Origin of the sequence: Streptomyces sp. NPDC002490 (assembly GCF_040296045.1) — a bacterium.
Classification (GTDB): Bacteria; Actinomycetota; Actinomycetes; order Streptomycetales; family Streptomycetaceae; genus Streptomyces.
On the sequence record NZ_JBEOWM010000029.1, the window covers coordinates 1 to 57,671 of the forward strand.

General features: G+C 72.5%; 39 protein-coding genes and 1 tRNA gene (1 of these 40 running past the window's edge). 24 read left to right on the forward strand and 16 right to left on the reverse strand.

All coding sequences use genetic code 11. The features are described 5' to 3' along the window. Positions 1–445: 445 nt before the first annotated feature. Positions 446–1,126, forward strand: a complete 681-nt coding sequence (locus ABT092_RS19470) for a hypothetical protein (RefSeq protein ID WP_351245434.1) — start codon at positions 446–448, stop codon at positions 1,124–1,126. A 114-nt stretch (positions 1,127–1,240) separates the two neighbouring features. On the opposite strand, the gene ABT092_RS19475 is transcribed toward ABT092_RS19470, so the two are convergent. From ABT092_RS19475 to ABT092_RS19485, 3 genes are all read right to left on the reverse strand, one after another. After that, a complete protein-coding gene (locus ABT092_RS19475; RefSeq protein ID WP_351245436.1) occupies positions 1,241–4,624 on the reverse strand; it encodes an AAA family ATPase in 3,384 nt (1,127 codons plus the stop codon). Positions 4,625–4,719: 95 nt separating this feature from the next. Next, positions 4,720–5,094, reverse strand: coding sequence for an alpha/beta hydrolase (locus tag ABT092_RS19480; protein WP_351245438.1), 375 nt, complete (start codon positions 5,092–5,094; stop codon positions 4,720–4,722). After that, entirely contained in the window at positions 5,091–7,550 is a 2,460-nt protein-coding gene (locus ABT092_RS19485; protein WP_351245440.1) for an AAA family ATPase, read from the reverse strand. Before ABT092_RS19485 ends, ABT092_RS19480 begins: the two co-directional genes overlap by 4 nt. 464 nt (positions 7,551–8,014) lie before the next feature. Here ABT092_RS19485 and ABT092_RS19490 point away from each other — a divergent pair, with 464 nt between their 5' ends. The 6 genes from ABT092_RS19490 (at position 8,015) to ABT092_RS19515 (ending at position 19,427) form a co-directional block, all read left to right on the forward strand. After that, positions 8,015–10,198, forward strand: coding sequence for an N-6 DNA methylase (locus ABT092_RS19490; RefSeq protein WP_351245442.1), 2,184 nt, complete (start codon positions 8,015–8,017; stop codon positions 10,196–10,198). 91 nt (positions 10,199–10,289) lie between these two features. Next, complete coding sequence (locus ABT092_RS19495) at positions 10,290–12,299, forward strand: type I restriction-modification system subunit M (RefSeq protein ID WP_351245444.1); 2,010 nt, start codon at positions 10,290–10,292, stop codon at positions 12,297–12,299. 2 nt (positions 12,300–12,301) lie between these two features. Next, positions 12,302–13,465, forward strand: coding sequence for a restriction endonuclease subunit S (locus ABT092_RS19500; protein WP_351245446.1), 1,164 nt, complete (start codon positions 12,302–12,304; stop codon positions 13,463–13,465). 2 nt (positions 13,466–13,467) lie between these two features. After that, entirely contained in the window at positions 13,468–16,668 is a 3,201-nt protein-coding gene (locus ABT092_RS19505) for a type I restriction endonuclease subunit R (RefSeq protein WP_351245448.1), read from the forward strand. Positions 16,669–16,787: 119 nt separating this feature from the next. Continuing rightward, positions 16,788–17,456: a hypothetical protein gene (locus ABT092_RS19510; RefSeq protein WP_351245450.1), complete on the forward strand. Its 669-nt coding sequence runs from the start codon at positions 16,788–16,790 to the stop codon at positions 17,454–17,456. A gap of 381 nt (positions 17,457–17,837) precedes the next feature. Then, positions 17,838–19,427, forward strand: coding sequence for a serine/threonine-protein kinase (locus ABT092_RS19515; protein WP_351245452.1), 1,590 nt, complete (start codon positions 17,838–17,840; stop codon positions 19,425–19,427). 1,396 nt (positions 19,428–20,823) lie between these two features. Here the strand turns inward: ABT092_RS19515 and ABT092_RS19520 are convergent. Then, the gene (locus tag ABT092_RS19520; RefSeq protein ID WP_351245454.1) at positions 20,824–21,600 is read right to left on the reverse strand and encodes a hypothetical protein; all 777 of its coding nucleotides are present in this window, start codon (positions 21,598–21,600) and stop codon (positions 20,824–20,826) included. A gap of 106 nt (positions 21,601–21,706) precedes the next feature. Here ABT092_RS19520 and ABT092_RS19525 point away from each other — a divergent pair, with 106 nt between their 5' ends. After that, on the forward strand, positions 21,707–22,060 hold the full coding sequence (locus ABT092_RS19525; protein ID WP_351245456.1) for a hypothetical protein: 354 nt from the start codon (positions 21,707–21,709) through the stop codon (positions 22,058–22,060). A 191-nt stretch (positions 22,061–22,251) separates the two neighbouring features. Next, a tRNA-Arg gene (locus ABT092_RS19530) sits at positions 22,252–22,327 on the forward strand. Positions 22,328–22,508: 181 nt separating this feature from the next. On the opposite strand, the gene ABT092_RS19535 is transcribed toward ABT092_RS19530, so the two are convergent. Both ABT092_RS19535 and ABT092_RS19540 read right to left on the reverse strand, forming a co-directional pair. Then, entirely contained in the window at positions 22,509–22,865 is a 357-nt protein-coding gene (locus ABT092_RS19535; protein ID WP_351245458.1) for a hypothetical protein, read from the reverse strand. A 232-nt stretch (positions 22,866–23,097) separates the two neighbouring features. Beyond that, positions 23,098–25,446: a serine hydrolase gene (locus tag ABT092_RS19540; protein WP_351245460.1), complete on the reverse strand. Its 2,349-nt coding sequence runs from the start codon at positions 25,444–25,446 to the stop codon at positions 23,098–23,100. A 344-nt stretch (positions 25,447–25,790) separates the two neighbouring features. Between ABT092_RS19540 and ABT092_RS19545 the strand changes: the two genes are divergently transcribed. The 3 genes from ABT092_RS19545 to ABT092_RS19555 all read left to right on the forward strand — a co-directional run bounded on the left by ABT092_RS19545 (position 25,791) and on the right by ABT092_RS19555 (position 28,454). Then, a complete protein-coding gene (locus ABT092_RS19545) occupies positions 25,791–26,531 on the forward strand; it encodes a GOLPH3/VPS74 family protein (protein WP_351245462.1) in 741 nt (246 codons plus the stop codon). A 382-nt stretch (positions 26,532–26,913) separates the two neighbouring features. Then, entirely contained in the window at positions 26,914–27,771 is an 858-nt protein-coding gene (locus ABT092_RS19550) for a helix-turn-helix domain-containing protein (RefSeq protein ID WP_351245464.1), read from the forward strand. 473 nt (positions 27,772–28,244) lie between these two features. Further along, positions 28,245–28,454, forward strand: a complete 210-nt coding sequence (locus tag ABT092_RS19555) for a DUF397 domain-containing protein (protein WP_351245466.1) — start codon at positions 28,245–28,247, stop codon at positions 28,452–28,454. A 166-nt stretch (positions 28,455–28,620) separates the two neighbouring features. Here the strand turns inward: ABT092_RS19555 and ABT092_RS19560 are convergent, their stop codons facing one another. The 5 genes from ABT092_RS19560 to ABT092_RS19580 all read right to left on the reverse strand — a co-directional run bounded on the left by ABT092_RS19560 (position 28,621) and on the right by ABT092_RS19580 (position 35,595). Beyond that, positions 28,621–29,736: an ADP-ribosylglycohydrolase family protein gene (locus ABT092_RS19560; protein ID WP_351245468.1), complete on the reverse strand. Its 1,116-nt coding sequence runs from the start codon at positions 29,734–29,736 to the stop codon at positions 28,621–28,623. A 163-nt stretch (positions 29,737–29,899) separates the two neighbouring features. Beyond that, positions 29,900–32,077, reverse strand: coding sequence for a bifunctional serine/threonine-protein kinase/ABC transporter substrate-binding protein (locus ABT092_RS19565; RefSeq protein WP_351245470.1), 2,178 nt, complete (start codon positions 32,075–32,077; stop codon positions 29,900–29,902). A gap of 55 nt (positions 32,078–32,132) precedes the next feature. Beyond that, positions 32,133–34,382: a bifunctional serine/threonine-protein kinase/ABC transporter substrate-binding protein gene (locus tag ABT092_RS19570; RefSeq protein WP_351245472.1), complete on the reverse strand. Its 2,250-nt coding sequence runs from the start codon at positions 34,380–34,382 to the stop codon at positions 32,133–32,135. After that, entirely contained in the window at positions 34,379–35,221 is an 843-nt protein-coding gene (locus ABT092_RS19575; protein ID WP_351245474.1) for a hypothetical protein, read from the reverse strand. The genes ABT092_RS19570 and ABT092_RS19575 overlap by 4 nt, the downstream gene beginning before the upstream one ends. 152 nt (positions 35,222–35,373) lie before the next feature. Next, positions 35,374–35,595 carry a hypothetical protein gene (locus tag ABT092_RS19580; RefSeq protein ID WP_351245476.1) on the reverse strand — a complete coding sequence of 74 codons (222 nt, stop codon included), beginning with the start codon at positions 35,593–35,595 and terminating at the stop codon, positions 35,374–35,376. A gap of 170 nt (positions 35,596–35,765) precedes the next feature. On the opposite strand from ABT092_RS19580, the gene ABT092_RS19585 reads away from it, so the two are divergent. The 10 genes from ABT092_RS19585 to ABT092_RS19630 all read left to right on the forward strand — a co-directional run bounded on the left by ABT092_RS19585 (position 35,766) and on the right by ABT092_RS19630 (position 48,438). Next, positions 35,766–38,420, forward strand: coding sequence for a bifunctional FO biosynthesis protein CofGH (locus ABT092_RS19585; RefSeq protein WP_351245478.1), 2,655 nt, complete (start codon positions 35,766–35,768; stop codon positions 38,418–38,420). Positions 38,421–38,482: 62 nt separating this feature from the next. Beyond that, entirely contained in the window at positions 38,483–39,709 is a 1,227-nt protein-coding gene (locus tag ABT092_RS19590; protein ID WP_351245480.1) for an AAA family ATPase, read from the forward strand. After that, entirely contained in the window at positions 39,706–40,386 is a 681-nt protein-coding gene (locus ABT092_RS19595) for a hypothetical protein (RefSeq protein WP_351245482.1), read from the forward strand. Before ABT092_RS19590 ends, ABT092_RS19595 begins: the two co-directional genes overlap by 4 nt. Before the next feature lie 57 nt (positions 40,387–40,443). After that, positions 40,444–40,632 carry a hypothetical protein gene (locus ABT092_RS19600; RefSeq protein ID WP_351245484.1) on the forward strand — a complete coding sequence of 63 codons (189 nt, stop codon included), beginning with the start codon at positions 40,444–40,446 and terminating at the stop codon, positions 40,630–40,632. Positions 40,633–41,541: 909 nt separating this feature from the next. Next, on the forward strand, positions 41,542–44,514 hold the full coding sequence (afsR, locus tag ABT092_RS19605) for an SARP-family global regulator AfsR (protein ID WP_502968465.1): 2,973 nt from the start codon (positions 41,542–41,544) through the stop codon (positions 44,512–44,514). 143 nt (positions 44,515–44,657) lie between these two features. After that, entirely contained in the window at positions 44,658–45,332 is a 675-nt protein-coding gene (locus tag ABT092_RS19610; RefSeq protein WP_351245488.1) for an acyl-CoA-like ligand-binding transcription factor, read from the forward strand. Continuing rightward, a complete protein-coding gene (locus ABT092_RS19615; protein ID WP_351245490.1) occupies positions 45,329–46,876 on the forward strand; it encodes an FAD-dependent monooxygenase in 1,548 nt (515 codons plus the stop codon). Before ABT092_RS19610 ends, ABT092_RS19615 begins: the two co-directional genes overlap by 4 nt. Positions 46,877–47,198: 322 nt before the next feature. Then, positions 47,199–47,378, forward strand: a complete 180-nt coding sequence (locus tag ABT092_RS19620; protein ID WP_351245492.1) for a hypothetical protein — start codon at positions 47,199–47,201, stop codon at positions 47,376–47,378. A gap of 184 nt (positions 47,379–47,562) precedes the next feature. After that, complete coding sequence (locus ABT092_RS19625) at positions 47,563–47,754, forward strand: hypothetical protein (protein WP_351245494.1); 192 nt, start codon at positions 47,563–47,565, stop codon at positions 47,752–47,754. A gap of 198 nt (positions 47,755–47,952) precedes the next feature. Next, positions 47,953–48,438 carry a hypothetical protein gene (locus tag ABT092_RS19630; protein WP_451363424.1) on the forward strand — a complete coding sequence of 162 codons (486 nt, stop codon included), beginning with the start codon at positions 47,953–47,955 and terminating at the stop codon, positions 48,436–48,438. 3 nt (positions 48,439–48,441) lie between these two features. Here the strand turns inward: ABT092_RS19630 and ABT092_RS19635 are convergent, their stop codons facing one another. The 3 genes from ABT092_RS19635 to kbpA all read right to left on the reverse strand — a co-directional run bounded on the left by ABT092_RS19635 (position 48,442) and on the right by kbpA (position 52,946). Continuing rightward, positions 48,442–49,182, reverse strand: a complete 741-nt coding sequence (locus tag ABT092_RS19635; RefSeq protein WP_351245496.1) for a nucleotidyl transferase AbiEii/AbiGii toxin family protein — start codon at positions 49,180–49,182, stop codon at positions 48,442–48,444. Positions 49,183–49,275: 93 nt separating this feature from the next. Continuing rightward, positions 49,276–51,723 (reverse strand): protein serine/threonine kinase AfsK, encoded by a 2,448-nt coding sequence (afsK, locus tag ABT092_RS19640; protein WP_351245498.1) that lies wholly within the window; start codon positions 51,721–51,723, stop codon positions 49,276–49,278. 341 nt (positions 51,724–52,064) lie between these two features. Then, the gene (kbpA, locus tag ABT092_RS19645; protein WP_351245500.1) at positions 52,065–52,946 is read right to left on the reverse strand and encodes an AfsK-binding protein KbpA; all 882 of its coding nucleotides are present in this window, start codon (positions 52,944–52,946) and stop codon (positions 52,065–52,067) included. A gap of 305 nt (positions 52,947–53,251) precedes the next feature. Between kbpA and ABT092_RS19650 the strand changes: the two genes are divergently transcribed. After that, positions 53,252–53,899, forward strand: coding sequence for a TetR family transcriptional regulator (locus tag ABT092_RS19650; RefSeq protein ID WP_351245502.1), 648 nt, complete (start codon positions 53,252–53,254; stop codon positions 53,897–53,899). 85 nt (positions 53,900–53,984) lie between these two features. Here ABT092_RS19650 and ABT092_RS19655 read toward each other — a convergent pair whose 3' ends face one another. Continuing rightward, positions 53,985–54,473, reverse strand: coding sequence for a nitroreductase family deazaflavin-dependent oxidoreductase (locus ABT092_RS19655; protein ID WP_351245504.1), 489 nt, complete (start codon positions 54,471–54,473; stop codon positions 53,985–53,987). Positions 54,474–54,672: 199 nt separating this feature from the next. Next, positions 54,673–55,437 carry an SAM-dependent methyltransferase gene (locus ABT092_RS19660; protein ID WP_351245505.1) on the reverse strand — a complete coding sequence of 255 codons (765 nt, stop codon included), beginning with the start codon at positions 55,435–55,437 and terminating at the stop codon, positions 54,673–54,675. Between the two features lie 949 nt (positions 55,438–56,386). Here ABT092_RS19660 and ABT092_RS19665 point away from each other — a divergent pair. Then, positions 56,387–57,671 carry the 5' portion of an AbeC-like domain-containing protein gene (locus ABT092_RS19665; RefSeq protein ID WP_351245507.1) on the forward strand. 374 nt of this gene lie beyond the right edge of the window, so only the first 1,285 of its 1,659 coding nucleotides appear in the window; the start codon lies at positions 56,387–56,389; its stop codon lies beyond the right edge, outside the window.

Here is a 57,671-nt window from a genome sequence, read left to right on the forward strand (position 1 = left end):
GCGGGACACGGGTGCGGGCCTTCCGGACGGGTGCGGGCAGGACGATCGGGCCGTCCGGTTCCGACCGGGCGGCGGCGGAACCGCCCGCCACCGGTCAACCGGGCTCCGATCATGGGATATGCTTCATTTCGTTGAGCCGGTCACCGGAACTCCCGGTAGCTGGACGCGCGTTGGTGGTCCAAGGAAAGGCGCCCCACTTCCTGTGGGGAGATGCAGGTGCAAGGCCTGCCCAGCGCTCCGACGAAGGGCCCGTTCCGATTCCCCGGAACGGGCCCTTCAGCATGGGCGAACCGAGCCGGAAGGGCGCCGGCAGACCGATGCCGGACCCTCCACCCCGGACCATGACACGGGACCACATGATCGACAGCTGCCCCCATCTGGCACAAGGTCCACTCAACTGATCGAATGGGACATCCAGTTGAGACCGACCCAAGGAGTTCACGGCATGGCTTCAGACGCCTCCGAACCGGCAGCCGACGGACGGGGGCAGCGGACCCTCGCGCTCCTGGACAAGGCGATCGAGGCCCAGAGTCCGCTGGTGCGCAAGAACATCGCCCGGGCCCGCCAACGCAACCCCGAGGCGACCCCGGAACAGGTGATCCGCAATCTGGAGCGGATGTACGTCAGCGCCTTGGCCGGGACGGGTGCCGCCGTCGGAGGAACCGCCGCCGCACCGGGCGTCGGCACGGGAGTCGCCCTGGCGCTGTCAGCGGGCGAGGCGTTCTCCTCCCTCGAACTCAGCGCGCTCTTCGCGCTCTCCATAGCCGAGGTCCACGGAATCCCCCTCCACGAGGTGGAGCGCCGTCGGACGATCGTGATGGGGGTCATGCTCGGTGGAACCGGCTCGACCACCATCACCAAGGTCGCCGAGCGCACCGGGCAGCACTGGGGGCGCCAGGTCGTCGCGAAGGTGCCCGCCGAGACGCTGCGTCAGATCAACAAGGTCCTGGGCCGGAACTTCATCACGAAGTACGGCACCAAGCAGGGGATCATCGTTCTGGGCCGAGTGGCACCGTTCGGCATCGGCGCGGTGATCGGCGGTGGCGCGAACGCCGCCGTTGCCGCCTTCACCGTGAAGGCGGCCCGCCGCGCCTTCGGCCCGCCCCCGGCGGCGTGGCACGGCTGAGCGGCGCACGGATCCACCCGCTCGCCACCGAGGACCAGCGCGGCGGGCCGCCCGGGCGACGGAAGGCCGGGATTCCCCTTCCGTCACCCGGGCCCGGCCCGCCCGGCGTCGGGGTCAGGCCCCGGCGGAACCCGAGGCGGTGTCCGCGCCCTCCCCGGCCCAGCCGCCGGGAGTGCGCCAGATGACGTCGACCCGGAAGACGTCACGGACCGTGTCCGCGGCCCACTCCTCGGCCGGCGGTTCGGAGAGCACGAGGTAGAGGCGGTCCGCCGGCGCGGGCAGGGTGTGGTTGATCTCCAGTAGGCGGGTCGCACCCGAGCGCAGGTCCGCGTAGGCCGAGCGACCCGCGCCCAGGGCCTCGTAGAGGAACAGGCCGTGCTCGGTGACGCAACTGACGTCGACGACGGACGAATCGGTCGGCTGGAGATCGGCCCAGAGGAGCGAGGACTTCAACGCGTGACGGATCGCCTCGTGCTTCTTGCAGGTGCGGTCCGCCGCGGCGGCCGCCTCCAGCGCCCCCAGCAGGCCCTTCCCCACCGTCGGCTCCGGCCTGGTGTCCACGTCGGTCGGCTGCACTTCTTCCTCCGGTTCGGGGTGCGACGGAACGAGCGGCGGGGCGTCAGCGCAGTCCGGTTCGGTCCCGGGGGCGAAGCGTGCCGCGAGTTCGCGCCGGGCCGCGGCAAGGGACTCGGCCCAGCCGGAGTCCGCCACCTCCGCCGCGAGTCGCCCCGGGTCCAGAGCGCCGTCCTTGAGGGCCCGGTTGGTGGTCGCGGCGAGGTCGCGCAGCACGCTCAGCGCCTCCCGGTCCGGGGAGCCGAACAGGTGCAGCACGTCGACCCAGTCCGCCTGGTCCCGTCGCAGGACGCGGTTGGCCATCCCCTGGAGTTCGGAGAGGCGACCGCGGGCGTCGGCAACCTCGCCGTCGCCCGCCACCAGTTCCCCGAGCACGTCCAGAGCCGCCAGGTAGCGCCCCGCCATCCGCTCCGAGACGGGCGACCGGCCCCGTTGGTCGGCGGTGAGCACCGTCTGGCTCGTCTCGTTGGCGAAGACCCAGCAGTCCAGTTGCTCGCCCCTCAACGGGGGGACCGATCCATGGCGAACGGTGAGGACGAGCGGCCGGTCGATCGGCGGGGACAGCGCCCGGACCTTGTGGCGACCGCCGGGGACCCGGGCCACGACCTCGACCCGGACGTCCGTGCCGATCCGGGGCAGCCGCCCCTCGCCGTCCTCCTCCCGGGCCTCGGCCGCCTTCGGCACCCCGGGCGCACCCCCGGAACCGAGGAGGACCGCCGGCAACGGGGCGGTGTGCAGCACGGTCAGGGTCTGGGTGCTGCGGGTGAGGGCGACGTACAACTGCCGCAGTCCGGCAGGACCCCGGTCGGCGATCGTGGCGGGCTCGACGACCAACACGTGGTCGTACTCCATGCCCTTGGCCTGCGCCGCCGCCAGCACGGACACGGCCTCCCGGTCCTGCCCGACGACCTCCTGCCCCTCGGCGATCCGTCGGCTGATGGCGTCCAGCCAGTCCGAATCGTCGGGGACGACGACGGCCACGGAGCGGGGAGTGCTCCCGTCGCTGGTGCGCACCAGTCGCGCCACCTGGGAGACGGTGTCGTCGAGCAGCTTCCACGGCTCGGTCGCCAGGGTCCGCACGGCGTCCGGTCCCGCCCCGCGGACGGCCCGCGGATAGGGCAGGGACGGGGCGATCGTCCGGGCCAGCGGGGCGACGAACTCCATGATCTCGGCGGGGACCCGGTAGCTGGTGTCGAGTTGGGCGACCCTCCAGTCGCCGTGGTCGGAGAGGAGGGCGCCGAGCAGGTCCCAACTCGTCGGCGTGTGGACCCCGGTCGCCTGCGCGAGGTCGCCCAGGACGGTCATGGAACCCCCCACGGCACAGCGCCGTCGCAGGGCGCGGGCCTGCATGGGCGTGAGGTCCTGGGCCTCGTCGACGACGATGTGCCCGTACCGCCTCGGGGCCTCTCCGCTGATGAGCACCTGGAGTTCTTCGAGGCAGACGCGGTCCTCCAGGGTCCACGGGTCGGCGTCGGCACTGGTCGCCCGGACGCGCGCCAGTGCTGCCCGTTCGTCCTCGTCGAGGACGCCCTCGGTGCAGCTCCGCAGCAGATCGGCCGAGTCGTAGAGGGTGCGCAGGGCTTCCCGGGGGCCCGGTGACGGCCAGACCCGCTCGACGAGGCGCTCGACCCTTCGGTTGCGTTCCAGGTCACGGCGGATCGTGCCGGTCTGGCTCCGGCGCGGGGCGACGTCGGCGAGTTCCCGCAGGAGCCGGTCGACGAGCAGGCCGCGGAAGCGCTCGCGGCGCTCCCGGAAGGAGCCTTCGCCGGTGTGCGCCCGGTCGAGGAGGGCGAGCACCTCGGACCTCGGCAGACGCAGGGTCGTACTGCCGGCGGTGACCACGACCGCGGGCTCGTCGCCCTCGAAGGCGGGGGCGACGGTGAGCGCGTCGAGGACCTCGGGGCGGTAGTCGCTCTCCACCCGACGCCGCAGGACGGCCGCCATGCGCTCGTCCGACTTCACCAGACGGGCCCGCGGCTCGTCGGTGCCGAGGACCTCGCCCTCCCATAACCGGTCCAGCTGGACGGCGTTGACGTCCCGGGTGCCGAGGGTGGGGAGGACCTGGCCGACGTAGTCGAGGAACCGCTGGTGCGGGCCGATGACGAGGATGTCCTGGGCCTTGAAGTGCTCGTTGTTGACGAGCCAGGTCACCCGGTGGAGGCCGACCGCCGACTTGCCGGTGCCCGGGCCGCCCTGCACGACGAGGATGTCCGACGGCGAGCCGGTGACCAGCTCCATCTGGTCGCGGCGGATGGTCTCGACGATGTCCCGCATCCGGCCGCCGCGCGACCGCTGGAGCTCCCGCAGCAGGAAGTCGTCCGGCTGGAGCACCTTCCGACGCCGCCGTCCTAGGACGTCGCCGGGGGTGGGAACCGGCGCCGCGCGCTCCGGGGCCGCCGCCTCCGCGGCCCGGTCGTCGGCGACCTGGCGGGGCTCGGGCACCGGTTCGGGTCCGGTGACGGTCTCGGGCGGAGCGGCGGACGCGGTCGGAGCGATCTCGTCGACGTAGTCCTCGACGACCTGCCGCACGCAGCGGAGCCGCCGCCGCAGGACCACGTCGCCCGCCGCCTCCGGCCTGGCCTCGATCCACTTCTTCGCGAGCGGGCTGGTCCACAGCACGACCACCGGTTCGCTCGCGCCGTCCCGTACGCCCCGGCGCCCGATGTACCAGGGCCGGGGCTCGCCGCCCGGGTCCTCCGGTGCGTCGACCCGGGCGAAGACCAGCGCCTCGTCACCGAGCCCGCCGTACGCCTCGGCACGGGCCTCCGTCCTGGCCCGGTTGGCGATGCCGTCCTTGCCGCTGGCGGAAGCGGTGGCCGCCGAGGTGCCGTTCAGCTCGGCGAGGCTCGTGGCGTAGCAGGCGTAGGCGTGGTCCACCGCCCGTTGCTCGGCGGCGAGGACCTGGTCCCGAGTGGTGGTGCTCATGTGCGTCCTCCCTGCGGTGCCAGGAGACACACCGCCACGGGCAGCTGCCCGTACCCCGCTGAAACAACTATCAGAAATCGGATGATGACGAACGGTCAATGGATCAGTTCTCGGACGAGTTCGTCGGCCTCAGTCCGCCAGACCTGTACCTGGTCGTACGTAGGACCGAGCTCGTACAGGTGGTAGTGGCACCCCAGACTCAGCTGGGACCAGAGAGCCTTCGCCCGTCGTGCCGTCTCCGCCGGCACGACGGAGTGCAGGAGGAGCAGCTTGGCGCGCCCCGTGGTGCGAGACAGCCCGGGCGTCGCGGCTTCCAGCACCCGGTCGACGCGGATCTCCAGCGCGGTCCGCAGCGCGAGGCAGGCACCGCGGTGCCTGCCGGCGGTGGTGGTGTCGGCGAGTTCGCCGTCGAGGAGGCGGTCGGCGGTCAGCAGCAGGCCTTCGACGGAAGCAGGCGCACGGGTGGTCATGCGGTCACCTCCGCCTTGCGGATCTTCTGCGCCAGGGCCTCGACGTCCGTGACGAAGCGGTGGGGGTCGGGGATCCGGGCCCCGTCGGGGTGAGCCCCCTTCTGGCACTGCTGGATCAGGGAGCACGCCGGGCTCCCGTAGCGAAGGCGCACCTCCTCCCTGACATCGCTACTGCGCTCCACGTCGCCGAACAGGGCGAACGCCGCGACCTCCTGGAACCTCTCCGCGCCGTCGATCGCGGCCTGGAGGTCGTGTTCCGATCCGCCGGTGCGATGGTGGCGGATCCAGGCGGCCTCCAGGAAAGCGTTCTCCAGGGCGATCCGGCACAGGCCGGGCAGCACGTGGCTGTACGTCTCGGAGGGAAGGCCCGGGGTGGCAGCGATGGCCCGGGCGTCGCCGATGGCCTGGGCGACCGGGTCGTCGACGCAGTCGACCTTCACCCGGGACCCCTCGCCACGCGTCACCTGAAAGACCGTGACCGGCAGCTCCTGGTCGGTGAACGCCTTCTGCAGACGGGGGTCGTGGGTGAAGACAACGACCTGCCGGTGCCTGCCGATCTCGTGCAGCACCTGGGCGAGTCCGTGCACCTTGGTCGGGTCCATGGACTGCACGGGGTCGTCGATGACGAGGAAGCCGAACGGGCTGTCCGTGGTCGTGGCCCTCGGCAGGAAGAGGGAGAGCGCAAGGGAGTGCAGCTCCCCCCGGCTCATGACGTCGAGCGCGGGGGCGTCCTGGCCGTCGACGGAGGCCGCCATGACGAGCCTGCGGACGTTCGCCTTCTCGCTCCCCTTCAGGCTCACGGCCGTAAGGTCGACGTTGCTCTCCTGCCGCAGGCGCTCCCAAATGGCCTGCGTGGCGTCGGTGAAGCGCTCCATGCGCTGCTCCCTCAGCTCGGTGGAGAGGTCCTTGAGCCACTTCACAGCCTTGCGGAGGTCGCTCGACAGGGACTTGTCCCGCTCGGTCTCGCGGGCCTTGTCCGCCCAGGCGGCGAGCCGGGTGACGAGCGCGCGCCACCGCTCGTCGCGCTCCTCCAGCTCTCGGGCCGCATGCCTCCTGACGGTCGCGCAGGCGTCGACGAGGACCGTGGCGGCTTCTTCGGCGCTCCGGGCGAGTTCGGCGGGGTCGGTGATCTGCCGGCAGTCGGTCCACGCCTTCCACGGGCCGGCCAGTGCAACGGGGATCCGCTGGGGGTTCTCGATGAGGTTGTGGAGGTTCCGCTTTCCGGTCCGGACGGCGGCGCGGGCGTCGTCGGCGGTCTTCGCCTCGTGGCGCAGCTCCGCGACCTGCCGGGAGGCGCGGTCGTACCACTCCCGTCCGAGGGCCCGTTCCGTTCCGCACGCGGGGCAAACGTCGTCGTCGGGGTGCCGGTCGGCGTGGGCGAGGGCCTTCTCCAGCAGATCGGCGCGCAGCCGGGCGTTCTCGGCGCCGGTGCCGTGAAGGTCCTCCACATCGGCCAGGGCGATCCGTAGCCGCTGAACGCCCTCCCCGACCTCCGCCAGGTCGGGCCCCTGCGCCCCGGCCTCGCCCTGGAGCTCGGCGAGCCGGCTGTCGTCGGCCGGGGGGAGCCCCGCGACGAGCGCGTCGATGGTGTCGAGGTCCAGGGCACCGGGGGTGTCCACGGCGAGCAGGGCCTGTACGGCACGGTCGTCGTCCTCGAGCGCGTAGAGGGCTTCCTTCAGGCCGGGCAGGGCTTCCCTCGTCTCCTTCGCGACGGCAGCGAGGGCCTTCTCCCGCGCGCTCAGCCGGTTGATCGCGGTGGAGAGCAGCTCCATGCCGAGGATGGTGGCGATCGCGTCGTACCGCTCGGACGGCTTGCCGGTGAGCATGAGGTCGAGGTCGGTGTAGGAGAGGAACGGCCGGTGGTCGGCGAGGGCCGCGTCCCAGCCGGCCTCGGCCACGGGGACGGCTGCATGACCCGGGCGCTTGAAGGTGGCCTCGGAGTCGGCGAACTCCCGGCTCGTCCAGGTGCGGGTGAGGGTGCTGTTGCCGGTGTCGCCCTCGATCGCGAGCTTGAGCTCCATCTTGGGGCTTTCGGCGTTGTGGAGGTTGTACCAGTGGCCGCCGCGCGTGGCGTCCTGGCCGGGCCGGTGGGCCCGGGCGCCGGTGAAGCCGACCTCGATGGCGTCGGCGAGGCTGGACTTGCCGGAGCCGTTGCGGCCCACGACGAGGTTGACGCCCGGGCGGGGGCTGAGGCTCAGCCGGGCACGAGGGCCGATGCCACGGAAGCCGTTGACGGCGACGGAGTCGAGGTAGACGCGCCCGGCCGGGGAGGTTCCACGGGTCTCGTCCTCGCCCAGCGCCTCCTTCAGGAGCGCCTTCACGGGCTCGGCGAGTGCCGCATCGCCCAGGCGGGTCCGCACCAGATCGGCCAGGGGCGGGGGCTGGTCGGCGGGGCTCGGCCGAGTGGGGTCGGTGGGTTCGTCCGCGTTCCGCTGGGACTGTTCCGTCACGGTCATGTGCTGTCTCCCGGGGGCCAGATGCTGGTTCGGAGGATGGGCGGACACCGGCACGCGGTCGGTGCGGATGGTGCCCCGGCGTTCGCGTGGGGGTGGTGGTGGGCGGCGTGGTCCCCCGTTGAGAGGGAGGGGACATGTGCGGTGGGTGGCGACTTCGGTGCGGAACGGATCCGGCGAGGGCGCGGCCCTGACGTGTCGCGTTGCGATGAGTAGGGACTGACGGAGATCGGATGCGTGACGCGGTACGGCGACAGGGCGCTCCACAGTTCGGTCGCGCAGTCAGCGTCACACTTCCACTCGGAACCGCGACCAAATAAGCATGACACTGAAAGCATTGTCAAACGGCTTGACGAATTTGACGACCGCTGTAATGTGTTAACCGTCCCCGTCCGACTGGCCCGAGAGGTGCGGAACCCCACGCCATGCCCCAGCCGCCACCAGCCCAACCGGCACCCTCAGCGCATGTGACAGCCGCCGAGATCTCCCGTATCGCAGGGGTCACGCGCGCCACCGTCAGCAACTGGCGCCGCCGCCACGACGACTTCCCGGCTCCCAGCGCAGGCACGGAAACCAGTCCGCTCTACGACCTGCCGGCCGTCCAGGCATGGCTGCGAGGACGCGGGCACACCTCCACCGCCTCACCGACCGAGGAACTGCGTACGGCGCTCCGGCTGCTGGGACCCGGCTCGGGAGTGGCCGCGCGACTGTTCCCGCTGGCGGCTGCCGCGTCCCGGCGCACACCGGAGGAGCTGACCGAACTCGCCGCCTTGCCCGACGACCAGTTGATCGCCCGAGCGGAGAAGACCGCGGGCGAGCTTCCGGCCGCCGTGCCCGAGGCCGAGCCGGTCCGCTACGGTCCGGACGACGCGGACGCGGTCCGCGCGCTGCTGGGTTGCGTCCGTGAGGCGGGGCCGCAGGCCGCCGTCGACGTCCTCGCCGAACGCGAACTGGACGAGGGCGCCGCCAGCGGCGTCTACCAGACCCCGGAGGGCCTGGCCCTCCTCATGGCACGGCTCCTGCCGGCCGACCCGTCCCGCGTCCTCGACCCCGCCTGCGGCAGCGGCACGCTCCTGGCTGCAGCCGCCCGGCAGGGCGCACGGGAGCTGTTTGGGCAGGACTCGCTCCCCGTCCAGGGCCGGCGCACCGCGGTCCGGCTTCTGCTGGCCGCACCCGAAGCCGAGACTGCGATCCGCGTCGGCGACAGCCTGCGCGACGACGCCTTCCCCGACGTCACCGTGGACGCGGTCCTGTGCAACCCACCGTTCGGTGACCGCGACTGGGGTCACGACGAGCTGGCCTACGACCCGAGATGGGCGTACGGACTTCCGCCGCGCTTCGAGTCCGAACTGGCCTGGGTACAGCACGCCCTCGCACACCTGGAGCCTGGCGGCCACGCGGTCATGCTGCTACCGCCAGCGCTCGCCTTCCGCTCCTCCGGCCGCCGCGTCCGCGCGGAACTCATCCGCGGCGGGGCCCTGCGCGCCGTCGTCTCCCTTCCGGCACGTGCCGCGTATCCGCTCCACATCGGTCTTCAGATCTGGGTGCTCCAACGTCCCGAGCCGGGCGGCACGGACCGTACGACAGTGCTGTTCGTCGACGGGGAAGGCGAGCAGCGGGAGGGCGCCCCGGGCACGGCGCCCGCGACCGACGCCGGCACGCCTGGCGGCTCACGCCCCCGCCGCTCCGGCTCTTCGTATTCCTCTTCCTCCGCAGCCGCCTTCGACTGGGCGGGGCTGACCGACCGGGTCCTCGGCCAGTGGACCGCGTTCACCGCCGCACCCGACACCTACGCCGACGAGCCCGGGGTCGCCCGCGCGGTGCCGCTCGTCGACCTCCTCGACGACGTCGTCGATGTCACCCCGGCCCGCCATGTCCGGGCGACCGCCGCCGACATCAATCCAGCCGCCCTGGCCCGCCGCGTTGACGACCTCCACAAGCAGCTGGCCAAGCAGGTCACCACGCTGGCAGCCTCCTCCGCCTCCGACGGGTGGCAGCCGTCCGGGGCCTCGGCCCGCGAGTGGCGTACGGCGACCGTCTCCGACCTGGCACGCGGCGGAGCCCTGACCATGCTGCGGGCGGCTGCGCCCGGCACCCGAGGCTCCAAGGGCTCCAGCGCCCCCGCCGGGGAGCAGCCGGTCCTCGCCTCCCGCGACATCGCGGCCGGAAACCCGCCGTCCGGCACGGCCGTCGACATCCACGCGGACGCCGCGCAACCCGTAGCCGCCGGGGACGTCCTCGTACGCGCCGTCGCGGGCGGCGGCGACGCCGCCCCGATGACCCGGGTGGCGGACGACCGGGACGCCGGAGCCCTGCTGGGTCAGCACATCCACCTCCTGCGCCCCGACCCCGCCCGCCTCGACCCGTGGTTCCTGGCCGGGTTCCTCGGCGCCGAGGACAACATCGCCTCCGCGTCGACCGGCAGCACCCACGTGCACGTCGCGCCGGGCCGCCTGCGCGTACCGCTGCTGCCCCTGGAGGAACAGCGACGCTACGGGGAGGCCTTCCGCCGCGTACACGAACTGCGCTCGGCCGCCCGCCGAACCGCCGACCTGGCCGCCGACACCGCGGCCACCCTGACCACCGGCCTGACCGCCGGGGTACTCCTGCCACCGGCCGGCCTGGGCACTCCGGGTAGCCGTTCTGTCTGAAACCCCCCACGCGTCCCACCGCACACGACCACACTGAATCCCAGCCGTCCCACGCCCGGACGGTGCTCTTTCGGAAGGAAGCCGGGACCTCTTGAACAGCAGCAAGCACACGGAGCTGGCGAACCACGCCTGGTCCGTCGCCGATCTCCTGCGCGGTGACTACCGACAGTCCGACTACGGCAAGGTCATTCTGCCGTTCACCGTGCTGCGCCGCCTGGAGTGCGTCCTGGAGCCGACACGCGAGAAGGTCGTCGAGACCGTCGACAGGTTCGCGGGCCAGGAGATCGACACCGACCACTTCCTGCGCAAGGCCTCGGGCCACTCCTTCTACAACAAGAGCGACCTCACGCTCAAGAAGATCGCGGCCGACCCGCAGAACGCGGCGAAGAACCTGCAGATCTACGTGGGCGCCTTCTCCGACAACGCCCGCGAGGTCCTCGACAAGTACGATTTCAACCAGCAGGTCAGGAAGCTCGACAGCGCGAACCTCCTCTACCAGGTCATCGGCAGGTTCAACGACCTCGATCTGCACCCGGATGTCGTGCCCAACCACAACATGGGCTACATCTTCGAGGAGCTGATCCGCCGCTTCGCCGAGCAGTCGAACGAGACCGCGGGTGAACACTTCACCCCGCGCGAAGTCATCAAGCTGATGGTCAACCTGCTGGTGGCGCCCGACGCGGACGCCCTCAGCCTGCCCGGTGTCGTCCGCACCGTCATGGACCCGGCTTGCGGCACCGGCGGCATGCTCAGCGCCGCCGACGACCACATCGACTCCCTCAACCCGGACGCGACGGTCGAGGTGTACGGGCAGGAGCTCAACCCCGAGTCCTGGGCGATCTGCCGGTCCGACCTCATGATCAAGGGCCAGGACCCGGAGAACATCCGCTTCGGCAACTCCTTCAACGACGACGGCCACGCCCGCCGCAAGTTCGACTACATCCTCGCCAACCCGCCGTTCGGCGTGGAGTGGAAGAAGGTCAAGGAGGACGTCGAGTACGAGCACCAGTCGCTCGGCGACGCCGGACGCTTCGGCGCGGGCCTGCCGCGCATCAACGACGGTTCGCTGCTCTTCCTCCAGCACATGATCTCGAAGATGAAGCCGGTGGACGTCAGCGGTGGGGGCGGCTCCCGCATCGCCGTCGTCTTCAACGGCTCCCCGCTCTTCACGGGCGCGGCTGACTCCGGCGAGTCCAAGATCCGCCGCTGGATCCTGGAGAACGACTGGCTGGAGGCGATCGTCGCCCTCCCGGACCAGCTCTTCTACAACACCGGTATCTCGACGTACTTCTGGATCCTCACCAACCGCAAGGACGCTGACCACAAGGGCAAGGTCGTCCTGCTCGACGCGCGCGACCAGTGGGTGAAGATGCGCAAGTCGCTCGGCGACAAGCGCAAGGAGCTCGGCGACGGGACGAACGGTCGCCCCGACCACATCGGCGACATCACCCGGCTGTACGCGGAGGCCGCCCAGGTCGCGAAGGACCCCGAGCACCCGCTGCACGGCAAGGTCAAGCTCTTCGCCAACGAGGACTTCGGCTACCAACGCATCACCGTCGAACGCCCGCTGAAACTGCGCTTCGAGGTGACGGAGGAGACCCTGGCCGCGCTGGCGGAGGCCAAGCCGGTGGCCAAGTTGGAGCGGACTGAGGAGTTCGTCGCGGCGGTCCGTACGCTGCTCGGCTCGTCCTGGACGACGAAGTCCGACGCGTTCATCGCGCTCAAGGACGCGGTGATCGCGACCGGCCTGGCGTGGCCCTCGGGAGCGCCGTTCACGAAGGCGGTACGGGAGACGATCGGGGTCCGAGACCCGGAGGGCGAGGTCCAGAAGGTCAAGGGCGCGGCTGAGCCGGACACTGACCTGCGCGACTATGAGAACGTCCCGCTGGGCGAAGACGTCGAGGACTACCTCAAACGCGAGGTGCTGCCGCACGTTCCGGACGCGTGGATCGACCACACGAAGACGAAGATCGGTTACGAGATCCCGTTCACGCGGCACTTCTACGTGTACAAGCCGCCCAGGCCGCTGGCGGAGATCGATGCGGAGTTGAAGTCACTGGAGGCAGAGATTCAGGCACTGTTGGGGGAGGTGACGGAGTGACAATGCACAACAAGGCTACCGAGGTCGCATTGAAATGGGTCTTGAGCCTACGCAGCGGAACTTCGATCATGGATCGCACTGATGATGGGCCCATCCCCGTCATGGGGGCAGCCGGCCCTATCGGGCGCACATCCAACTCAAACACCCGGCCAGGGTCCACTCTTATTGGTCGCGTTGGCACAGTCGGCGCCATCAACCTTGCGCGGGAGGATTGCTGGGCCTCCGACAACGTGATTGTTGCAACCCCGGGACCGGCCCTCGAAAGCATGTACACATACTACCTGCTAAAGAGTGCGCGCCTACCTGAGCTGGCTTCGAAGACGGCTCAACCACTACTAACAGCTTCTGCAGTTGCAGGGCTTCGATTTACTGTCCCTCCACTGGAAGAGCAGCGCCGCGTCGCCAACTTCCTCGACGTCGAGACCGCCCGCATCGACGCATTGACACGAACTTACGTAAGGCTCAGAGAATTGGTATCCGAGCGATCTCAGTGCGTGATCGATTCGGAGATCGGACATCATCAGAACCTCACCCCATTCCGCTATTTGACTCGCTTCCGCGAAGGCCCCGGAATCATGGCCGTTGACTTTCACGATGAAGGAATTCCGCTCATTCGGATTTCAGGTCTCCATCGCGGGGAGGTCACGCTAAATGGATGCAACTTTCTCGACCCTGAGAAGGTCTCCCGCCAGTGGTCACAGTTCCGCCTAAAATTGGGCGACCGGTTGATTAGTGGAAGCGCCACCATGGGGGGCGTCTCTGTCGTCAAAGATCCAGCCGCCATTGGGGCAATTCCCTACACCGGCTTGATTATTCTGCGACCCGCTCGGCAAGACGTAGAAATGAAGTATGTCGAGGCCTTCCTTCGCTCGTCTTTCTTTTCCCGTCAAATCGATGTTCTGAAGACGGGGGCAACGATGCAGCACTTCGGCCCAACTCACCTATCACAGATTCAAGCCCCAATGCCGTCGCATCATGAGCAGCTCAGGATCGTTGAGAACGTACAGGCTGCACTCGCACATGCTGGCCGATGCGACGATCTTGTCAATCGACAGCTGGCCCTGCTCGCTGAACGCCGCCAGTCCCTCATCACCGCCGCCGTATCCGGACAGCTCGACGTATCCACCGCCAGCGGGCGCAACGTAACGGACGGAGTCACCGCCTAGCCATGAGCCCCATCCACACGGAGTCCGCCTTCGGTGAGGCGATCGTCGCCGCCATGGTCGAGCGCGGCTGGCGCGAAGCGCGCCCGCAGGACTACCAGGCCGACCTCGGCCTGGACACCAACGAACTGTTCACCTTCATCGGGGCGACCCAGCCCGACGAGTGGAGCGAGCTGCTCACCGTCTACGGCGGGGACCCGAACGAGGCGCAGCGCGGGTTCGCCAGCCGCCTCGACCAGGCCATCGCCACCAACGGGCTCCTCGATGTCCTCCGCAACGGCGTCAAGGATCGGGGTGTCCTGCTCCGCGTTGCGTACTTCAAGCCGAACCTGGTCGCCCACGACTCCGTACTGGACGGCTACCGGGCCAATCGCCTCACCGTTGTCCGGGAACTCGAGTACGCGACGAAGCAGGCCGACTGGGGCAACCGGCTCGACCTCACCCTCTTCCTCAACGGAATCCCGGTCGCCACGGCCGAGCTGAAGAACCCGCTGACCAAGCAGGGGGTGGAGCAGGCCAAGGAGCAGTACCGCACCGACCGCGACGCCACCGAGCTGATCTTCACGCGCCGGGTCGTCGCGAACTTCGCCGTCGACCCGGACCTGGTCTTCGTCTCCACCCAGCTCAAGGGCAAGAACACCCGCTTCCTGCCGTTCAACACCGGCTCCAACGGACCCGGGCAGCCCGGCGGCGCCGGCAACCCGGCCCCCACCGCCTACGGCACGTACGCGACCTCCTACCTCTGGGAGCAGGTCTGGCAGCGGGACAACTGGCTGGACCTGCTCCAGCGGTTCGTGCACCTACACAAGAGCAAGACGCCCGGCGGCGGCACGACGAAGGCGATGGTCTTCCCGCGGTTCCAGCAGTGGGACGCGGTCAAGAAGCTCACCGCGCACTCTGCCACCCACGGCGCGGGGCACGACTACCTGGTCATGGCCTCGGCCGGCTCGGGCAAGTCGAACACCATCGGCTGGCTCGCGCACCGCCTCAGTGACCTGCACACCCCGACCGACCCGCGCGAACTCGACCCCGAGGCCATCGCCAAGGGCCTCAAGCCGGGCGTGCCGGTCTTCGACAAGGTCATCGTCATCACCGACCGCCGCAACTTGGACGCCCAGCTCCGCGAAACGGTCGGCAACTTCGAGCAGACCGCGGGCCTCGTCGTGAAGATCGATGAGAAGTACGGGGCAAAGGGCGAGCAGCTCGCCAAGGCCCTCTCCCGGGACACCGGGAAGATCGTCACAGTCACGCTGCATTCCTTCCCGGCGCTGCTGGACTACCTCCAGCGCAACCCCACTGAGATCCAGGGCAGCAGCTTCGCGATCATCGTGGACGAGGCGCACTCCTCGCAGTCCGGTGACGCCGCCACCGCCGTACGGTCCGCGCTGCGCTACCTCGGCCTGGACTCCGACTCGGACGACGCGGGCGCGACCACGGTCAAGGCCCCTGCCGCCGCAACCCTCGACGAGCAGCTCAAAAAGAGGGCCGAGCAGCGTTCCCGTGCCGCGAACCTCTCCTACTTCGCGTTCACCGCCACACCGAAGGCCAAGACCCTTGAACTCTTCGGGACGCTCCAGGACATCGATGGCAAGGCGGCCTACCGGCCCTTCCACACGTATTCCATGCGGCAGGCGATCGAGGAGGGCTTCATCCTCGATCCGCTGCGCAACTACGTCACGTACAACACGTACTGGAAGCTGGTGAACCAGAACCCCGACGAGCGGGAGGTCGACCCGTCGAAGGCGAACGGCCTGCTCGCCCGGTACGCGCTCACCCATGACTCGACGGTCGCCCAGCACGCCCAGGTGATCGTGGAGCACTTCGTGGCGCACAGCCGGGGCCGTCTCGGCGGCCGGGCCAAGTCCATGGTGGTGACCGCCTCCCGGCAGTCCGCCGTGCAGATGGCGCGCGCGATCAAGAGCTACGTCAAGGACCGGGACTACGACACCAAGTACCCCGACCTGGGGGTCCTCGTCGCCTTCTCCGGCTCGCTCACCCTCGACGGCGAGGAGACCACCGAACCGAGGGAGAACGGCGGGCTGTCGGAGAGCGCGCTGCCGAAGGCGTTCGCGTACACGCGTGCCGACGACAAAGCCGCCCGGGCCGGCGGCGCGGGCCAGCGCGAGTACCGGATCCTGGTCGTGGCGGAGAAGTACCAGACCGGCTTCGACCAGCCGCTGCTGACAACGATGTACGTCAACAAGTCACTGACCGGTATCTCCGCCGTCCAGACCTTGTCCCGGCTGAACCGGACCGCCGAGCGCAAGACCCAGGCGGACCTAGCGGTCCTGGACTTCGTCAACGACGCCAACGACATACAGGACTCCTTCCGCCCGTATTTCGAGGAGGCGAACACCCTCCCCTCCGACCCCAACCTGCTCTACACCGCGCAGAGCCGGGTCATGCAGGCGGCGATCCTGTCTGGGCAGGAGATGGATGAGTTCGCCGCCGCGTACTTCGCCGCCAGGGAGAAGGCCGCGGGCTCACAGTCCAAGTGGGAGAAGCTGCACGCCGAGCTGTACCGGCTGCTCTCCCCCGCCGTCGCCCGCTTCACGCCCCTGCTCGAAAGCGAGGAGACGGACGACCAGGAGGCCGCGGAGGACTTCCGCGCCGCCCTCAACGACTACGTCAGGAAGTACGGCTTCCTCGCGCAGATCGTCCCCTACCAGGACGCCGAGTTGGAGCGACTGCACCTCTACGGCCGCTACCTCCTCAACCGGCTGCCGCGCCGGGCGGACGGGGGCGTGGACATCGGCGAGATCGACCTCAGCCACATGCGGGTGGAGAAGACCGGCGAGTACGACGTCTCCCTCACCTCCGAGGGGCCGACCACGATGCCGGGCTTCGGCGACGGCGCGGGCGGTGCCAAGGAGGCGGAGAAGTCGCTGCTCTCGCAGTTGATCGACGACTTCAACGAACGCTTCGGCACCGAGTTCACCGAGCAGGACGTCATCCGCCCGTTCGAGGAGGCCAAGGCCGACCCGAAGGTGCGGGCGGCGGCCGTCGTCAACGACGAGGAGAACTTCGGCCTCGTCTTCGACAACGTCTTCGCGGACAAGATGGCCGACCACATCGACACCATTGCGGGCATGGGCCGCCAGTACTTCGGCCCCGACAAGGGCTTCAAGTCCAGTCTGGACCGCAGCGCCCGCAAGGCCGCCTGGCGGATGATCCGCCGCGAAGAGGGCCTGGACGACGACTTCTGATGTGTACGCCCCGGCCGGAAGTGTCGGCCGGCGCGACCTGCTGGAGCGGCGCGACGCTCCTTGACGATGGGGCAAGGGATCTTCCGCTGCCATGTCGCAGCGGATCGGGAGGGGAAACGATGAACCACGCGCAGGACGAGCTCGAAGAGTCTCGGCTTCAGAAGGCCGTCGAGCTGATCGCCATCACACCGCAGGCGGCCGCTGAGATCGTCGGCGGGTACCGTACGGCGTTCGAGGACAAGTTCGAGCGGGAGCCCGAGAGCCTGGAGGACAAGCGCCGGATCGCGGCCAAGATAATTGGCCGGTACTCCAAACTTTCGGCAGTCACCGGTGCGGTCACCGCAGCTCCAAGTGTGATTCCAGGAGTCGGGACAGCGATCGCCGTCCTGGGCGGCGGTATCACCGATATCGCCGCGGCACTCAAGCTCCAGATCGACATGTGCATGTGCCTGGTCGAGGTCTACGAGACCGAGCTGAGCGATGAGGACAAGAAGCACCTCGCCTTCGTGCTCGCGTTGGCAGGTTCCGTAGAACAGATGGCGTCAAAGGGCGGCAAGGCAGCGGTCATGAAGATCGCCGAGAAGTTGGTCTATCAGTACCTGCGAGGGCCGGCCTTGGTCACGATCAAGCAGTTGTTCAAGCGGGTGTCGATCACTTTCACCCAGAAGGCGATGGCCAAGGCGATTCCCGCCGGCGTAGGTGTCGCCTTCAGCAGCTCAACCAACTACGTCCTGACGACGGTGGTGGGCAAGGTCGCCGTCACCGTCCTGGCCAAAGATGTGAAGTAGCTCTGCTCCATCGGATTCGGCACTGCCGACTCAGTTGCCAGACCGTACTGCAGTCGCACGTGACGATCTGCCGGAGCGGCAGGTCTTGTGAGGGCGTTGGAGCGTCTGATCCGGGGGTGGGTCCCCGATTCTTCGGAGCGGGGACGGTGTTTCCGTCTCGGCCAACCGAGCAAAACGTGGGGCCCAGCCGCCGGTGCGACCGGGCTCCACAGGGCGGGGCGCGCCCTGCCGGCGGGAGGCCGACCGGCCGCCGCACTCTCCTGCCGGTGGTCACCCACCGCGACCAAGCCCCGATCGCACCAGGCCGCTGGACGACAGATCAGCGCAGCGGTCACACTTGACCCCTGACCGTGACTGTTCATCACGCACACCGGGGGCAAGGTGCCGCAGGAGGCGATCTCCGACCGTTACGAACTCCTGGAGGAGCTCAGCCACGGCGGCATGGGCGACGTGTGGCGCGGCTATGACGCCGTGCTCGACCGGCCCGTCGCCGTGAAGCTCATCCGGCAGGCATCGGTCACCTCTCCGCAACTGGCCGAGGAGTTCGCCAAGCGCTTCCGCCGCGAGGCCCGCATCACCGCGCGCATCCAGCACCCCGGTGTGCCGCAGGTGTACGACGCGGTGCTCGACGCGTCGTACGAGCGGCTGTTCCTGGTGATGGAACTAGTCGACGGTGTACCGCTGTCCGCCTACCTGGACCCCGGCCGACCGCTACCGGTCAGCTGGGCGGCCGCCGTCGCCGCGCAGGTTGCGACCGTGCTGTCGTACGCGCACGACGTCCCGGTGATCCACCGAGACCTCAAGCCGGGCAACATCCTCGTCGCACGCGACGGCACCGTGAAGGTCCTTGACTTCGGCATCGCTGCGATCCTGCGCACCGACGTCACCAAACTGACCGCCACCGGCAGCCCCATCGGCACCCACCAGTACATGTCACCCGAACAGGTCCGCGGCGGACGCATCACCCCGCAGACCGATCTGTACGCGCTGGGCTGCGTGCTACACGAACTCCTCAGTGGACGACTCGCGTTCGAGGCGGAGAGCGAGTACCTGCTGATGTACCAGCACGTCAACGCCGCTCCCACCCCGCTGCGACAGCTGCGGCCCGACGTCCCGGAGGCGCTGGAGGATCTGGTCCTGCACCTGCTGCGCAAGGCGCCCGAGGCACGGCCCGCCGACACGCAGGAGGTGTACGCGCGACTACTGCCGTTCCTCCCGCCTCCGGGCCAGGAGCCTGGCACGACTGGCGCCGGGCCGGCTGGCGCGCCCGACCCGACGGGCGTCTTCCGTCGTCCTTTCGCGCCCCGCGCCCGCGCCCAGGCGCTCGCACCTGATGGTTTGCCGCCCACGGCCGTCCTCCCGGGGGGCCAGCCGGTGCCGGTTCCCGCCCAACTGCGCGAGGACATCAAGGAGGCGTACGCCCAGTCCGACGCCCTGTTGGCGGAGGAGCGATTCGCTCAGGCCGCCGAGGTGCTCGGCGAGATCATCGAACCCGCGGCCCTCGCCCTCGGCTCCGAGAGCAGGGCCGTGCTGGCGCTGCGCCGCCAGCGAGCGGCCATCCGCCTCCTCGGCGGCGACTACCGGGCCGCCCTGCCCGAGTTCGAGGCCCTCTCCGACGCCTACGCCCGCATCGCCGGGCCCACCGGCGAGCAGTCCCGTGCCTGCCGCGCCCAGGCGGCCCGGTGCCGCGCCGAACTAGGCCAGGTCACCGACGCGCTCGCCGCGCTCCAGGGCGTGCTGAACGTGGTGCGGGCCGTCGACAGTGACGTGAGCGAGGAAGCGGTGGAGCTGCGGCACAACATCGGGATACTGCTGCTCGCCCAGGGCCGAGCCGCCGAAGCCCGGCAGGTCCTCGAACCGCTTCATCAGGACATGTGCATGGTGTTCGGCTCCGACGACGAGATGACCGTCGAGATCGCCGCGGCGCTGGCCCTGATCCACCTGGACCTCGACGGCGACGCTGCCGGGTAACCCGCTCGTACACCTAACAGGCTCGGTTAGCGTCACTGAAGCAGGCCAAGGACCCGCGCCTCCGGACCCCACCGAAACCCATTACTTCCCCGCGGGCAAAGAGCCCACGAGAGAGAGGGGGCTTTGGCGAGGCTTTGGCGTGCCCTCACACGAGGCGAGAGCCACCAGTCACCGTAGCGCGACTGAGCCGCGCACCCCACACGTTTCGTCGAATCCAGTGATCATGACCGCTGTCCAGCAGCGCTCCGGCGAGCGAGCGGGAGGTCTCCATGCCTAGGATCACCCTCCGCTCAGCCTTCCTCCGCATCGTGCGAAATGGGACACAGCGGTCCGGCACGGGCGCCTAAGCACCCAGACCGCCGAGTCCTATATCAAGGTCGGCGAGCGCCTACTGCGTTTCACCACGGCCCCGGGCGTCACTCGGCTGGACGACATCACAGACGCCGTTGCGCAGACCTTCGTGGACGCGCCAGGACACGACCGGCTAGGGCGACTGATCACGACGCCCGCTGACAACACGCGCCGCGTCCGCAAGTTGGGCGTCGACGCCCTGTTCGCGGAGGCCGGGCACCTCGGCCTGACGACGAAAGCCCCGCCGCTCGACCTTCCACCGATCCCGCGGACCGCGCCCCGGCCCGCCGGCGCGCTCACCGACCGCGACATCGAAGCGCTACGGTTCCACGCCGAACGCGGCATGCCCCAGACTCGGCACGCCGCCGTCCTCGGCCTCCTGCTCTCCGGCCTGCACACCAGTGAGATCGGCTACACCACAGTCAACGACCTCGACCTCCCGCACGCCCGGGTCTGGGCCTGCGGCACCACCCACACCACAGCCCGCTACTGCCCACTCGACGAGGACTGGAGCATCAGAGTCCTACGCCTGCGCGCCGACTGCACCGTCAAGCGCTCAAACGCGGACAGCCCCGGAACCCTCGCCACCATCGCCGGCTCACCCGTCTACCGGCGCCAGGCCAGCGTGTGCACCGCCTTCGGCGAGATCGTCCGCAGTGGCGGCATCGCGGCTGAGGGCCGCTCGGCGGCTCCGCGAGACGTCTCCGGCTGGCTCGCCGCGAAGACCTTAGAGCAGACCGGTCAGATCGCCGACGTCGCTCTCCGCTTCGGCCTGTCCTCCCTCGATGGTGCGGCTCGGCTGGCCGGCTACCAGTGGCAGCCCTCCGTAGAGGAAGCCGACACGTACACCTCGGGACATCTTCAGCCCGGCCAGCTTCGATCCCGAACCCAAGGGTCCCGAGGCCCGGAACATCCCGGAGATCGAACGGCTGGAGCTCGTCGTCGCCAACCCCGCCCTGTACGAGGTGGCCACCGCTGTCCTCCCCCGAAAGGAGCCGGGGACACGCGGACGCACCCCTCACTATCCGCCCTACGTCTTCCTCATCTACGTCTGCGCCATCTCCGTCTTCAACACGGCCCACGAAGGCGCTCCACCGAAGCCAACCTCCAGCACAAGACGATCTGGGAAATCGTCCGCGAAGGAGTACGCCGGTGCCTGGGCGACGAGGAGGCCGACTCCCTCCCCGCCGAAACCGGCCCTCAACGTCATCACTGGCTGCAGTACCGGCACAAAACGCTCGACGCTCTCCCTCAGCTCCGTGAAGCCTCCCGGGACGCCTGGATCAAACAGGCGATCACTCTCGGCTACCTGTCGGAGGAGGGACCCCGCGGCTGCTGGCTGCACCCTGACCGTAGCCAGGTGATCAACGGCGACGCCACCGTCGTCAGACCCCCTTCGGACCAGACCGAGGAGTTCACCCGCGACGAGAAGACCGGCGAGATGCGGCGGCGCAGAGTAGATCCGGACGCTGGAATCCAGATCGAGGGTGGCGACAGGGCCGTCTACGGAAAGAAGACCGTCTCCTTCTCCGTACGCCTGCCGGAGAGAGCTCACAGTCGGATCATCCTGAACGCCGACGGCGCCTGCCACCGGTCCCCGGAAGAGGGTCCGGACAGGGAAGAGGAGGCGAGCACGGCCCTGCGCCTCGCCCACGAGATCCCCGACCGCGCGCCAGGCGTCATCGCCGCCGTGTTCGACACCGCCTGGCGCGGAACCCACCTGGCCAGACTCGTCGCCCGCGGAATCGTCGTCTACACACCACAGCACGACGGAATCAGCCCCAGACCGCTGAACAAGCACCGCTATGACCACTGCATCCACGACGTCTACGCGGCAGCCAGGAGGTCATGCGAACGACACATCTCCATCGACGGGCAGACCATCTACATGCCGCTCCCCGTCCGAGAACTCCCGGTGCGCCCCCGGAGTGAACAGCTACCGCTTCTACCACGCAGTCGAAATTCCCTGCAGGAACGGACCGCACATCGAGCTGATCCCCGTCTACGAGACGAAGGAGGACAGGACACTCGACCCCAGAACCAAGCGACCGAAGTTCAACGGCTGCGAGCAACTCCGCCAGATCCCGCCGAACACCGACCTCGGGGACCGCCTCAAGGGATTCCGCCAGGACAGCGAGCCCACCAACTGCACCCTCGACTACTCCCACTGGGACAAGCGCCTGCCGGCCTACGGCGCCCCCGGAGCCCTGCTCATCTACCTCGGCTTCGCCTGGATGATCAACTCCATCGCCCTCGGCACCGCAGATGAGCCACGCAGGTGACCCGCCGGCTGACCGGCGGCCGGTCAGCCGTCCATCCGGCACCGGGCGGGTAACCCCATCGCCTGCGCACCCCCACCCGCTACACTGACGGCGGTGCGCCGGTCCGCCGGTGCGCCGCCGGATCAGTGGGCCGATGCGTCCGGGATCGTGGCTCCCGCCGCAGGTCTCCGCCGCATTTCTCGCAGATCCCCGCCTTCGTAGCTCAGGGGATAGAGCACCGCTCTCCTAAAGCGGGTGTCGCAGGTTCGAATCCTGCCGGGGGCACCAGGCACCACCGCTCGGACCTGGGGTCCCCAGGGACGCGCTCCACTCGGCCTCGGGCTCTCGCCCGAGGCCGTTTGTATGAGTTGATCGGGCTTCGAAGCGCCGCTGGGCGCTCTCCATCAGGGTTCCGGGTTCCCGCCCGCCACGCCTCGATCACGCTCCGTAGTCGGAGATCGGCATGCCTTTAGGCCGCGCGGTGGCGCGTCGCGTTCGCTTCGTGGAGGGCCGGGCGGGCGGTGACGGGGCGGGTGCACTGGGGGTTGTGGACGGCGGCCGAGTGGTGCCAGAGGAGGCAGCAGGGGTCCAGCGGGGCCGGGGAGGCGAAGGGGTGGGCGCCGCTCTGGCGTGCGTGTTCGCGTTCGGCGCGGGTGCGTTGGTGGCGGGCCCGTTCTCGGCTCGCACACCAGGTGAGGAGCACGGTCGTGTACGCGATCGCTCCGGCCGGCAGCCAGTGGCCCTGGTACGCGGCGTAGAGGGCGGCTGCGGCGAGGAGGGCGCTGATCGCGGTGAGTCCCTGGGCGGTGCGCCGGTGCGTAGTCACGCTACGTGTCCTTCCGTGCGTATTTTCGGATGTTCAGGATTGTTGCATTTCTCGGGCGTTATGGGGATACGTAGACCGGAATCGGTGATGGTCGGTCAGGAGCCTTGTTTCGCTACGGGAGTGGACAAACGCCACCGCCGCCCCGTCCGTGCGGCAACGAGAACGCCGCGGCTGCCCGCCCCCGGTGGGGTCGGGCAGCCGCGGCGTGGTGGGTCCGGGGCGCGGGAGGAGGTCAGCCCAGGCGGCCGACCTTCGCGCCGAAGCCCGGCTCGGTCGTGGCGTTCTGGAGGGCGACCGGGACCGACACCGCGCCGGTGGAGCCGTCGCCGACCTTCAGGGTGCCGACCCGGGTGCCGGCCGCGGCCTCGTGCGCCAGGCCGTCGCCCGCGTCGAGTTCCAGACGGACGGTGTGCCCGGCGAAGCCGACCGCCGACACGTCCTCGGTGACGACGACCGGGGTACGGGTGCCGAGGCCGTCGTCCACGTGGCCGACCACCGTGCCCTTCTTCAGGATGGTCTCGGCCTCGACCTCGCCCTGAGCGGCGATCATGGCCGTCTTGCTGACCGCGTTGACGGTGTCGATGATCGGCGGTCGGTGCTGGCCGAGGATCGCGCCGACCACGATCGCCGTCTCCCCGCCGACCTCCTTGGTCCCGGCGAAGAGCAGGTTGCCGCCGGCCTTGGTGGTGGTGCCGGTCTTGATGCCGATGGCTCCGTCGAAGGGCACCAGACGGTTGTAGTTCATCCACTTCTTACCGGTCTGGTCGGTCCACTCCGGAAGCCGGGTGATGTCCGTGAGGGCCTTCATCCGCACCAGTTCGTTGCCCAGCTTCACCTGGTCCTCGGCGGTGCTGACGGTCGCCTCCTTCAGCCCCGAGGGGTCGGTGTAGGTGGTGTTCTTCATGCCCAGGTCCTCGGCGGCCCGGTTCATCTTCTCGACGAACTCCTTCTCCGAGGAGTCCCAGCGGGCCAGCAGACGGGCGATGTTGTTCGCGGACGGGATCATGATGGCGGCGATCGCGTCCCGCTGGGTGATCTGGTCGCCCTCCTTGAGGGTGTTCAGCGTCGACTCGCCCACGGAGTCGAGCCCGCCCTCCTCCTCCGCCGTGCGGTCCACCGGGATCTTCGCTCCGGCAGAGCCGGGCTTCATCGGGTGCTCCTTGAGGATCACGTACGCCGTCATGGCCTTGGCGACCGAACCGATCGGCACGGGCTTCTGCTCGCCGAACCGGTCCATGGTGCCCACGCCGTTGACGTCCATCCAGCCCTGCCCCTCCGCCGGCCACGGCAGGGAGACCTCCTTCCCCGAGAAGGAGTGCGTCCGTTCGGCGGTGAGCGTCAACGTCGGCTCCGGCAGGGGCCGCAGATACTGTGCGACCGCGAAGACGATCACCAGCAGGAGGACCAGCGGGGTCCAGATCTTGACCCGGCGCACCGCAGTCCGCAGCGGGGTCTCCGGGGGCGGCGGGGTGTTGGTCAACTCGGCGAGGAGGTCCAACGGGGGCTTGGGCGGCAGCGGTTGTTGGGTGGTCCGCTCGGGCTGCGCCGCCGGGAGCGCCGAGGTCTCGCCCGCGCTGCCGTCCGGGCCGGGGCGGGCGGCCGTGGCCCCCGTTCCGGGGCCGGGGTCGGTGCGCGGATCGGGAACCTCGGGCCGGTCGGCGCCGGCGGCCCAGGACGGCTTGGCGGCGGGGCGGCGCGGGGACGCCGGCTCGTCCAAGGGCTTCAGGGCGACGAACTTGCTGGTCCGTTCCTGCGCCCGTTCGGCCGGGGCCCCGGCGTCGTCCCGGTCGGGCGGCCCCTCGTCGTCGCCGTCGGCCTCGCGTATGTCCTCGGTTCCGGCGGCCTTCCCGGACTCCCCCGCCGGGCGCTCGGCCAGGCTGAGGGTCGTGGTGGGCTGGTCGACGCGGGGTGCGGTCGTGGTGCGGAAGACCGCGGTCGCCTGGTCGACGGCCAAACGCTCCTCGGCTTCGTCCGTCTCCTCGTCGGAATCGGAATCGGAGTCGGAGTCGGAGTCGGCGGGGGCAGCAGGGGCAGCGGGGGGCTCCTCGGTGGCGGGGTCGGCCGCGACGGCCGGCCCGTCCTCCGTCGGCCCGTCCCCCTTCGCCGACGGCTCCGGGCGCTCCGGGTCCGGGGTCGCGGGCCGGGCGGAACCCGCGGGTGGCGCGGAAGCGGAATCCGGCTCCGGGCCGCCCCCGGGGCTCGCCTCGGGAGCCTCGGAAGTGTCGTCGGAGTCGTGGTCCCCTTCCTGCGCCCCCTCAGGGCCCTCTGTGGGGCCCTGAGTCGCGCTCTCGGCCCGTTCCCGACCCGAGGGCGAAGCGGAACCGGCTGCGGCCTTCCTGGCGCCGTCCAGGGCTTCGGCGGGCGCTGCGGCCTTCTCAGACTCCTCCGCATCCCCGGCGCCCCCGCCGTCCGCGGCCTCGTCGGCCTCGTCGGCCTCGTCGACGCGATCCGCGTCCTTCGCGCCCTTCGCGTCGTCCGCACCGCTCGCGTCCTCGCCCGACCGCGGGGGGCGGTCCGGCGAGGGCGCGGCGCCCCGCTCGCGTGACGGCGCCGGAACCGATCCGGTCCCGGGTGCCGTCATGATCGTCGGAGACGCGGGGGATGGCGAGACGTCCGCCGGGTCTCCCGATGCGTTCTGCTGCTCCGACCTGTCGGGGGACTCGCCCGCCACCGTGCCTCCTACGCCGTGCTTCCAACCACTCGGCCGAGGAACCGGCCGCATCCGCTCGCCACGGAACGCACGGCAGGCCCCGACCCCGACCCGGGGTGACTACGGCCGCCCCCCAGTCTGCTGGGTTCCGGACCCGCCCCCTGCGGTAGACGAGAACGACATACCTATCGGTTCCACTACAAAACGACCACGCACTCTCGACAGACCAATGTGAGAGGGGTCACCCTGTCATTCATCCACGCGGGGAGGCATGGATGGGCAGGAGCCGCAGAACAATTCCGGAAGAGCTTCTGCTGCTCGCCCTGGACCCGACCACGGGTACCACGGCGCAGCCGCAGTCGCTCGACCTCGGTCTGGCCGGAGCACAGCTAGTAGAGCTGGCGCTGGCCGGACGCATAGCCCCGGACGGGGATCGTATCGCCGTGGTCGTGCCACGGCCGACCGGAGATCCGACGCTGGACTCCGCACTGGAACTGCTGCGCAGGCGCGGCGCACCGGTGCGGGCCGTCCACTGGATAGGCGGGCCCCGACTGGGGCTGCGCCAGACCTATCTCTCGCACCTCGAACGGTGCGGCATGGTGCATGCCGTGGCCGGTCAGATGTGCGGGGTGCTGCCGACGACGCGCTACCAGGCGACGGACACGGCGGTCAGTCGGGAAATCAGGGCCCGACTGGACAGTGCGATCCGCACCGGCGTACCGCCGGACCCCCGGACCGCGGCGCTCGCCGCCCTGGCCCATGCGGTCGGGCTCGGCAAGCACCTGTATCCGGGGAACGAGGGGCGTTCCTCACGGTCCCGGCTGCGGGACCTGATCCGGCACGATCCGATGGGCGGACTCGTGGCGCACGCCGTCATGGACGTCCAGAACGGGGTGGGTGCCGTGCCGCGGCGTGGTGCGTCGCCCGCAGGGGCGACTCCCCGACCGACCGCGGCCCGGGCGGAGCCCGGGGTGGCGGCGGAGCACGGGCCGATGGCCCGGGTCGCCGCGCACTGAGTCCGGCCGTTCGGGCCGGTGACGCGTTCGCGGCGGGCAGGTGGTGCACGGGCACCGCCGGCCCGCCGCATCGTCGTGCCCGCACGCGGGCCTCCGTGGCGGGTCGTCAGGAGGGCCGGCGTGCTCGCGGTGGGCGGACGGGGCGGCCACGACGGCGACGGCGGTCGGCCACGACGGCGAGCGGTCGGCCGGTGCGACCGGTCGACGGGGACGGGCCGGGCGGTGGGGTCGGGGGCGGTGGGCCGGACGACGGGGTCGTGGGAAGACTGGTGTTTGCCAGCGCCGCCACCCCGACGGGTGGCAGTCTGCTGAACAGCAGATACGGATAGTCGCCGGCGACAGCAGCCAGTGGTCGCGGGCCCGGAGCCGGAGGTGCACGCCCATGGCGTCCCATGTCAACCCCACTGTCAGGCGACGACGTCTGGGCCAGGAGCTGCGTCGGCTCCGGGAGCTGAAGGGCATGACCGCCGAGGAGGTGGCCGAACGCCTGCTGGTCTCCCAGTCGAAGATCAGCAGGTTGGAGAACGGCCGGCGCAGCATCAGCCAGCGCGACGTGCGCGACCTGTGCGGGGTGTACGAGGTCGAGGACGCCCGGGTCGTCGACTCGTTGATGCAGATGGCGAAGGACTCGCGCCAGCAGGGGTGGTGGCACTCGTTCGGCGACATCCCCTACAGCGTGTACATCGGGTTGGAGACGGATGCGGCTTCGCTGCGGGTGTACGACCCCCAGGTGGTGCCGGGTCTGCTCCAGACCCGGCCGTACGCGGAGGCGTTGATCTCGGGTGCGCTTCCGGAGACCGCGCTGGGCGAGATCGACAAGCGGGTGCTGGTCCGGTTGCGCCGGCAGGAGCGGATCTCCGCGGCGCAGAATCCCCTGCGGCTGTGGACCGTGCTGGACGAGGCGGCGCTGCGCCGGGTGGTGGGCGGTCGGGACCTGATGCGGGAGCAGTTGGAGTTCCTGGTCGAGCAGTCGCGGCTGCCGCACGTCACGGTGCAGGTGATCCCGTTCGAGATGGGTGCGCACCCGGGGTTGAACGGTCAGTACGCCATTCTGGAGTTTCCCGACGCCTCGGATTCCAGCGTGGTGTACATCGAGGGCGTCACGAGCGACCTCTATCTGGAGAAGGCCCATGACGTGCAGCGCTACAGCGTGATGTACGAGCATTTGCGGGCCCAGGCGTTGAACGTCGAACAGTCGCGTCAGTTCATCTCCGAGATCGCGAAGGAGTACGCGCGCTGAACGAACGGTTTCGGTCGGCTCGTCGGCCCAAGTGGCCTCGACGATAGCGGAAGTGATCGCACGGAGGTACGCTGAGTCACGGTTCTCCTTGATCGTCCGGGGGCGTTCCTCCGGGTGACCGGGGGCTCGGCACCGGCAGCCCGACGGGTGCCGGTCCACCCGCCGCCCCGAGCCTCGTCCGGAGCGAGCCGGACGCCAACTGCCCCGGTAATGCGGGGAATTACCCGCCGTCGAAAAAATTGGCGAATAATACACCTCGGCCAGAAGTCGCGGAACCCTTGAATGCCATTTCCCATCCTGTCGAGTGAATAGCGCGGCCATGAGCCGGAGTTGACGAGTAGCGTCACTCGCGCCTTCGTGGAAACCGTCCGCCGTCACCGGGCCGGTCTCCCGGGGCGGCGACCGCCGGGGCCCCGGCCAACGGACGCGCTCGCCACACGACCGAATGGCAACTGGCAAAATCCGGAGCGAACATGGCAATCCAGCAGGGCTCTACGCGCACGTGGGTCAAGTCCTCCCACTCCACGGGCAACGGCGCGTGCATCGAGGTCAAGTCCCCGCTTGCGCACACCATCAACGTCCGTGACTCCAAGGTCGCCGGGGGACCCGCGCTCGCGCTCGCCCCCGAGTCCTGGACGTCCTTCGTGGCCGGCGTGCACGGGGGCGGGCTCGACCGGGGCTGAGGCCCGCCCGTCGCGGCGCGCCATGCGATCCCCTCGCCCGGTCCGCCGCACCCGTACGACGTGGGTGACCGTCACCGGTCGCCCGAAGAGCCCTCTCGACTGGCCCGCCGTCCCGGCCGAGGGGGCTCGGTCCGTTCCCGGGAACCCCGCGCGGGACGGCCCCGGGTCACTCCCGCGGGTAGCGGGCCAGCCACTCCGGGGAGGAGGCCGCGGGGCCGTGCAGGGACGGCGCCTGGGTCATCTCCATCGCGAAGTCGTCGGCCAGCACCAGGACCGTGGGGCGGCCCTCCAGGGCGGCGAGCCAGGCCGGCGGCAGCGCCGTCTCCCCGTGCAGCGCGCCCAGCAGCGCACCGGTCAGCGCGCCGGCGCCCACCGAGTCCCCGCCGTGGTTGACGGCGAGCGTCAGCCCGTGCCGGATGTCCTCGCCGACCAGGGCGCAGTACAGGGCGGCGCCCAACACCCCGGTGGCCTCCCCCGCCCCGAGCAGTTCCTCGACCCGCTCCGGGCCCGGCGCCCCGCCCCGTACCGCGTCCACGGCCTGCTGGAGCGACTCGGCGACCGGCTCGTGGCCCGCCCACGGTTCGATCGCCTCCAGCGCCTCCTGCACCGCGGCGTCGGGGCCCGTGCCGCGCGCCAGCCCGTGCACCAGCACCGCGAACGCGCCGGCCGCGAGGTGGCCCTCGGGGTGGCCGTGCGTCTGCGCCCCGCACTCGACGGCCAGTTGGACGACGAGGTGCGGCTCCCAGCCGACCAGCAGCCCGAACGGTGCCGACCGGATCATGGCCTCGCACCCCTTCTCGTCCGGGTTCTTCGGCGCGTCGAGGGTGCCCATCGTCTCGTCGCCGAAGCCCACGACCAGGGAACGGGCCGGGTCGCGCCGGGCGTACAGCCACTCCTCCCGGGCGAGCCAACCGAGGTCGGGGCGGCGCTCGTCGGGGCCCCAGTCGCGTTGCGTCGCCGCCCACCGCCGGTACGCCCGGTGCAGGTCGGTCGGCGGGTGCCAGACGCCGACGTCCCGCCGCACCTGGGCGCGGATCAGCCCGTCCACGGTGAAGAGCGTCAGCTGGGTCGCCCCGGTGACCGTCCCGCGCCGGCCGTGGGCCGTGCCGAGGTCGGTGAGGCCGGCCGCGCCGTACGCCTCGCGGATGGCGTCCAGGTCGAGGGCGGCGACGGGTGCTCCGAGGGCGTCCCCGATCGCGAGGCCGAGCAGGGTGCCCCGCACCCGACTGCGGTAGTCCTGCTGTTCGGCTCGTCCCCACACCGCGGTGGCCGCTGCGCTCACCGACGCTCCCTTCCGCCCCCGCCCGGGCTGCTGGCTCGCTGCACTGTAGTGGACCCGTGGGGTGGGGGTGGCGGCGTCACCGGCGGTGTGCGGGAGACGTGTGGACCGTGTGAGGCTTCGGGGTCGGTGGGGCTGGTGGGGTCGACGCCGTCCCGAGGGGCGGTCACCTCCCGTCACCCCCGGCGTACCCGGCGTCCACCTCCCGGAAGGGGCCCAGGAAGCGGGCGCGGCCCTCCTCGGCCACCCAGAGGAAGAGGCCGTCGTCCGGGGCGAGCTCGCCGTTCTCGGCGAAGCGGAAGGTGCGGGTGACGCCGCGGTACGGCCGGGTGCGCAGGGCACGGGCCAGGGCGACGCGGTCGAGCACGGGGAGACCGTCCAGGGTGCGGGCGACCAGGCCCAGGGCGTCGTACGACTCGGCGGCGCCGGGCGGGACGGGTCCCGCCCCGTACTGCTTGCGGTGGGCGGCGACGAAGTCGGCGGCCCGGTCCAGGCCCCGGGGGTCGACCAGCGTGGAGGCGATGGCCCACCCCCGGGCGGCCGGGCCCGCGGCGGTCAGGAACGCGGCGGTGCCGGCGGGTTGGGTGAGGGCCCGGCCGCCGTCGAAGCGGGTGGCGGCCAGGGCCCGGGCGCAGCGCGCCGCCCGCTGCGGGGAGGTGCCGCAGTAGACGACGCCCTGCGCCCCGGCCGCCAGGGCGGCGGCCACCGCGGGGCCGAAGTCGTCGTCCCGTGCCGCCACGGTGTGCACCGAGACGGTGCCCCCGGTCGGCGGGAACTGGCGCACCGCCGTGACCAGGGAGTAGCTCCGGTCACCGGCCTCGCGGTCGTCGATCAGCGCGGTGCGGCGGGCGGGCCGTACCGCGGTGAGCCAGTGCAGGACGGGTGTCGCCAGGCTGTCGGGGGACGGGCTGAGCAGGATCACGGGGTGGTCGGGCGTGCCGGGGGCGGCGCCGGCCGCGCTGCGGGCGGCGTCGGTCACCCAGGCCGTCAGCAGCGGCAGCCCCGCCTTCACGTAGGCGGGGAGCACCGGGACGGCCGTCGCGTCACCGGTCGGCCCGAGCACGGCGTACACCCCGGGGTCCTCGACGAAGCGGCGGGCCGCCTCGCGGGCGCGCCGCGGTTCGCCGCCGTCGTCCCGGCTGAGGAGGCGGAGGGTGTGCGCCCGGTCCGGGCGGGCGTTGTGCGCGGCGACGGCGAGCCGGGCGCCGCGTTCCTGGGCCAGGCCGCGGGCCCGGCCCGGGCCGGAGGTGTCGCCGTGCAGGCCGATGGTGACCTCCGGGACGGCCGGGCGCCGGGGGGTGCCGGGGTCGGGCCGGGCGGCGAGGTAGGCGGTGGTGCCGGCGGCCAGTGTCCCGGCACCGCCGAGCCACAGGAACCGCCGCCGGCGCGGGCCGGGCACGGGCACGGGCACGGGAGCGGTGGTGGTGGGCTGCGGCGGTTCGGGGAGGTCGAGGACCCGGGCGGAGCGTTCGGCGATCAGCGCGGGCAGGTCGGGCGGCAGCCAGGCGTCGTCCCCGGGGGCGCCCGCCCGGTCGGGGACCGGGCCCAGTTCGACGGCGAGGGCGGCGGCGGTGGGCCGGTGGGCGGGGTCCTTGGCCAGGCAGCGGGCCAGGAGGTCCCGCCAGGGGCCGGCGGCGACGCCCGCGAGGTCGGGCGGGTCCTGCACGGTGCGGGCCAGGACGGCGAGGGCCGGGCCGGTGCCGAACGGGCGGCGGCCGGTGGTCGCGTGGGCGAGGACGCAGCCCAGGGCGAACACGTCGCTCGGCGGGCCGACCTCGCCGCTCCGGGCCAGGGCCTGTTCGGGTGCCAGGTAGCCGGCGGTGCCGACCACCGCGTCGGTGGCGGTGAGCGCGGTGGCGCCCGGGGAGCGGGCGATGCCGAAGTCGATGAGCCTGGGCCCGTCCAGGGCCAGCAGGACGTTGCCCGGTTTGACGTCCCGGTGGACGAGGCCGACGGCGTGCACCTCGGTGAGCGCCGCCGCGAGCCGGGCGCCGAGGCCGCGGGCGGCGTGCGGCGGGAACGGACCGCGCTCGGCGAGGGCTTCGGCGAGGGAGGGGCCGGGGACGAAGGCGGTGGCCAGCCAGGGTTCGCGGGCCTCCGGGTCGGCCGCGACCACCGGGACCACGAACCGGTTGGCCAGCCGGCGGGCGCTGTCGACCTCCCGCCGGAAGCGGGTCCGGAACGCCGGGTCCGCCGCGTACTCGGCACGGATCGCCTTGACGGCGACCAGGGCGCCGCCGGTGGAACGGGCCAGGTACACCACGCCCATGCCGCCCGCGCCGAGGCGGGCCAGCAGCCGGTATCCGCCGATCTCCCCGGGGTCGGCCCCCGTCAGCGCCCGCATGTCCGCGTTCCGTTCCCCTCCGTCGCTGCCCCGTCCGGCCGGTGTTCCGTCGTGGTCAGCTCCCCGGGGGACTCGTCGGGGCCGGGCCGAGGTGGTGGAACGCGCCGTTCCTGACCTCGTGGAGGTGCACGCCGTGGGGGGAGTCGAACTCGCCGGTGTCCGCCGTGAACACCAGGGGTTTGGTGACGCCCTCGTACTTCGCTTCGCGCAGCGGACGGCTGAGGGACCGCGGTTCGGGGCGGGCGCCCCCGTCGGCGGCCCGCTCCAGTTCGCGGATCACCAGGTTCACCGCGTCGTAGGTCTCCGCCGCCCAGGGGCCGGGGGCCGCGTCGAACCGGGCCCGGTGGGCGTCGGCGAACCGGCGTATCCCGGGTGCGCCGGGGCCGATCGCGGCGGCGACGACCCGCCAGCCCTCGGCGGCGGCCCCGGCCCGGCGCGGGAACGCGGGGTCGAAGGCGGGCTCGGCGGCGTACCGGGGCCCGGTGAAGCGGCGGGCGGCGAGGGTGCGGGCGAGGCGGGCCGCGCCGACGGCCGGGCCGCAGTACAGGAAGGCGTCGACGCCCGCGTCGAGCATCCCGTCCACGACCGGTCCGAAGCCGTCGCCGAGGGAGGCCGGCACCACCCGGGGGTGGGCGGGGCGGCCCAGTTGCCCAAGGGCGCGGGCGGCCATGCCCGCGTACATCCAGGCCGTGGTCTCCTCCGCCCGGTCCTGGATGATGCCCGGCCGGCGCGGTTCGGCGGCGGCCAGGGCGTACGCGACCTGCGCCGCCGCGTAGAAGTGCGCGGGGCGGGCGCGCAGGAACATCCGGGACTGGCCCTGCTCGGGGCTGGTGCGGCCGTTGGTGACGGTGAGCACGGGGACCGTCGCGTCCTCGTACACCGTCAGCGCGGCGTCCGAGGTGCGGTCGGTGCTGGAGCCGATGACGGCGAGGACGTCCCGGTCGGCGACGAGCCGACGGGCCGCGGCCGCGGCCCGCTCCGGCCGGCCGGCGTCGTCGCTGGTCTTCAACGTCAGCTCGAAGGAGCGCAGGCCCCGCGCGTTGTACTGCTCCACGGCCAACCGGGCCGCGCGTTCCTGGGCGCGGCCGACCCGTGCGGTGGGGCCCGACAAGTCGCCCTGGAGGCCGATGGTCCAGCGGCGGGCCGGGGGCCCGTCCGCCGCGGAACCGTTCCGGCGCCAGGCCCAGAGGCCGGCTCCGCCGCCCCCGGCGAGGACCAGGCCGCCGGCGGCGAACGCCAGGAAACGGCGCCGGCCGCCGGGGACGGCCCGGGGCGGGTCGACCCGGGTGGGCTCGATGTCGGGCAGGGCGAGCATCGCCGCCGAACGGTCGGCGATCATCCGCACCACCGGGGGCGGCAACCAGTCGGCGGGGCCCGGCGCCCCGTCCTCGGCGACGGCGGCCGCCACCTCGGCCGCGGTGGGGCGCTCGGCGGGGTCCTTGGCGAGGCAGCGGCGCAGCAGGGCGACCAGGTCGGCGGCCGCCGGATCGGGCGCCGGTCCGGGGGCGTCCCGTGGTGCGTCGCGGGGCTCGGTGCCGAGGGCGAGGCGCGGGTCGGGTCGGCGCTCCGGGTCGGGTCCGGCGGCCGGGGCGGCGATGCCGTCGAGGTCGGGTTCGTCGTGGACGGTGCGGTACAGCAGCGCGTCGACGGCGCCGGAACCGAACGGGGGCCGTCCGGTGGCGGCGTAGGCGAGCAGACAGCCGAGGGCGAACACGTCGCTGGCCGGGCCGAGTTCGGTGCCGTCGGCGCGGGCCTGTTCGGGGGCGAGGAAGCCGGGGGTGCCGATGACGAGGTCGGCGGAGGTGAGCGCGGTGCCGTCCACGGCGCGGGCGATGCCGAAGTCGATGAGCCGGGGCCCGTCGACGGCGAGGAGGACGTTGCCGGGCTTGACGTCCCGGTGCACCAGGCCCGCGGCGTGCACCGCGCCCAGCGCGCTCGCCAGCGCCCCGGCGAGGTACCGCACGCTGCGCACGGGCAGCGGCCCGCACGCCGCCACCGCCTCCTGGAGCGGCGGCCCGGGCACGAAGGCGGTGGCCAGCCAGGGCTGTTCGGCGTCCAGATCGGCGCCGGTCACCGGGACGGCCCAGGGACTGTCCACCCGGCGGGCGGCGTCCGCCTCGCGGCGGAAGCGGGCCCGGAAGTCCTCGCTGTCGGCGTGCTCGGCCCGGATGACCTTGACCGCGGCGAGGGCCCCGGACGCGGCGCGGGCGAGGTAGACGACGCCCATGCCGCCGGCGCCGAGCCGGGCGAGCAGTCGGTGGCCGCCGACGGCCGGCGGATCGTTCGGGAGCAGGGGTTCGGTCATGCCCCGGCCCCCAGGGCCTCGGTGAGCCGTGCCTTCATGTAGACGAGTACCTGCGCGGCGGAGCGGCGCAGCTCCTGGTCCTCGAAGCCCTCGGCGCCCTTGATGACCAGGGCGACGGTGACCGGGCCCAGGCGGTCCTGGTGCCAGGCGTAGTAGGCGGGCTCGCCGCCGACGCGCTCGTCGAGGAACCGGCCGCCCTCCATCAGGGTGTCGTCGGAGGTGCGGTTGGCGCCGTCGCCGAAGCCCGCGCCCATGGACATCAGGCCGGTGATCCGTTCGCTGCCGCCGAGCCGTTGGTCGGGGCAGCGCAGGGCCTCTTCGAGGGTCTCCGCCATCTCCCAGTCGGCGCTGGACTCGGTGCGGTGCACGGTCACCGTCGCGGCGACCCGGAGGGTGCCCCTGCCGTCGGCGGCGGGGAGGCGGCTGCGGCGGGTGAAGCTGGCGAGGACGTCCCGGGGCGGTGCGCCGCCGCGCCAGGTGCAGGAGGCGTCCAGCACGTTCCAGGCGGCGGGGCCGCTCTCGTACGGGGTGGCCCGCCGGTAGTCGCGGCCGAGGTCCTCGGGTCCGGCCGCGACCACCCGGGCGAGGGCGAGGGCGGCGGCCCGGTCGCGGGGGACGCGCGCGGGGTCGGGGTCGAAGTCGAAGCCGGTGGGTCCGGGGACGGGGGGATCGCCGCCGCCGCGGGGGGCGCCCTGCGCCCCGGTGGGGGTGGTGGTCGCCGGGTCCTTCCCGTCCGACCGCTCCCCTCCCCCGCCGCCGCATCCCGCGAGCAGCACCGCGCACAGCCCGGCGGCGCCCGCCGTCCGGGCGAGGGCCCCCGCCCGTTTCACGTCACTCATCCGTCTCCCCACCCGAGCCGGGTGGGCGGGCACGCCGCGCCGTCCGTACCGCGGCACCGGTGACCCGCCCGTGGCTTCCCGCCCCCTGCGACGTGCTCCGCGGGGCCGTTGGTTCCGCCCCGCCGGCATCGGTGCCGGGCCGGGTCGGGGCGCTACCGGCGGTGGGGGTCGCCCAGGCCCGGCGGACGGTTGCGGGCCCCGGGCCCGTAGTTCTGCCGGTCCTCGTACGCCTGGATCCGTCGCTGCTGTTCGATGAGGAGGCCGTCGACGTTCTCGGTGGTCGAGGACGGTCGGCGCAGCAGGACGACGACCAACACCCCCACGATCGCCGCCAGCACCCCGAAGAAGCTCGCCAGGAACAGCACGCTCGTCACCCCCCGTGATCCGTCGTCCGCGCCTCCGCCGGGTCGGCGCCCGGCCGAATGACGGCTCGAACGGGCGCGCAGTCCGGTCGAGGATAATGCCGGCCCGCCGGTCGCGCCAGGGCATCGTTGCTGGTGGAGGCCCCGCTGACGGGGTCGGCGGGCGCTCGTATGCTCGCCGTATGACAGATGCCCGGACCCCGTCAGGCCCCGCCGATCACGCAGTTCCGGCCCGAGGGGGCGCGGCCGGGCCGACCGCCAATTCCCTGCGCAGAGCGTTGCGTCGGGCCCGGGACGGGGTCGCGCTGGACCTCGCCGAGGCGACCGCGCTGCTCCAGGCCCGCGGCGCGGACCTGGAGGACCTGTGCGCCTCGGCGGCCCGGGTCCGGGACGCGGGGCTGGCGGCGGCGGGCCGGCCCGGGGTCATCACCTACTCCAAGAGCGTGTTCATCCCGCTGACCCGGCTGTGCCGGGACACCTGCCACTACTGCACCTTCGTCACCGTCCCCGGCAAGTTGCGCCGGGCCGGGCACGGCATGTTCCTCTCGCCCGACGAGGTGCTGGACATCGCCCGGCGCGGCGCCGAACTGGGCTGCAAGGAGGCGTTGATCACCCTCGGGGACAAGCCCGAGGCCCGGTGGCCGGAGGCCCGCGCCTGGTTGGCCGCGGAGGGGTACGACGACACCCTGGCGTACGTGCGGGCGATGTCGATCCGCATCCTGGAGGAGACGGGGCTGCTGCCGCACCTCAACCCGGGGGTGCTGAGCTGGACGGACCTCCAGCGGCTGAAGCCGGTGGCGCCGTCGATGGGCATGATGCTGGAGACGACGGCGACCCGGCTGTGGAGCGAGCCGGGCGGCCCGCACCACGGTTCGCCCGACAAGGAGCCCGCGGTCCGGCTGCGGGTGCTGGAGGACGCGGGCCGCAGTTCGGTGCCGTTCACCAGCGGAGTGCTGCTGGGCATCGGCGAGACGTACGAGGAGCGCGCGGAGTCGCTGTTCGCGCTGCGGAAGGTGGCCCGCGCCTACGGGGGCGTCCAGGAGCTGATCATCCAGAACTTCCGGGCCAAGCCGGACACCGCGATGCGCGGCAGGCCGGACGCGGAGTTGGACGACCTGGTGGCCGCGGTGGCGGTGGCCCGGCTGCTGATGGGCCCGGCGGGGTGCATCCAGGCCCCGCCGAACCTGGTGGACGAGGAGTACGGGCGGCTGATCCGGGCCGGCGTCGACGACTGGGGCGGGGTGTCGCCGCTGACCATCGACCACGTCAACCCGGAGCGGCCCTGGCCGCGGATCGAGGAGTTGGCGCGGCACTCGGCGGCGGCCGGCTTCACGCTGCGCGAACGGCTCTGCGTGTACCCGGAGTTCGTGCAGCGGGGCGAGCCCTGGTTGGACCCGCGGGTGGTGCCCCACGTGCGGGCGCTGGCCGACCCGGTGACCGGACTGGCCGACCCGGACGCCCGGCCGGTGGGGCTGCCCTGGCAGGAGCCCGACGAGGGGTTCGCCGCGCCCTCGGGCCGCACCGACCTGCACCGCACCATCGACACCGAGGGCCGCACCGCCGACCGGCGGGAGGACTTCGACGCGGTGTACGGCGACTGGGAGGCGCTGCGCGAGGCCGCCGCGCCGGGGATGGTGCCGTCCCGGATCGACGGGGACGTGCGCGGCGCGCTGCGCACCGCGGCGGACGATCCGACCCGGCTGGACGACGCCCAGGCGCTGGCGCTGCTGCACGCGGACGGTCCGGCGCTGGACGCGCTGTGCCGGGTGGCGGACGACCTGCGCGCGTCGGTCGTCGGCGAGGAGGTGACGTACGTCGTCACCCGGAACATCAACTTCACCAACGTCTGCTACACGGGCTGCCGGTTCTGCGCCTTCGCGCAGCGCCGCACCGACGCCGACGCGTACACGCTGTCCCTGGAACAGGTCGCGGACCGGGTGGCGCAGGCGTGGGAGGTGGGCGCGGTCGAGGTGTGCATGCAGGGCGGCATCCACCCGGACCTGCCCGGGACGGCGTACTTCGACCTGGCGCGGGCGGTGAAGGCCCGGGTGCCGGGCATCCACCTGCACGCGTTCTCGCCGATGGAGGTCGTCAACGGGGCGAGCCGCACCGGGCTGTCGATCCGGGAGTGGCTGGCGGCCGCCCGGGAGGCGGGGCTCGACTCGGTGCCGGGCACGGCGGCGGAGATCCTGGACGACGAGGTGCGCTGGGTGCTCACCAAGGGCAAGCTGCCGACGGCCACCTGGCGGGAGGTCATCGAGACGGCGCACGAGCTGGGCCTGCGCTCCTCGTCCACGATGATGTACGGGCACGTGGACCAGCCCCGGCACTGGCTGGGGCACCTGCGGACCCTGGTGGAGGTGCAGGAACGGGCGCAGGAGAAGGGCGTCGCGGGGTTCACCGAGTTCGTGACGCTGCCCTTCGTGCACACCAACGCCCCGGTGTACCTCGCGGGCATCGCCCGCCCCGGTCCGACGACCCGGGACAACCGGGCGGTGACCGCGATGGCCCGGCTGCTGCTCCACCCGCACGTGCGCAACATCCAGACGAGCTGGGTGAAGCTGGGCGCCGAGGGGGCGGCGGAGATGCTGCGTTCCGGGGCGAACGACCTGGGCGGCACCCTGATGGAGGAGACCATCTCCCGGATGGCCGGCTCGGGCTACGGCTCCTACCGGTCGGTCAAGGACCTGGTCGCCATCGCGGAGGCGGCGGGCCGGCCGGCCCGGCCCCGGACGACCCTGTACGGGGAGGTGCCCGAGGAGCGGCAGCGGGCCGCGGCGGGCTCGGACGGTCACCTGCCGCGGCTGCTGCCGGTGCTTCCCGCGGGCGAGGAGTAGGGCGGGGCGGGGCGGCGGAGGATCCGCCTCCGCCGTGATCACGGACCGGGTAGGTTCACCCCATGTCGAGTCGTCTCCTCGAACTGCACGTCGAGAACTTCCGCAGCCTGCGCGACGTGACCGTCCCGCTCGGTCCGCTGACCGTGCTGGTGGGGCCGAACGGTGTGGGCAAGTCCAATGTGCTGAAGGTCTTCGACTTCCTCGCCGACATCATCCGCACCGACCTCCAGCCCGCGCTGGACGCCCGGGGCGGTTTCGACGAGGTCGCCTTCTGGGGCGGTGTCAAGCCGCCCACGTCCATGCGCATCCAGCTCAAGGCCACCTGGACGAGCCACTCCACCCTGAACGCGCCCGACGAGTACGACCTGACGATCCGGCGCCGTTCGCTGCGGTCCCACGGGCCCGCCTACACGCTCTCCCGCAAGGAGGTCTTCGCGTTCAAACGGACGCGGGGGCGGGGGCGGCGCATCACCATCTCCGGTGAGGAGGCGCACGTCGTCGACCAGCGCTCCGGCAAGGAGGAGGGCAGCGGGAGCAGCTTCGGCATCCGCCGGCTGAGCAGCGGTCTGTCCACCCTCCCCCGGCTCGGCCCCTCGGACGGCGGCGACGAGGTGACCCGGGTCGCCGACCGTCTCTCCTCCTTCCGGGTGTTCGACGTCGACGTGGCCGCTGCCCGGCTGCCCACCCAGCTGCGTGCCGCGGACATGGCGACCCTGGCACCGCACGCGGAGAACCTGGCCGCGTTCCTGATCAGCCTGAGTGCTCGGGACGACCTCTGGGAGCGCCTCGTCGAGGACGCCCGGCACGTCCTCCCGCAGTTGGAGAACATCGAGTTCGAGGAGGTCGGCGGGGCGATCGACCAGCTCACGGTGGTACTGCGGGAGCGCGGACTGCGCCGGCTGACACCGCTGGCGGATGCCTCCTACGGCACGGTCCGACTGCTCGGCCTGCTCGCCCTGCTGTACGACCCCCGTCCGGCGGCGTTCACCTGCATCGAGGAGATCGACCACGGCTTGCACCCCCAGGCGCTGGAGTTGGTGGTGCAGCGGTTGCGGGAAGCCTCCGAGCGCACCCAGTTCATCGTCGCGACCCACTCTCCCGCTCTGGTCAACCGGTTGCGTCCCGGGGAGTTCCTGGTCTGTGACCGGGACGAGGAGGGCGCGTCGATCATTCCGGCGCTGACCGTGGACGAGGTGGAGGCGATCGTCGAGGCGTCCGGGGACCAACCGCTGGGCGAACTCTGGTTCGCGGGCGTGCTGGGCGGCGATCTGACCGGGGATGCGCTGTGACGGGCCGGGACCGGGGCGGCGACCGGCGGGGCGGCGCACGGGGACGCGTGATCGTCCTCGCCGGCGAGGACCAGAACGACTGCGAGATCGTGGCGGCCTTGATACGCGCGCACCGGCCCGACCTGTGTACGGCCGCCAAACTGGTCCGCATCAACGATCCCGTGCGGTTGCGCCGCAAGTCTGGCCAGGAACTGGCCGTGGCGGCGAAGGCCCTCGTCGGGAAGGCGCGGGCCAAGGCCCTCCAGCAGCGTTCGGAACTCGTGGGGTTGGTGGTCCACGAAGACCTGGACGGGTTCACCGACCCGCAGTACCGGAAGGTGCGGGCGGCGGTCGCGGACGCTCTGCGGACCCAGTGCGGCGGAGCCCTCACCGCCCTGGCGCTCGCCGCCTGGGAGTCCGAGGGCTGGCTCCTCCTCTTCCCGGACGCCTTTGCGCGCGTGCACCCGAAGTGGAAGGTCCCCGCTCAGTTGCGCGGCAAGGACTCGGGGCGACTCAAGGGGCCCAAGGAAGAACTCAAGAGACGGCTCGGCTCTCCCGTCTTCCGCGAGAGCGACGGCCCCGCGGTCGCCCGCCGCGCTCTGGAGCACGGGCTGGTCTCCGTTCCGGAGGGCCGGAACGACTCCTACGCCGACTTCGTCGAGGAGTTGGCGAGCTGGGCCCCGCCCGCCGCGCGCTGACGCCGCGCCCCGCCGTGGCCCCGCGGGGAAACGGGGGCGCCCTGCGAGACTGGCCGGGTGAACGCTCAGAAGCCGGTCCGGTGCGTCCAGTGCGGGCACACGTGCGTGATCCTGGCCCAGGCCGCCGATCCGGAGACGCGGCTCCCCCGGTGGCGCTACACCTGTCTGGACTGCCGGATCGCCTGGTGGGTCGACCAACACGGGGGCACCGCCACCGACTACGCCCGCCGGGACCCGCCGTCCTGACCCGTGCCCGGCCTGCGCGCGGGACGGGCCCGTACAACCTTTCGGCGGTCGAAGTCGTCCTGCGCATGTCGACGTCATCCGGTACGGCGGGTCCGCCGTACCGGATGGCGCCCGGACGCGTGGACCGCGCATCCGGGCCGCGGGCAGGCAACCGCGGGGACCGCCGTCGGCATCCTCCGGTCCGGAAGGCACCCGGCGTCCTGCCGGGGCCGCGCCGCCCCGGCTCCGCCCACGCGTCGACGTCGGGACCGGGGGCGTCGCAGACGACGAGGAGACCGTTGGTGGACCGTGTCGCGGGGAACGGCTCGCCGCTGGCGCCGGAAGGACCCCGGGCGGCGGCCGGGGTCCTCCCGGAGACCGCAGCGGCTCCGCGCCCGGCCGGTCGCCGTCGACCGGGCGCGGGCGGAACCCCTCGTTCAGGGGAACCGGTCGGGAACCTTCCACCGGCGTACGGGTGTCCACCCTGGGTACGACCGCCCTTGTGCGGGCCCGGACGTCGACGGACGAAGCACCACACCCGACTACCGTGACAGGCACATATCAAGACTGACTCTTCGTGTAGGAACAAGGCACACTGACGAAACCTCAGGAATCACGTCAGGCAGGGCAGGGGAACGCATGGACGGAGTACCGCGAGTCCCGGATCAGCGCCGCCCGGTGGCACCCGCTTCCGGTCGGCCCGCGACCCCGCACATCGGCGGGGCCCGGGCGCACGACCGGGAGGGTGCGGGCGGCACCGGAGCCACGGTGACCGGCCCCGCCGGCGGGGCCGGCGCCGGACCGGACCCGGGGCACGGCCACCGGACGCACACCGACGCCGACAGCAGGACGCACCACACCGACGACCGCGCCGCCGGGGCGCACCCGACCCGGGCCGCGGCGGCCAGCACCCACCAGTCGACCAGCGACGTGCCCGGGGCGGACGCCAGCGCCCTCCCGGCGCCCGGCGCCCCGACCGCGCGACGGCCCGCCGGGGTCGACCGGGCGGCGCCGGAACTCCGCTTCGGGGTGCTCGGCCCGGTGCGGGCCTGGCGCGGGACGGCGCCCCTGGCGACCGGCTCGCCCCAGCAGCGCGCGCTGCTCGCCGCGCTGCTGCTGCGCGAGGGGCGGATGGCCACCGCCGACCAACTCATCGACGCGCTCTGGGGCGAGGAGTCCCCCAGTCAGGCGCTCGCCACCGTCCGCACCTACGCCTCCCGGCTGCGCAAGACGCTCGGGCCGGGCGTACTGAGCAGCGAGGCGGGCGGCTACGCGATCCGGGTGCCGCCCGAAGCGCTCGACCTCACCCGGGCCGAGGACCTGTCCGCCGCGGCGGACAAGGCGCGCACCGGGGGCGACCTGCCCCGGGCCCGCGCCCTACTGAACGAGGCGCTCGCGCACTGGGAGGGCGAGCCCCTGGCGAGCCTGCCCGGACCGTACGCGCAGAACCAGCGCACCCGACTGGAGGAGTGGCGGCTCCAACTCCAGGAGACCCGACTGGACCTGGACCTGGAACAGGGCCACCACGCCGAGTCGATCTCCGAACTCACCGCACTGACCGCCGCCCATCCGCTGCGCGAACGGCTGCGCGAACTGTTGATGCTGGCGCTCTACCGCAGCGGACGCCAGGCCGAGGCGCTCGCCGTCTACGCCGACACCCGGCGGCTGCTCGCCGAGGAGCTGGGCGTGGACCCGCGCCCCGACCTCAGCGGACTGCACCAGCGCATCCTGCGCGCCGACCCCTCGCTGAGCCAACCCGTCGCGACCGCACCCGAGCCGGCACCCACCCCGGCCCGTCCCGCGCAACTCCCGGCGACAGTACCGGACTTCACCGGACGTTCGACCTTCGTGGCCGAGCTGAGCGAGGTGCTCACCACCGCCGAGGGGCGGGTCATGGCGGTGTCGGCGGTCGCGGGCATCGGCGGCGTCGGCAAGACCACCCTCGCGGTGCACGTGGCGCACGCCTCGCGGGCCGGCTTCCCGGACGGGCAGCTGTACGTCGACCTCCAGGGCGCCGGCCCCCGGGCCGCCGAGCCCGAGGCGGTGCTCGGCGCGTTCCTGCGGGCGCTCGGCACCCCGGAGCCGTCGATCCCCAAGACGCTGGAGGAGCGCGCCGCCCTGTACCGCACGGTGCTCGACGGGCGGCGGGTGCTCGTGCTGCTGGACAACGCGCGGGACGCCGCCCAGGTGCGCCCGCTACTGCCCGGCACCGAGGGCTGCGCGGCGCTGGTGACCTCCCGGGTGCGCATGGTGGACCTGGCCGGAGCCCACCTCGTGGACCTCGATGTGATGTCCCCCGAGGAGGCCCTGCAACTGTTCACCCGGATCGTCGGCGCCGAACGCGTCGGCTCCGAACGCGAGGCCGCGCTCGACGTGGTCGCCGCCTGCGGCTTCCTGCCGCTGGCCATCCGGATCGCCGCCTCCCGGCTGGCCGCCCGCCGCACCTGGACGGTGTCGGTGCTCGCCGCCAAGCTCGCCGACGAGCGCCGCCGGTTGGACGAGCTCCGGGCCGGCGACCTCGCGGTGAAGGCCACCTTCGAGTTGGGCTACGGCCAGTTGGAGCCGGCGCAGGCCCGGGCGTTTAGGCTGCTGGGCCTCGCGGACGGCCCGGACCTCTCGCTGTCGGCGGCGGCCGCCGCCCTCGACCTGCCGGAGGAGGAGGCCGAGGACCTCCTCGAAGGGCTGGTCGACATCTCCCTGTTGGAGTCGGCGGCGTCCGGCCGGTACCGGTTCCACGACCTGCTGCGGTTGTACGCGCGGGCCTGCGCCGAACGGGACGAGCAGCACCCCGGGGAGTGCTCCGCCGCCCTCGGGCGGCTGCTCGACTTCTACCTCGCCACCGCGGCCGGGGTGTACGCGCTGGAGCGCCCCGGGGACCGCACCGTCGACCACCTGGAGCCCACCAGCCACCCCGGGCTGTCCTTCACCGACCGGGGGCCGGCGCTGGACTGGCTGTACTCGGAGGCCGAGTGCCTGCTGGCCGCCGTCCGCCAGGGCGAGCGGCCCGAGGGGCTGCGCCGCGCGGTGGACCTGCTGATCGCGGCGAAGACGCTGGCCGAGACGGGGGTGGGCGCCCGCCGCTACGAGACCGCGGCCGGCGCGCTGCGGGACGCCGGGGCCCGCACCGGCGACGTCCGCGCGGAGGCCCGGGCCCGGCTGACGCTGGCTCTGGTGCACAGCACCGGGGGCCGGTTCGCCGCGGCGGAGGCGGAGATCCGGCGGGCGCTGGAGCTCAGCGCGGGCGGCGACGACCCGTGGGTGCGCTGCAACGCCCCCAACGACCTGGGCATCATCGCCCTGTACGAGGGGCGGCACGCGGAGGGCGAGCGCCATCTGGGCGACTCCATCGCGGCGTTCCGGGCGGACGGCAACCGACCGGGCGAGGCGAGCGCCCTGTGCAACCTGTCGCGCATCCAACTCGCCGCCGGGCGCACCGAGACCGCGGTGCGCCTCGCCGAGGAGGGCGTGGCGATCTACGACCGGATCGGGCTCACGCTGCGGCTGGCCAACGGCCGTTACGCGCTGGGGATGGCGCTCACCCAGGCCGGCCGGCTGACCGAGGCGCTGGGGCAGCTCACCGCCGCGCTGGCCGTGTTCCGCGAGTCGCGGCAGCGGCTGTGGGAGGGGATGAGCCTGTTCCGGCTGGCGGAGGCCCATTTGGCGGGCCGGCGTCCCGCGCAGGCCGCGGCCCTCGCCGAGCAGGCGCTGGCCGCGCTGCGGGAGATCGGCGGTCCGTGGCGGCGCGGCAACGTGCTGACCCTGCTGGGGCGGGCCCTCGCCCGGCTGGGCCAGTCGGACCGTTCCCGTGCCTGTCTGACCGAGGCCCTCGCCATCTACGAGGAGTTGGGCTCGCACGAGGCCGAGGAGGTGCGCGGCCTGCTGGCGCCGGCCGCCGCGGCCTGAGCGCCCGTCACCGAGGTGCCGCTCCCCGGTCGTCGGGGGGCGGCACCCGTGCGTCCGGGGCGGGTGCGGAGGGCGAACAGGATCCAAAAACTTGCCGATTCAGAAATCTTGCCGTCTGTGCAAGATTTTTCTACCCTTCTCCCATGTCCCCCATCGACGAGCCCTCCGCGGACGGACCGCCCGGACTGCGCGAGCGCAAGAAGAGACAGACCCGACTCGCCCTGAGCCGGGCGGCGATCCGGCTGTGCGTGCTGCACGGCTGGGCCGAGGTGACGATCGAACGGATCGCCGCCGAGGCCGACGTCTCGGTCCGCACCTTCCGCAACTACTTCGCCGGCAAGGCGGAGGCGATCGCCCACAGCCACCTGGAGCGGATGACCGGGGTCGCCGAGGACCTGCTCGCCCGGCCGGCCGATGAGCCGCTGTGGGAAGCGCTCCGCCACGCCGTCCTGGGCCGGTTCGCACCGCCCGACTCCGTTCCGCAGGACCCGCGGTGGCGCGAGGGCGTACGGCTGATGCTGACCGAGCCGGCCCTGGCCGGCGAGATCGTCAAGGCCGGCGCCGCCGCCGAACGGACGCTGGCCGCCGCCGTCGCACGGCGCACCGGCACCGACCCCGATCACGACCTCCACCCGAGGCTGGTGGCGGCGGTCGTCGCGGCCGGCAGCACGGTGGCCGTCGAACACGGTCTGCGCTCCGCGTCCGCCGAACCGCTCGACACGGTCCTCACCCGGGTGTTCGAGCAACTCGCCGCCGGCCTGCCCGTCCCGCAACCGGGGCCGCACGGCCCCCGACCCGCCGAGGAGACCCGACCGTGACAGCCGACGTGATCGTCGTGGGCGGCGGCCCGAACGGGCTGATGCTCGCCTGCGAACTCAGCCTGGCCGGCATCCGCCCGATCGTGCTGGAGCAACTCCCCCGACCCAGTACCGTGCCGAAGGCCAACGGCCTGCTGGGGCAGGTAGTGCGCCTGATGGACCACCGGGGGCTGCACGAGCCGCTCAGCGGCAGCCCGGAGCCGCCGTTACCGAACTCGGCCTACTTCATGTTCGGCGCGCTCGGCCTCGACCTCAGCCTGCTGGACTCCAGCCCGCTCTTCGGCCTGGCCGTGCCGCAGCACCGCATCGTGGAGGTCCTGGCGGAACGGGCCCGGGCCCTCGGCATGGACCTGCGGCGCGGCCACCGGGTGCACGCCCTCGCCCAGGACGCACGGACGGTCACCCTCGACGTCACCGGTCCCGACGGCGAGCAACGGCTGAGCGCCCGCTACGCGGTCGGCGCGGACGGGGCGCACAGCGTGCTCCGCAAGCTCGCCGGGATCGGCTTCCCCGGCGTCGGCTACGACCGCCGCACCAACCGCACCGCGCACGCCGCCGTTCCGGCCGACTGGATCGACCCGGTCAACGGGGCCCTCGCGATCCCCGGCCGCGCACCGGTCCTGCCCTTCCTGCCCCACCTCACCGACCGGGGCAGCTTCTCCTACGCCCCCTTCCCCGGCCACCCGCCGCTGGTCAGCACCACCGAGTGGGACCAGCCCGCCTCCGACGGGCCGATGACGCTGGCCGAGCTGGCGTCGAGCGTCGAGCGGGTGCTCGGCGTCGAACTGCCGCTCGGCGCCCCGGACGGAGCGGGCCCGCACGTGCTGCGTCGACTGGACGGCGGCCACACCCGGGTCGCCGAGCGGTTCCGCGACCGCCGGGTCCTGCTGGTCGGCGACGCCGCCCACGTCTACGCCTCCGGCGGCGGCCCCGGGCTGAACCTCGGTCTCCAGGACGCCGCCAACCTCGGCTGGAAGCTGGCCGCGACCCTGCGCGGCACCGCCCCCGCGGGACTGCTCGACAGCTACGACGCCGAGCGCCGCCTCGCCGCCCGACGCATGCTGCTCAACGCCCGGGCGCAGGCGGCGCTGACCGCACCGGGAGAGGACGCCGCCGCCCTGCGCGAGCTGCTCACCGAGCTGCTGCGGGGCGAGCAGGTCGTCCAGCACCTCGCCGACCTGGTCGCGGGCAGCGACGTGCGCTACGACATGGGCGTCACCGACCCCCACCCCGCGGTCGGCCGCTTCGCGCCGGAGTTGGAGGTGGAGCTGGACACCGGGACGGAGCGGGTCCGGCTCGCCGAGCTCGCCCGGAGCGGTCGTCCCCTGCTGGTCGACCTGACCGCGGACCGGTCGCCGGCGGCGGCCCTCCCGGCCGGGCAGGACGCCGTCGACCCGGTCCTCGCCCGCGGCGGCCCGGACGGCCTCACCGGCCTGCTGGTGCGCCCCGACGGGTACGTGGCCTGGGCCTGCGGTTCGCTGCGCCCGGACGCGGCGGAACTGGCCGGACTGCGGGCGGCCGTCCGGCGCTGGTTCGGGGCCTGAGCCCCGGGCCCCGGCCGGGACGGCGGCGGTGTGACCGGGCCGGCGCAACCCCCCGCCCGCCCTCGGCCGTCCCGCCGGGTGAGGGGTCCGGGCGGCCCGGTGCCGGCCGGAAATCCTCCGGTCACCGGGGCGTTCATCGTTCGTTTATCGCCCGGGCCCATCATTCAGGCATCGGGTCGTCTTAGCGGGGGGCGGACGAACCGAGCGGGCGGACGGCCATCCCCTGGGGACAGCCGTCCGACCCGGTTCGTCCGGCACCCGACGGGGGTGTTGCCGGACGGATCCATCGCAAACGGCTCCCAGAAATCAGGAGTTCAGCACCATGAGCAACGCCGAGAAGCCCGGCAAGACCAAGACCCAGGACAACCACGCCACCGACGAGCCGACCGTGGTCACCAGGGACAACCACGCGACCGGCGGCAAGACCAAGCCCGCGGACAACCACGCGACCGGGGGCACCGCGAGGACCACGGACAACCACGCCACGGGCGGCAAGCCCTAGGGCCCGCCGCACCGACCGGGGGAGACGGGGGAAGCACACAGGGGGACGGGGGAAGACGAACCGCGGCGGCACCGAGGGGGAGCCGCCGCGGTTCGCTGTCGTCGTGCTCCCGCGCCGGTGGTCCCCGCATCGACGACCGGGCGAGGGACGCCCGGTGACCACAACCGCAGGGAGAGACACCATCATGATCCGCGCAGGGAAACTACTCGCCGTGACCGCCCTCGCCGCCGGGGCGGCCCTCGGCGCGTCGGGGGTCGCGACCGCCGACCAGCACGCCACCGGCGGCAAGGAGGGCGTCCAGGTCCGCCCCCTCGACCAGCATGCGACCGGGGGCCAGCAGCGCGTCGCCGACCAGCACGCCACCGGCGTCCGCTGAGGGCCGACCGCGGCCCGGCACGGCCGTGGGGCGAAGCGCCGGGGAACCGCCGCTGACCGGCCCTGATCGACGGTCGGCCCACGACCGGGACGCCGCTCCGGCACGGCACCGCCGTGACCGGAGCGGCGTCCGCCCGTCTGGCGAACCCGTGGCACCGGGCGTAGCGTCGGTGGCGTGAGGCCGAAGGAGGCGACGCCGATGGCGCGCAACGTCCTCGGATCGCTCCTCGCCCTCCTCGGTGCGACGGCCGCCGTCTGGAGCCCCTTCCGTGCCTGGTACGACGGCCGTCCCGGGCGGTACTACGAGGTGGGCGAGTTGTTCACCGCCCAAGGCGTCAGCGACGCGCGGGCGGAGCTGTTCCTCTCCCTGTTCCTGCCCTTCCTGGCCGCTGCCGTGCTGGCCCTGGTCGGGGTGGTGCTCCGCTCCCGGCTCGCGGTGGCCGTGGCCGGGGTGGTGGTGCTCGGGTTCACCGTGTTGTGGATGGTCCGCACGGGGCAGGCGATGGGCGAGTTGGCCGTCACCAGCGACGGTCGGGGGCTCGGCTGGGGTGTCGTCGGCGGGCTCGGCGGCGGGCTGCTGCTCCTGCTGGGCGCCGCCGTGATGTCCGGTCGGCCCGCCCGAGCCCGCTACGGGACGGTGCCGCCCCGCGGGGAGCCGCCGCCCGAACCGCCGCCGGGCGGCTGAGGTTCAGTCGGGTTCCTCGGTCGGCGGCTCCCCCTCGACGAGTCGTTCGGCGATCTCGTCGCCCCACTCCCCGGCCCAGGCACGCAGTTCGGCGGTCGCCCGGCGCCCCAGTCCGTAGGCGCGGAACTCCCGGTCGTCGAGCCAGGCGGCGCCGGCCAGCCGGGCCTGGAGGTCGCGCGGGTCGAAGGTGTCGGGGGCGTGCCGGCGGCCCAGTTCCTCCAGGTCGAGGCGGCTCCAGCGGTCGGCGACGGCGTGCACGTGGACCAGGTCGCGGGCCAGCCCCCGGTCGGCGAGTGCCCGCACCTTCGTCCCGATCAGGTCCTCCAGCGCCAACGCCAGCCCGAGGGGCGTGCCGACCGGCGGGTGCCACAGCGCCTCCTTGTAGAGGTGGACGCCCACGGGGGCGGAGTCCGGGGTGCTCGGAAGCGGGGCGAGTGCGCCGGGCGGCTCCGGTACGGCCACGGTGAGCCGGGCGGCCAGCGGTCCGCGTTCCTCGGCGGTCACGGTCCAGCCGCGGTGTTCCAGGGCGGTGCGGACGGCGGCGGTGACCTCGGCGAGCGGAGCGGCGGCGGCGGTGGCCAGGTCCACGTCCCGGCTGGCCCGGTCGACCAGGCCGTGGGCGCGGGCGGCCCACCCGCCGGCGAGGGCCAGCCGGTGCGGCCGGCCGGCGGCCAGCAGGGCGGGCAGGAGGCTGCGGTGCGGTTCGCCCGGGGCCGGCCCGGCGGTGGACGTCGTGGAGGGCATGGGGCGATTGTCCCCGCGGCGGGCGGCGCCCGCCGGTCCACCGCCCCGCCCGGCCCGGCGGTCCACCCCGTGGGACGGACCGGGCCGGGGGCCTCAGCCGTGACGGGCGGTGCCGGTGCCCTTCTCCGCGTCGAGGGCGTACACGCAGCGGTCCTTGCTGCACGCGTAGACCACCCCGGCCTGGACCACCGGGGCGCCGGTGATCTCCCCTCCGGTGGCCAGTTTCCAGCGCAGTCGGCCGTCGTCCGCCTTGAGCGTGTACAGCAGGTGGTCGGTGGAGCCGAAGTGGATGCGGCCCTCGGCGACGACCGGGGTGCCCACCACGTCCCCGCCGGCCTGGAACCGCCACTTGGGCGTGCCGGTCACCGCGTCGAGGGTGTAGAGGCCCCGCCCGCTGCCGACGTGGACGTGTCCGTCGGCGACCAGCACGGGTTCGGCCGAGGAGCGGGGTTCGGTGGCGATGCGCCAGCGGTCGCGGCCGTCCGCCGGGTCGAGGGCGTACACGGTGCCCAGGTAGTCGGCGAGGTAGACGCCGCCGCCGGTGACGGCGGGGCCGGGGGCGAAGGCCGGCGGGGCCAGGAAGGCGGCGGGGGCCTCGAAGTGCCAGCGCACCCGGCCGGTGGCGGTGTCCAGGGCGAGGACGCGGGTGCCGGCGGCGACGTAGACGTGGCCGTCGGACGCATGGGTGACCCGGACGGGCACCCCGCCGCAGGAGGCGGCGTCGCCGATCGGGTAGGACCAGCGTTCCTCCCCGGTGCGTGCGGCCAGGGCGCGCAGTCGTGCATCGTGCCAGACGTAGACGGTGTCGTCGTGGAGGGCGGGGCCCGCCTCGGCGGTCTCGAAGTCGGTCTGGGCCCCGGTGACCTCCCACAGCTTCTGGCCGCCGGAGGCGTCCCACGCCTGGACGGCGCCGCCGCGGGTGGCGGTGACGACGGTGCCCCGGTCGGCGCGGAGCGCGTACACCCAGCCGTCCGCGGACAGGCGCCACAGGTCGGTGCCCTCGCGGGCGTCCAGGGCGTAGAGGGTGGGGCCGTCCGAGGCGATGACCCGGCCGCTGGAGACGGCCATGGACCAGGCCACGTCGCGGGTCTTGAAGCGGCGGCGGCCGGTGGCGACGTCCAGGGCGTGCACCTCGAAGGAGGTGACGTACACGAGGTCGCCGTCGACGGCGGGGGTGCCCCACACGTCGTTGGACATCCGGAACCGCCAGGGGCGCCAGCCGGCGCCGCCGGCCGGTGGCGGGGCCGCGGGGCGGGGCGGGGCGGCGGGTACGGCGACGGCGCCCGGGCCGGCCGCGGCGGAGCGCGACCAGTGCCCGGAGAGCTGGGCCTCGGGGGAGCCGGCGTGGGCCGGGCGGGCGTCGGCGACCCGGGGTCCGGGGCCGATGGGCACCCGGGCGCCGGCGAGCCGCACCCCGCCGTGGCCGGCGGCGTGCCGTCCGGGTTCGGCGGGATGCCGGTCGGGGTGGGCGTCGGGGCCGGGGGGCGGTTGGTGCGGCAGGGGCGGGGCGTGCGGCGGGGGCGGCGGTACGCCGGGGGCGCCCCGGCCCCGGCCGCCGCGGGCGCCGCCCTGGGCGGGGGGCGCACCGTGGCCGTGCGGCGGGGCCTGCGGGTGGGCGGGGGCCGGGAGTTGGGCGGCCTGGGTGCGCCCCCCGCGGCGGGCTTCGATCAGGCTGGTGGCCCGCTCGGGCAGCCAGGCGGACGCGGTGCCGCTGTCGTCGGAGCCGGAGCCGAACAGGTGGGGGGCGAGTTGGGCCTGGAGGTCGGCGGGCGAGGGGCGGGCCGGGGCGTCGGGCTGCATGCAGGACTCGATGAGGGGCCGCAGCTCGTCGGGCAGCCCCGTCAGGTCGGGCCCCTCGCGCAGCAGCATGAACACCGTCTCGACCGGGTTGGCCCCGTGGTACGGGGCGTGGCCGGTGGCGGCGAACACCAGGGTGGAGCCCAGGGAGAAGATGTCGCTGGCGCCGGTGACGCTGCGGGAGTCCTTCGCCTGTTCGGGTGACATGTAGGCGGGGGTGCCGACCGCGACGTTGGTCATCGTCAACCGGGTGTTGGACACCCCGCTGGCGATGCCGAAGTCGATGACCCGGGGCCCGTCCTCGACGACGAGCACGTTGGAGGGCTTCAGGTCGCGGTGGACCAGCCCGGCGCCGTGGATGGACTGGAGCGCCTCGGCGACCCCGGCGGCGAGCCAGCGCACGGCCTGCGCGGGCATCGGCCCGCACTCGTTCACTATTTCCTCAAGGGAGGGGGCGGGCACGTAGGCGGTGGCCAGCCACGGCACGGCGGCCCGCGGGTCGGCGTCCACCACGGCGGCGGTGTAGAAGCCGGAAACGGCGCGGGCGGCCTCCACCTCACGGGTGAAGCGGACGCGGAAGAGCTGGTCCTCCGCGAGCTCCGTCCGCACGGTCTTGATCGCGACGCGTCGACCGGACGCCGAGCGGGCGAGGTAGACGAGCCCCATGCCGCCGGCACCGAGCCGCCCCAGCACCTCGAACGGGCCGATCCGTCTCGGATCATGCTGTGTCAGCTGATCCACCACTTGCCTGCCACCTCCCCGTACGGGCCGCCTCCACGAACACGACCCCGTGCAGCGTCTCACCACCGAACCGCCAGGGCGGCACGCACCCCGATTCTTCCTGCCCCGGGGGCCTGTTGCGAACCCGAGGACGAAACGGGATGTCTACGACTAGTCATCCCATTCGCCGCACGGCGCCCCCTTCCCGCCGGGCACCTGACGGTCCACCACGTGACGAGCGGCACTCGACCCGGTGCGCCGGGGGCCCCGGCCTCCCGCGCCGGGGGTCGGATGTGGCGCACGACTCAGTCTCCCGCGAGCCTTCACCACTCCCCCGCCTCCCGCCCGCCGGCCCACCCGCGTCGCTACGCATCCTCCCCCGTACCCTGCGGCCGGTCCGCGGAACCGCCCGCCGCCCCGCCCCCGGGGTCGGGGTCGGCGAGCACGTCGCACTCCTGGGTGGCCTCCGGGTCGTCCCCGGGCGGCGTACGGTCCTCGTCGTCCTGGAGGACCCCGAAGTCGGCGCCCTGGTCGTCGGCGAAGACGGCGATCCGGCCGTAGGGGGTGTCGGTGGGCGCCAGTTGGACGCGGCCCCCGAGACGGACGACGGTCGCGGCGGCGGCGTCGCAGTCGGGGACCCTGAAGTAGACCAGGAAGTGTGACGGCATCTCGGGCGGAAAGCTGTCGCCGATGAGGATGCGTCCGGCCACCGCGGCGTCCGGGCCGGGCGCACTCCCCGCGGGTGACCACACCCGCAGCTGTCCGCCCTCACCCAGATCGGTGGCGCCGTAGCCGAACACCGCCGCGTAGAACGGGTCCACCACCGCGGCGTCCCGTGCGTACACCTCCGCCCAGCAGAAGGACATCACCTGCTGCTGCCGGTCGAAGCCGGGGTGCCCGACGCTCTGCCAGAGCCCGAAGACGGCACCCTCCGGATCGGCGGCCAGGGCCGCCGACCCGTCGCCGGCCGGCTGCGGACCGGCCACCACCCGCCCGCCGGCCGCGTGCACCCGGCGCACCGTTCCCGCGAGGTCGGGGGCGGCGAAGTACACCGTCCACACGGTCGGCATCCGACCGTCCCGCTTGTGGACCAGGGCGCCCACCGAACGCTCCCGGTGGAAGGCCCGCGCATAGCCGCCGCTCTCGAACGTCCACCCGAACAGCTCTCCGTAGAACCGCTTCCCCGCGGCCAGGTCGGGCAACATCGCCTCGGCCCAGCAGGGCACCCCCTCGGTGAACCCGACCATCACCGCAACCTTCCCGTGAACCCACACTCCTTGCAATCTACGCCAAACGTCACCCTGCACCCCAAATCGGACCCCGTCCACCAGGGGTGACCAGCGAATCCTTCCGATTTCAACGGCCTGCCCACCGGTCGTCGCGCACCCCGCCCCCGGAGGCCGTGCACCATCAAGGAAAACGCTCCGCCGGTCGCCATCGGGCCCCGCTCCGGACACCTGCCGTGCGCCCCCGAACGCGCCCCCCGAACAGGGGGGACCCCATTTGCAGTCGGCCGAATCGCGCTCCGAAGCCCCCTCGGTAAGCTGACGACATGACAGGACAGGTGAGAACCGTCGACGGCCGGGTGGCCGGACGACGAGGCCAGGCGACCCGCCAGAACCTCTTGGACCGCCTGGGCGAAATGCTCAGCTCTTCCCCGTACCGCGACGTGAAGGTCATCGACGTGGCCCGCAAGGCGGGCACCTCGCCGGCGACCTTCTACCAGTACTTCCCGGACGTGGAAGGCGCGGTCCTGGAGATCGCCGACGAGGTCGCCGCCGAGGCCGCTGCGCTCGGCGGACTGCTCGAAGGCCGCTCCTGGGCAGGCCGGGCGGGCTGGCAGACGGCGCAGGAACTCGTCGACGGATTCCTGGACTTCTGGCGCCGCAACGACGCGATCCTGCGGGTCATCGACCTGGCCGCCGCCGAGGGCGACAAGCGGTTCGCCCGCATCCGGCTACGCGTGTTGAACCCGGTCACCAGCGCCCTCACGGCGACCGTGAAGGACCTCCAGGCCAAGGGACGCGTCGACAAGGACGTCAACCCGGCGGCCATCGCGGGCTCCCTGGTCACCATGCTCACCGCGGTCGCCGGCCACCAGCGCGGCTTCACGACCTGGGGCGTCAAGCAGGCCGAACTGAAGCCGAACCTAGCCCTGCTCGTCCACCTCGGCATCACGGGCCGCAAGCCCACCAAGTAGCACCCCGCACGGACCGGCACCCGCCCGGTCGCCGCACCCCTCCCCGAACCCACCACCCCGTCGCCACGACACCGGGACCCCCGGTTCACCGCCCGGCACCCCCTTCCCCCCGGGCCAACCGGAACACCCGGATCTCCCGAGCGGTCCGCGACCGGTAGGTGGCGTACGGCGGCCACAGCCGCACCGCGGCGCTCCACGCCGCCTCCCGCTCGGCGCCCGTCAACAGCCGGGCCACCACCCCCACGCCTTCCGCGGGCCCGCCCGCCCAGTACACCCGCGCCCGCGGGTGCGCCAGCAGGTTCGCCGACCAGGCCGGATGCTCCGCCCGACCGAAGTTGGAGCCGATCAGCAGCCAGGTGCCGTCGCGCTCCGGCACCCACGCCAGCGGCGTCCGCCGCGGCAGGCCCGTCCGCGCGCCCGTGGCCACCAGCATCACGCTGGGCAGCAGCACCTCGCTGAGCAAGGTCCGGCCCCCGCTGAGTCGGTGCACCGCCCGGTCGACCGCGGGCAGCACGGTCGGGGCCACCCGGACGAACGCCCGCGTGGTCGAGGCCCGCTGCACCCAGCGCGTCACCGCGCCCCGCGCCCCGCCCGTCCGGAACGCACCGCGCGGGGGGTCGACCCCGCGGCGTGCGCCGCGCTCGCCACCGTTCGACGGTCCCACCTCTGTCCCACCCGCTTCCGGCCCTGCCGTGCCGCCGTCCCGGCGGCCCGCTTCCGGACCACCCCTTCCCCGCGCCCGCCCCCGGGAACCACCGGCGAGGGGTGCGCGCTCAGTGCTTGCGGGCGGTCAGCAGGGCGAAGGTGAGGAACTCCCCGCGGTCCTCGGCGAGCATGTCGATCACCGGCTGCTGGGCGTCCCGGGTCTCCGGCCGGCGCTCGACGCAGGCCCGGGTCCACAGCAGCCAGTCCTGCCAGGCGTCCGGCTGCGAGCGGGCCGAGGTGACGTCCACCAGGCCGGTGGTCGCCCACTGGAAGCGCCACCACTCGGCGGTGTGCCAGGCCATCGCCTCCCAGCCCACCACCCGCTCGACATGGGCCGGGACCGCCCCGAGTTCACGGACCTCCCGGGTCAACGAAGGTGTGGCCACGCCGAGTTGACCGCCCGGACGCAGGAAACGCAGCAGGTACGGCAGATAGGTGTCGGCCGTACCGAAGTACTCGAACGCGTCGATGCTGACGACGGCGTCGAAGCTGCCCTCCTCGAACGGCAGGGCGTGCGCCTCCGCCCGCACCGCCTCCACCGACTCCGCGACCCCGGCCTCGGCGAAGACGGCCGCCGCCCGCTCGGGGGCGATCCACCAGTCGGCGGCGACCACCCGCACCCCGTACTCGCGGGCCAGGAACACCGAGGAGGCGCCCTTGCCCGAGCCGAGGTCGAGCACCCGCATCCCGGGACGCAGGTCGAGGTCCCCGGCGAGGTCCTCCAGCAACCACAAGGGATGGGGTCCCATGTCGAGGTCGAGGACCCACCCGGGGTCGTAACGGGAGGAGCGGGGGTAACGATCGGGGCGCACAAGAGCGTTCACGGCAGTCACGCCCCCGCACCCAAGCCGATCCCCGCCCGGCGCACAACCGGATTTCCCCTCCCCCACCGCCGCACGCCCCTCCCCGCGGACCCCGGGACGGCCCATGCCGGACTCCCCAGCACGGCCACCGCCCCTCGCGCCGCGCTCGCCGCGACCGTCCTCGCCCCGTTGCTCCCCTCGCCGTCCGTACCACCGCTGAAGGTCCGAACACCGCTACGAATTCCGTCACTTCGCACCCGGACGGCATCCGGACCTTCGCCGAGGGGAGCCATGACCGGGTACCCGCAGCGGGCGGCGGCCAGTTGGACCTCGCCGGGCCGAGGCACCGGGGCAAGATCGCCATCAACACCTGGAGCTCCTGATGCCCGCCGTGCCGCGCCAGCGCCGCGGAAACCCGTGCCCGGGGCGTCGAGTTCGTCGGCACCAACACCCTCGGCCGCCGCGTTCGAGGAGGAGTTCGAAGTCGACTATCCGAGCCTGTACGACCCCCACGGCAAGCTGCTGCTCCGCTTGCCCAGGGGCATATCCCCGCGCAGGGCCTACCCACGACGATCGCCCTCGACCGGAAGTGCGCCATCACGGTCGGCCAGATTCGGCCCGGTCGACGCCGCCAGCCTCCGCCGGACGCTCGAACGAAAGTTCGCCATGTGCGAACAAACCGCCAGCAAGATCGGAATGAGAATCTCCGAATGTGATCACGCAACCCCGGACCTGCACTGAACAGGCTATTTCCCTGAACGGGGAACACGGCGACCCCCGGTTCTCCTACAATCGAAGACCCGCCCCCCACACGCGCGACACGACGTTCGGCTCCAGTAAGGGAACCAGACGCATGAGAATTCCTATCCAACCATTATCTCCACCTCCTCCCGAGGACTCGCCACCCGGTCCTCGCGACGAGCTCAACCGGTTGCTTTGCGCGGGAACCTACCTGCAATCAGGTTTTCGACGCCGCGTCGTGAAAGAACTGGTCGATTGCGACGACAGATCAGTGGCGCCGTCGACTCAGGTGGACGTGGCCACGGTATTGGCACACGCATTACACGCCCGGAAGGGCGAGTGCTTGGCCGGTTGCTGCATCACGCTCCTGTGGGCGCTCTTTCTGGTAGTGGACGTCTGGGGGGGCACATTCCACGGGATGACGGAATGGAGCCTGGCCAAGGCGTACGATCTATACATCACCAAGGAAGGTTTCCGCATTCCCGACCTGGTGTCGTTTTTCCTGGGCTCCTCCTCGCTCCCGATCGGGAAGACCGAGCCCAGCACCGGAACCTGGGTGGCGAACTATGCCATCGTGAGTTCACTGCAATGGTTGGTGCGGGCCCTTTCCGGCCACGGAACGGGCATGTACTCCGCGCAGGACCTGAAACCCAGGGGCAAGGGCGGGCTCGTACGGGAGGTCCTCGCGCCCGGGATGCTCCTGCTGTCCTACTGGGCAACAGCACTCGTCGCTGTGTGGAACAACTCCGCGAACTGGGTGGCGGTGGTGTTCCCTCTGCTGTTGTCCGTCCCCGTGTGGGTGCATCGCCGTGCCGTCGAGGCCGTGATGCGTGACCGATTCAGCGAGGAGGAGTTCAAGCGGAACCCCGAGCAGGGGATCACCGGACCCAAGTGGTTGCGGGATCTCGGGGAAACCATCCGCCAGGAACAACACTCGGAGATCGTCCTGTACGACCCGGACCAGCCCTTTGCCGGCTCGGGTCAGGCCATGGAAACGTGGTCGGTCGTGATGGACCTGGAGCCCAAGCCCGGCGCCGGCCCCCTCACCCTCACCTCCGCCGAGGTCCTGGAAGGCGTGCGGCAAAGGCTGATGGACCTCGCACGACCCCCGATATCCGCTGTGAGCCGGGACCGACTCCTGAACGTGAAGATCGACGAGGTCGTCTACCTGCCGGCAGGTCCCCCGCGGAACGAGGTCGATCATGCGGTACTGCTGGCCGCGCACCGTGCCGCGTCCATCGGCGAGGGCGGCGAGGCGAGGCGGCACTTCCTGCGGGCGCAGATCGTCATGCGAAGCCAGTCGATGGTCTCCGTGCTCATACGGGTGCAGGTGCAGGGCGAAGTGCTGGCATTGGAAGTCGTGCCGCACACCCTCGATCCACTGCATTCGAAGTTCGACCTCGTCGACGACATCGTCGAGCGGCACCCCAGTTACCCGGTCTCTTCACTGGGACGAGCGTTTCTGGCTACTCCGGCCGCTGGAGTGGCCGCGATCCTCGCCGTGACGGGATTGGCGGTCCGCT

Coding starts and splice junctions, on each gene's coding strand:
- ABT092_RS19470 (WP_351245434.1), top strand. CDS start 446: ATGGCTTCAGACGCCTCCGAACCGGCAGCCGACGGACGGGGGCAGCGG.
- ABT092_RS19475 (WP_351245436.1), bottom strand. CDS start 4,624: ATGAGCACCACCACTCGGGACCAGGTCCTCGCCGCCGAGCAACGGGCG.
- ABT092_RS19480 (WP_351245438.1), bottom strand. CDS start 5,094: ATGACCACCCGTGCGCCTGCTTCCGTCGAAGGCCTGCTGCTGACCGCC.
- ABT092_RS19485 (WP_351245440.1), bottom strand. CDS start 7,550: ATGACCGTGACGGAACAGTCCCAGCGGAACGCGGACGAACCCACCGAC.
- ABT092_RS19500 (WP_351245446.1), top strand. CDS start 12,302: ATGCACAACAAGGCTACCGAGGTCGCATTGAAATGGGTCTTGAGCCTA.
- ABT092_RS19505 (WP_351245448.1), top strand. CDS start 13,468: ATGAGCCCCATCCACACGGAGTCCGCCTTCGGTGAGGCGATCGTCGCC.
- ABT092_RS19510 (WP_351245450.1), top strand. CDS start 16,788: ATGAACCACGCGCAGGACGAGCTCGAAGAGTCTCGGCTTCAGAAGGCC.
- ABT092_RS19540 (WP_351245460.1), bottom strand. CDS start 25,446: ATGACGGCACCCGGGACCGGATCGGTTCCGGCGCCGTCACGCGAGCGG.
- ABT092_RS19545 (WP_351245462.1), top strand. CDS start 25,791: ATGGGCAGGAGCCGCAGAACAATTCCGGAAGAGCTTCTGCTGCTCGCC.
- ABT092_RS19550 (WP_351245464.1), top strand. CDS start 26,914: ATGGCGTCCCATGTCAACCCCACTGTCAGGCGACGACGTCTGGGCCAG.
- ABT092_RS19555 (WP_351245466.1), top strand. CDS start 28,245: ATGGCAATCCAGCAGGGCTCTACGCGCACGTGGGTCAAGTCCTCCCAC.
- ABT092_RS19565 (WP_351245470.1), bottom strand. CDS start 32,077: ATGCGGGCGCTGACGGGGGCCGACCCCGGGGAGATCGGCGGATACCGG.
- ABT092_RS19570 (WP_351245472.1), bottom strand. CDS start 34,382: ATGACCGAACCCCTGCTCCCGAACGATCCGCCGGCCGTCGGCGGCCAC.
- ABT092_RS19575 (WP_351245474.1), bottom strand. CDS start 35,221: ATGAGTGACGTGAAACGGGCGGGGGCCCTCGCCCGGACGGCGGGCGCC.
- ABT092_RS19585 (WP_351245478.1), top strand. CDS start 35,766: ATGACAGATGCCCGGACCCCGTCAGGCCCCGCCGATCACGCAGTTCCG.
- ABT092_RS19590 (WP_351245480.1), top strand. CDS start 38,483: ATGTCGAGTCGTCTCCTCGAACTGCACGTCGAGAACTTCCGCAGCCTG.
- ABT092_RS19610 (WP_351245488.1), top strand. CDS start 44,658: ATGTCCCCCATCGACGAGCCCTCCGCGGACGGACCGCCCGGACTGCGC.
- ABT092_RS19620 (WP_351245492.1), top strand. CDS start 47,199: ATGAGCAACGCCGAGAAGCCCGGCAAGACCAAGACCCAGGACAACCAC.
- ABT092_RS19625 (WP_351245494.1), top strand. CDS start 47,563: ATGATCCGCGCAGGGAAACTACTCGCCGTGACCGCCCTCGCCGCCGGG.
- ABT092_RS19630 (WP_451363424.1), top strand. CDS start 47,953: ATGGCGCGCAACGTCCTCGGATCGCTCCTCGCCCTCCTCGGTGCGACG.
- ABT092_RS19635 (WP_351245496.1), bottom strand. CDS start 49,182: ATGCCCTCCACGACGTCCACCGCCGGGCCGGCCCCGGGCGAACCGCAC.
- kbpA (WP_351245500.1), bottom strand. CDS start 52,946: ATGGTCGGGTTCACCGAGGGGGTGCCCTGCTGGGCCGAGGCGATGTTG.
- ABT092_RS19650 (WP_351245502.1), top strand. CDS start 53,252: ATGACAGGACAGGTGAGAACCGTCGACGGCCGGGTGGCCGGACGACGA.